Below are 57,671 nucleotides of genomic sequence, written 5' to 3'. Positions count from 1 at the left end.
TCTCAATTGTAGCGTTCTTTTCTCCACGTTCAAGTTGTCCAATATATGTGTTATGCAAAGAAGCACGATATGCTAGTTCTTCTTGGCTAAGCCCGCGTTCTTTACGTAAGAAGCGGATTCTCTCCCCAACTACTTTTGTTAAATTCGTCATGTAATCACCTCATCATTAAGGATTGACGAGAAATGAATTTATAACCATATACTATAGATATGATTTTTGATTGACGAAAAATATACTATTGATATTATATCTAGTAGGAGGTAGTATAAGTACAGCCAGAAAATTATCTGAGGAGGGGTAGAATAATGGATAACGCACAACTTGATGCTTGGACAATATGGGAACATGAAAAAACGCTAGAAAAATTACAACAAAGTTATAAATGTAAAGAATTTAGAAAAGATTTGAAACGTGGGTGGGGCTTTAAGTGTAGCAATTGTGATGTTAAGGTATCCAGCAAAACTCATCATGAATACTGGGGGGTTACAGGGTTCACTATTTCGTTATTACAACAACCTGTACCTGATATATACCGCTTCTGTTCAAAAGAATGTGGAGATGTTATTTATGATCGTCTCTATCAAAAGCATTTAAATGAAATAGAACTAATTAAGCAAAAGTATTGCTGATTCCGGTTTTTATAAAGTTTGGTAAGCACAGTCCTTAGAGTCTGTGCTTTTTAATTTTGTAAAAAGCGATATACCGCTAGGAGAATTAGTGAAAAAGAAATATTGTTTGGGAATTTACCCCATTAAAGAGGGTAATTTATACATTGCGTATGTTATGATGGATGAAATTGCTTTTATAATAAATTTATTTTAAAGAAGCTAATTTTATTGAAAGTGAGTTTTAGGAGGATAAACTTCTATAACGATTATTGTTATATTGCCTATAATTGGTGTTATAGGCAGTCCAATTAATAAAACAGATAAGAGAATTTCTCTGGAAAGTATTACATCTAACCAATTTGGGAGTGGAATGGTAATGAGGAAGCATAACAAAAGGAGTTGTGTGTAATATTACGCACCAGCCCTTAAAGGTTGTTAGGTAGTGGGAATGGATCTGCGAAGATTATAGAGGGCAAATTTTTAAAGTTGGATATGAGTAAAGCTACAATAGCAAATTAAAGTATAAGCAGCAGACGATTGTTGTTATCATCTAAGTTTATAGTAATTGAGAGAAATTAGGAAAGTAGAACGTATAGCGGTGAATTTTTAGCTACTATATGTTTTTTGTTTGTGCAAAGTATTGCTTGTTAAATGAATCTTTAGGTTGAAAAGACTAGATTCTAAAGTATTAATAAGTAATTTATATCTATCTATGTTTTAATTTCCTATATTTGATATTATTGAGGTTATTAAGTATGCAATTATTTTGGATATGTATCTGGGGGGAGTGAGATGTTCTGTATTGCTTATCGAAAAATAAAAGTTAAAGATAAAAGCGGAATTGTAGTACATGAAGAATGTGTTGAGAATCAAGGATTCTGTCTTTATCAAGAAGACAATCAAGTTATTCATTTTAAATATTATAAGAAAATAAATAGCCGTTTTGAAACGGGGTTTTTAGAGACTACAATTGCTAATTCTATTAGATATGCGGATGTATTTATTATATCTGATAAAAACTTGATGATGATATGTGGTAGTAGATATTGTATAAATGCTTTACAGAATTTTTCGGAATTTCGAAAGTTGTTCTATATAGAAAAATTGTCTTTAGATATTAATGACTGCTTAAAAGCATATTCATTTATGAAGCCTGAAATTAAACAGATTTCATTAGAGAATGTTAAAGCATTTGACATAAGCTTATCAAAAATAACAATGGAATTAAAAAATTCATTGGATTCATTTAAGTTATTAAATAATAAAAAACTAAATATTACAGAAGCATTGTTAAAAGTAAATATTAGCTCTATTTTTTTCGATCTACTTATAGATTTAAAAGATGGAGAAATATTTTTCGATAATGTAGATTACATTTTAAGGGAATTTTCAGAGATAAAGAATTTTGGGATGTTAATTTTGGAGGAGTGATATTTATGTCAGAAGAACAACAATATCAGGGAGATAGATGGACTACACAATCAAGATCCATTCTTGAAAGTTTAGGGTGGTTACAAAAAGGAGATTCTAACTTCGATATTCAGTGTAAAAATAAGACCAAGCATGGTACTGGAAAGAGTAGTAGAATTCATCCCCATGGGGTGGATTTGTTATTTCAATATAAGGACCCATATGCTAAAGAAGATAAGAATATTATTGTGGAATCGAAGCATCGTAAGTGGGGTGGTATAAGTACTAGTAGTATTCAAAGTTTTGTAACTCAAGTATTTGATACAATTGAATGTGCCAATATATCACAAGAATTAAGTGAAATACAATGTATTGGTGTTAATACTGGTCTTATTATGATTTGGTGTAATGAACCAGAGAAGTTTAATAATGAGACTTTTAACGGATATTTAAAAGAAATTAATATTCGTACTAAAAGAAATCCTATTACTATATACATAGCATCTAATTATCATATATTAAGATGGTGTTCGGTAATAGATGCAAAAGATAAATTACTAGCAGCAAATGAAAGAGATTTTAAAATTTATTACCCAGCTGATAATTTTAGTGGGGGAAGAAGTACAGCGGTTCGAGAAGACCATGCAACATTACCAGTATTATTTTCAAAATATATTTTTGCTAAAAGTACAAGAACTGTGGAAAGTTATGGTGATTTTCGATCGTTGAATGTAAATCATGTTTTTTATTTCGCAGAACCTACATATGATGAATTGCTATTTTTATATTCCTGTTTATCTCAAATTCAATTCGAAGATGCACATATACTTTCATTCTTCTTTTATGGAAATGTAAGTAAATATAGAGTATATATTGAAGAATTTAGGAGGAAAATAGAACACAATCTTAAAAAAAATGGATCAGCGTTAAAGGTAGAAATCAACTATATGGTCGTTTTTTCTGATGTTCCAGAAATTTATGCGCAAGAGAAGGAGTAGAGTAATGTATTTGAAGAAATACCCTTATAAGAATAATATAAAAAAAGTAGTTGAGAAATATATCTCCTTAAGAGATACACAGGATTTACTTAAACCCAAAGGGATTTTAATTAGTGCTTTGAAACGAGAAGATATTGCTAATTTAACAAAAGATTATTATTTGTCTCAAAAAGATTTTCAAGAGTTAAAGCAATTATTAGACTCCCCGAATAATTTTAAAAAAATGGGAAGGTATATGTTGCCCGTTAAAGAATCAGAAGAATTTAGGGAATCATTAGAAAGCATGAATGGGAAAGTTCTTGATCATAGCGATAATACAAAAGTAAATATAGAAGTACTAGATGAAAATAAAATGAATGTATATATTCAATATGAAGAACAGAGACCAGGACTAATTGAATTATTAGAAACTACAACAAAAAATATAGTAGTTAATGTAGATAACAGTGATAAAGTATGTAACGTAAATTATACTCTAAATTCAGCTTCAGACTATAAAAAAGTAAAAGATCTATTGAACTATATACAATTAGATAATTCGTATAATTTTAAGGAATTATTATTGTCAGAATTAGAAACAAAAAATAGAACAAATTTATTTGCTGACTTTTTCCAGTATAACTTTAAAGAGTGGGAAATAACTAAAATTACTCAAATAAAAATAAAAAAAGATTCTAATTATAGGGCTGAACAAGTTGACCAGGTAAATGAACAGGTAAATGAACAAGTAGCTGCATCAGTAGCTGAACCCTCAGATGTACAAACAGATAATGAGATTATGGAAGAAGTTATTTTGGAAGGGATAAATTCTGCATTACTTTCAGGAGAAAACCTAATTGAGAATAGTTTTATTAAAAAGGTTTTAACACAAGGTTTCTATTTTTCAATGTCATGTATAAGATTTGAAAATAAAAATAATGCTAATTTTATAGATTTTGTAATTGATTTTAAAAGTCGACCTGAAAGACTGGAGACTAAGATTATTGAGTCAGGAGAATACTCAAGTGATGCAAACGGGGACATCTTAGAAACTAGAAGGATTTTTAATGAGGATATACAAAGTCAAATTATTAATGAATTTAATGATATATTATGTAAAATCTTTATGGATTATAGTCAGCCATTAAACATAGAAATTGATACAGAAATTGAGTAGGAAAGTCTTGTGGATAAAGGAAGTAATATGTTTAGACAATTAATAATAGACGGGGGGGATAGAGGATGGGGAAGAATATACAGGAGATTGACTATTTATTAACAATTGGATTTAACGATAATAAATATCCTATAAAAATAACCCAGGATGTTTTTGATAGCCTTGAAGTCCATATGATGGAGTCAAAGAGATTTTTAGAAAGGTCTAAATATAATAATCAAGAAATAGTGGTTAATAAAAAATATTTTAGTGCTAAGCATAAAGTGCCTAATGTTTGTAGATACACATTAATTATTAAAGCAAATAATTTTTCATTGGAAAAGAATTTATGTTCAAATTTAACTAATTCCAACTATAACGATATATTTATAAATGATGTAGAAAAAAATAGTTCTATTTTAGTTATTTTAGAATCGCCTCATGAAAATGAATATGATAATAATTTTAATGTAAAGGGACCAGCGCAAGGAATTACCGGGCAAAGGGTGTATAAATATCTTCCCCAGGTTGTTGAAGAAATTTTAAATACAAACTTAAAGATAAATGATGGATCTTATAAGGTGGTATTGTTTAATCCGATACCATTTCAGACTTCTTTGAATTATTTGCATAAACAGGGGTTGAATAGTACAAATATAAAAAATCTCCGAGACGCTGTTTGGAAAACTTTATGGTACAGAGAAAATGTTTTTAGAAGCAATATGGAAAGTACATTAAAAGAATTAGATCCGATTATTATTCTCAATGCTTGTACAAAAAGTTTAAAAAAAGAAGTATCTAATGTTTTGAAATCTTGTGAAGAAGTTAAACATAAAAGCTTTTTAATTGGACATCCCTCATTTTGGCATACAGAATCACATCGAACACCTGAAAAATTAGTATAGAAAAAGCCATTGTCATTTTGGTTTTTTCTACTATTTTTTATATGCACCCGAACGATTATATTTCTGAATCTATGCTTTAACGAATTATTAGGAACAATAGGTTCAAATAGATAATAGAGAATTAAATTAGTGACATAAGAAAAATTTTAAATTTTAGCATTAGCCCCCGCAACTGTTAAATTTAATCAAACGTAGTCAAAATTTATTTAAAGTTTCGCAAGCCTTGATCAAATAACATTCCGAGACGGTTGGTTCGACTCCCGCTTTCTCCATTTTTAGAAATCATAGGATTTCACAGAGTGTCAAAACCCTTGATAATACAGGGTTTTGGCACTTTTTTAATTGCATCCAATTTCACCTGTTTTCGTTCGAATCTAGTCATAACTCAGTTGGAAGTTTAACCTTCTAAATAGCTTACAACCTTCTAAATAACTTACAAACTTCTGTATAGCACCTTCTTTGGCTTTTTTCGTGACGTGTATATAAATGTCTAATGTAGTTTTTACGTCAGAATGGCCATGTCGATTTTGAACTACTTCTTTAATGCTTGCACCTGCCTCGGATAAAAGCGAGCAGTGTGTAAGACGTAATAATTCTGGTAGAAAAAAGGTACATGTAGCTATGTTTAGGGAGAGCCTCATCAGCCTATGTTGCTTATCATATTGTTAGGGAAATGTTTAGGTTAGTTTAAATATATTAAATCATTGATAGTATATGAACTTATTAGAAGTTGGTAAGAAAGGGGTCGTATTATTAATTTTAAACTATACAAATTAATTCAAATGATTGTAACTATAAATATAAGAGTTGAACAGATATATCTTTAATTTCCATGATAAAATATTAGGAAGAATATGTATTGGACCATATCGAAATGAGGTATTTATATGATTATTTATGAGGCTAATATTTCAGAATTCCTTGAAGACGTTGCAAATGAAGTCATAGTTGATCGTTTATATAATGTTTATCAAGAAAAAATCGGTCGTACATCAAAGAGTGAAATCCGTTCATGGGATCATTCGCTACAGCGTATGTCGAATGTTTTACGTGATCGAGAAATCCCAAAGGATGCGAAGACAGCGATCGAATTTAAAATTCCGAACACAGGGAAGCGTGTCGATTTTATTATTGCAGGTAATGACGGAGTAGAGGACCATGCAGTCATTGTTGAACTGAAGCAATGGGAAACGGTAGAAAAAAATGATCGCCTTGATGCCGTAGTGGTAGAAACTTATTTGGGTGGCTCAAAGCGTCCAACGACACATCCGTCTTATCAGGCTTGGAGCTATTCTTGTTTAATTGAAGACTTCAATGAAGAAGTCCGAAATGTACCAATTCATCTTCAGCCATGTGCGTATCTACATAATTATTTCATTCAAGAAAATGATCCATTATTAGATGAACATTATGCAGAGTATATTGAAAAGTCACCGGTTTTCCGAAAAGGCGAAATGGAGCAACTTCGCCAATTTATAAAAAAATATATTAAATATGGTGATAAAAATGATATCATTGCAAAAATTGAGAATGGTCGAATTAAGCCTTCTAAATCGCTTCAAGATAGTATAGCTGCAATGCTTCAGGGCAATCCAGAGTTTGTAATGATTGATGACCAAAAGGTAGTGTATGAGCAAATTTTAGATTATTCAGCAAGCTGTATTGCAGAGAATAAAAAAGGTGTTTTCATTGTAATAGGTGGTCCAGGTACAGGGAAATCTGTATTAGCAATCAACCTGTTAGTACAGCTGATTCAGGACGATTATTTTGCAATGTACGTAACGAAAAATAGTGCGCCACGAGATGTCTATGCAACGAAGCTGAAAGGTACGATGAAGAAAAAAAGCATCGATAACCTATTTAAAGGTTCTGGAAGTTTCCATGCTACAGATAAAAATGAATTTGATGTTTTAATAGTGGATGAGGCACATCGATTAAATGAAAAGTCAGGCTTATTTAGTAATCTTGGTGAAAACCAAGTAAAGGAGCTTATGAATAGTGCGAAGTTCAGTGTGTTTTTCATTGATGAGGCACAACGAGTGACATTAAAGGATATTGGTAGTGTGGAGCTAATTAAAAGATTTGCTGATGAATTAGGTTTGCAAGTATACGAAGGAGAATTAGCTTCGCAATTTAGATGTGATGGTTCGGATGGCTATATTGCGTGGTTAGATGATGTCCTTGGAATTCGTGAAACAGCAAATAATAATGATTTAGGGATGGATTACGATATTCAAATAGTAGACTCGCCAAATTTGCTACGCAATATGATTAAAGAGAAAAATAAAGTTAACAACAAGGCTCGAATTGTGGCAGGCTACTGCTGGGAATGGATTTCGGGTGAGAAAAATAATCGTGACGTACATGACATCGTCATCGAAGAGTATGATTTTTCAATCAGTTGGAATTTAGGGAATGATATTTGGGCAATTGCGGAAGCATCCGTAGATGAAGCGGGTTGTATTCATACATGCCAAGGTTTAGAGTTCGATTATGTTGGCGTCATTATTGGCGACGATTTACGCTATGAAGATGGCATCGTTATTACCGACTATACAAAACGTGCGAAAACGGATCAATCTGTTAAAGGCATTAAAAAATGGATGAAGGAAGAACCAGAGAAAGCAGCGGTGGCTGTTGATGCGATTATTCGAAATACGTATCGTACATTGATGTCACGCGGGCAAAAGGGATGTTTTTTGTATTGTACGGATGAAAAACTTGCGGAATATTTGAAGAAACGTTTAGTAAAAGTATATGATGAGCGAAGTGAAATGAAGAATTTACTAGTTGCAGAAAAAGTAGAGGAGTACAAATAATTAATGCTTCTCGGGAAGTTATGGAATAATTATGTATTTTTGTAGATGAAGCAGGAAATCCGAATTTAAAGGATTACGAAGGAGAAGACAGTAGTAGGTAATTTTAGGTAGGAGCAGCAAAATCACATTCGTACGTAAACGACGAAAATGATAATGATCGGCTTTCAAAATAAAACATAGTAAAGGCGGGCTAAGAGATACACTTAGCCTGTTTTTTAATGATAATTCTTTTACTAATCTTTACCCCGCAATTTTTTATAACTCGTAGTCAAGAACGTAGTCAAAAATAATCTATGCCCCCGCAAGCCTTGATAAAACGGGGGCTTTACTTGAAGACCATTTTTATGAATAGACCGAACGAAGGAATGTAAGTGCCAATGACGCTAAGAGACATGGAAGGGTACGTCGTCATAAGTATCGCAGAGATCCATTGTGCATCACATAGTGGATTAAAAAGCTAATGATTTCCATTAGTTTTAGCGAAGCGTACACTCTTAAGAAAACTTAAAGGGGAGATTTAAATGGTTGGTTTAAAAAGTGTTAAAGATTCGAATGTTCATGTAGGAAATCTTGTTGAAGAGTTTTTAGAAAGTAGCAAGATTAAGAAAGGTAATATAGCAGTTAGTATGGGTGTATCGAGAAATACTTTCACTCAGTTACTTCAAAAGGAAGAGTGGCCAGATGAAGTAATAATGAAATTTATAGTTTCGGTAAATGAACTTACACCAAATGGCGAAATGATAAATAGTCTAAAACTTTTCCCGATTGCTATTCCTGCATTTTTGGAAGTTGGAAAGGGTGTAGTAAATGGATTGGTTGGTAGGACCATAAAAATTGGCCTTAAGGCCATTTTTACAGAAGCCAAAAAGCAGCATGAATTTAAAGATAATCTTGTTGTAGATGGGTCATTAGGGCAAGGGAATGCAGCTAGGAGTGTATGGATAGGTATTCGTGATAATCGAATATCTGAAAATGGGTTTAGTGAAGGTGTGTATATCGTACTTCTATTTGACTCAAAAGGTGAATTTGCGTATCTATCAATCGCTTTTGCTGTATCTGATAAAGAGGAGGATAAGTTAGAAGCGATGGCTAAAGTACCTGCTACGAAGATTATGGAAGTGATTGAGGGAGACTTAAGGTACAAAGGTATTGAACCAGGTTCTATCGATTTAGGTGATACAGCAGGTACAACAGCAGAAAAATATGAGAAGTCCGTAATTGTCTCGAAGAAGTATACTGTAAAAGATATTGTTAAAGAGGTACTAGAAGAAGATTTAAGTTTACTGCTAGAATTGTTTTATGACTTTGTTTTTGAGGATTACTTTGAAGTATTTGAAAATACTTCATTAGAGGATAAAGAGGGTAATGAAGAAAAATCTTCTAATAATAAACAGAATAAAAAAGGTAAATCAAATTCAACGATTGACCCTGAAACTTATAAAAAATTACTGGCAGCAAAGGCAGAACATAATAATAAAGTGGGAAAAGAAGCGGAAGAGTTTGTTTACAATCTTGAAATTGCAAACTTGAAAAAAGCAGGCTATGACAACTATGTTCATTTAGTAAAACATGTTTCCAAAGAAAAAGATGGCTTAGGTTATGACATCGAAAGTATTGAGGTTGATTCTTTAGGTAATGTTAAAAAAAGATACTTGGAAGTAAAGGGGAGTTCCTTAGGAGGGAATAATGAGTTTACTTTTTATTTATCTGAAAGAGAATTAGCTGTTGCAAAAGAATTAAAAGGTAATTATCGCCTTGTATTTGTTGAATATGTTGGTTATGAAAAGCAAAGGATTTTTGATGAAGTGATTCCTTTTGATGAAGAAGATGAGAAGCGAATCGAAATGAAGCCGATTATGTATAAATGCAAATTTAAAAAGTAAAGTAAGGGACCAGAAAAGGTCCCTTTTTTATGTAAATGCGCAATCCGATTTTTTTTATTCCTTTAAAATCAAGATTTAGACATTGGTCCATAAAGAGAAGTAATTATTTATGGATCCTATATTAACTTTTTGGATCATAAATGTTAAAATGGTAATATAGAAAAAAATGGAGGTTATTATGGTTTCTTTTTTACAACGAAAAGGTTTTGCTAACTTTAAACATTTAGGTATTGATTTGAAAAGTGGTACAGGAGAATTTATAGATAATGCAATAGAGAACGAAGCAACTGATATTTTGATAGGTATTATTCGTGAAAAAGAGGGGAAGGTTTCCTATTTTTGTGCCGATAATGGTATTGGTATGAGTGATAAAACAATTCCATATGCATTAGCATTTGGGGGAGAAGCTGAAGAGATTACTGAGAAAAATATTGATAATGTTGGAAAGTATCATGCAGGAATACCTATAACAGCAATTTCGTTTGGTGATGTTTCAATGCTATATAGTAAAAAGAAAGGAAAACAATGGAGTTATTCATATATAGATGTGGGCGAACTTGAAAAAACTGGTGAGATACCTGACGCAGTTAATTGCACTTTACCAAACGGGATCGAATTTTTAATTTCTCAAGGAGAAGAAAAGGGCTTTTTCTCGTTTAACAAAGATAGTGGTACTATATTTATCTGTAATGAATTAAGTAATAACATAATATCACCTGCTTCTTTTACTAAAGATATTGAGGGTCTTAAATATTTTTTAGGTGAACAATATTATTCAATTCTTGAAGATGGAAAAGTTAAAATTAGTATTTTAGTTGATAATGCTGATGTAATAATTCCATGTGAGTCAATTAATCCATTACTAAAAGATCCTAGTCTATTAGAAAGGTATAATCTGAATATTATAGCTGGTTATAAGTATGAAAAAATCCTTTCTGTAAGGGATATTATACCTTCCACTAAAGTGAATTCATTTTTAGATATTGAGTTTTCATTAATTCAAAAAAAAAATCCTAATGATAAAATGGCAAGTGTTCCGGGTAATATTATTTTAAATCAAAATAATCAAGGAATTTATTTGGAACGGATATGGAAAATATTCCAAAGAGCCTTGGATATCGGATTTAAAAAGCATAATACTTACAATGGACTTAGAGCAATAATTAAGGTGAATGGTGCATTCGATGAAATATTAGGTATTCGCTTAAATAAATCGGAACATCAAATTATGACTGAATTTTATGATGTTTTAGATGAAAGATTAAAGCCTGTTATTAAACATTTTAGAAAAATGTTAGATAGAACTAAAAACGAACGGGGAAATCCACCAGCGATAATTATTCCTGATAGAAATCCTATTGAACCTATAATTATTAAAGCGCCGCAAGCAACCGAGGAGAGTAAAGTAGGAACACCAGGAGGAACACCAGGAGGAACACCAGGAGGAACACCAGGAGGAACACCAGGGGGAACACCAGGAGGAACACCAGGAGGAACACCAGGGGGAACACCAGGAGGAACACCAGGCAGACCATCTGATGGTTCAACAATTGGAATAACAGGACAAACGATGACAAATAATGATTTTATAATTTTTGCAGCAACAGATAAACCTAATATTACTTTGCAAGATTTGTTATCTCCAAACATTAAAATAAATAGAAATGATAATAAATATTTAATTTATAATAACCCAATAAACTCAAATATGGGATTAACAAATGTAGAGTTAGATAAATGGTGGATTGATAATCAATTTACAGGTTCGTTTGAAGATAGATTAATAAAATCGATGCAAGTACACAATGCAACCCAACAAATCAAGTTTTATAATTTATATAAAAAGTACGTTGAAAAAAAAGGTACTGTATATAACGCTTTATTACCAGAAGTATATTTGAATATAACAACCGGTGTAAGTAAAGGTTCAGAAAAACAGTGTGTTGATTTTTTGTTACTATTACCGCGCGGTAGAAGAATTATTATTGAAGTTGATGGTATTCAGCACTACTCTTATAAAAATGAAGAGTACAATTTATGGATTGCTTCAGAAAAAAAATACGCTGCGGATAGAAAATTTGATAGAGCTATGGCGTTTAAAAAATACGAAGTGTATCGCTTTTCTAATCAAGAATTAAAAAGTGAGTATGTAGAAGAAATTGTTTTTAGTTTTTTTGATGGCCTACTAAATTAATTTAAAAGAAATACAATGGTAGATAATCTACTTTTGTATTTCTTTTAATTTTTCTATCCCACTATCTAAAAAGAAGTGTATAAACCATAGGGCTTTTTAATACTGAAAATGAAATGAAAGTAATTCAAATGCTAAGGAAGAATTTATGGTAATGGAGCAAAGTAAATTGGAATCTATTTAATCAAATTTAAGAAATATTAGTGAAGAACTGTCATGAAAAGCACCTAATATGTAGTACGTAGTCAAAAACGTAGTCAAAATAACCACTTGCCCCCGCAAGCCTTGATATTATAATGTTTTGAGACGGTTGGTTCGACTCCCGCCGTCTCCATTCATAGTATTTAGCAGTATAAATGTTGTTAAATCAATATTTATAGAAGTTAGGGTAACTAGACGAAGGTGTTAAACTTCGAAAAGACGCCCTAATTTTTTTCGTTTGTATGGGTACATTTGAATTGAAAACTTGTTTATAAACCTTCTAATTCCTAATAGGAGGTTTTTTGTTTGGATAAACGAGGGAGGTAGGGTTTGTTTTCCCTATGTGTTGTTTAAACACGAAAACTATTCGCACTTAAAGGAAATGGTAAACATTTATTATTCTTTCACCTAAAGTGATATTGCATGAAAATGAGGTGTTTTATTTATCTATTAGGTAATTTATTCTATAATTAGAAATTAAGAATAATGATGAATGGTAAAATAATCATGATAAATGAGGTTATTTATGACCTATAAAATACAGATAAGTGAGGTGCACGATTTGAACGCAGTAGATAACCAATGGCAATTTTCAAAAATACCAAATATTGAAGAATCAAACTTCAATAAAATTTTAGAGCGTTTCTATAGTTTAGGTGTAGCGGGTTTAACTCGTGAAAATATACAAAATTCATTGGATGGAAGAATTGATGAATCGGATCAACCTGTTATTGTAAAAATAAAATTAGGTACAGTAAACCGACAGTCAATTCCGGGGATGGCATCAATTGTAGAACGGATTAATAGTTTAGAAGGTCGTAATGGTTATACAAAAGAGACAATTAATCATATGGAAGCTTCTATGATGGCAGATGAAGTTCGTTATATTTCCTTTGAAGATAGTAATACACGTGGGTTAACGGGGGCTAAGTATGGTCAAAGTAACTCTAAAGAACATACTTGGGGTATTTATGCTTATAACAAAGGTGTGCATTTTGAAGAAAAGGATGAATCTTTTGAAGCTTCACGTGGAGGATCACATGGTGTGGGGAAAATAGCTTCCAATGCAGCTTCAGATTTACATACGATGTTTTTTGCCAACTGCGATAAAGATGGGGAACAGCATTTGGGTGGCACAATTCAGTTGATTGAACATAAATTTGGAGATAATTATTATCGTTCAACAGGATATTTTACTAAATTAGAAGGTTCGAAATTTATGCCGTATGAAAACCAATATGACAAAATTTTCGAGAAAAACACGCGCGGTTTAAAAATCGTCATTCCGTTTTTAAGAAGTAGTTTCTATAGAGAGGACGAAATAATACGGGCAGTATGCGATAGCTTCTTTATTTCAATAATCGAGAAGAAGTTAGTTGTACATGTAAATGATCTAGTAATTGACGCAACTTCAATCGATTCCATTGTTGAAGATAGTCAATATTATATGCAAGAAATTGAATCAATGAAAAAAGTGTTTACACCTTTATATGTGAAAACATATAAAAATCAACAGCCGCGTTCAATTGAAATTCCGCATGCAAATACGATATTTAAATTCAATTTATATTTTAATTATGATGAACGTATACCTAAAGGTCGAGTAGGTATTATCCGAACGATTGGTATGAAAATTGAAGATTTCGCTGTCAAAAATAATTCAACAAAGCCATTTAATGCTGTGTTAATCGGAGGAATCGAAGAGGACATTTATTTAAAATCTCTTGAGAACGAATCCCATACGAAAATATCGAGTGATGATATAAAAAATCCGGATTTGAAAAAACTTGCTAAGAGATTTATTAGCAGCTTAAATAAGGAAATCTTAAAAGTTATTGATGAAGAAATGCGAAAACATAATCCAGTAGATGGGAAAATTAATACATCAGATCTACTGTATACAATGGAGCTCGATTTCAAAGAAAATTTATCACAATCGTTTGGAACTGTGAAAATAAAAAATGGGAAAAATATTGTAACGAGTGAGGAAGATAATAAATCAGAAACAATTCCTGCAAAAGCAAAGCGTCAAAAGCGTGAAACGGGTACTACAAGTACATCTGGAGAAAGTGGTGTACGTAGAAGAGGAACAGCTCGAGATAAAGGTGAAAATGAGAGCGCGTCTGAGGATCAAAAAGATGAATATAAGATTAATCCGTACCGTGTTGAACGCCTTTTATTAAATGATCAAGAATTTATTCAATTAAATTTAACAGGTAGCCCAGAAGTTGCTAAAGCAAAAAAATGTAATTTAAAATTTAATATTGTGGATGGAATGGGCAAAGAATATATCGGTGAATTTAATATGGTCGAAAATTATTCGAATGTCATTGATAAATATAATAGTAATTCATGTGTAATTGAATCAGATGCTATAAAAAATGTATCGATTAAAAATGGTCTTATTAACTTACAACTGGGGCTTAAGCCAAAATACAACCGTTCATTAAAATTTATTTACTACATAGAGGTGTAACATGATTTATAAAAAAGATGCCAATTTCCCTTATCCTATTCTTTCATCGAACACTCTAGCATATGAAGAAAGCGATTTTACGATAAAAGTAAGTTTTGAAGAAGATGGGGACTTATACCGTTTTAAAATTGCATCTCAATTAACTTCGGAGTTTGTTGAAGCATTACTGAAAAATGGGGAAGCTCAATATTTATTAGTTATTCAGTCAAAGGATACAAAATTCTTCCCATTAGATGCACATGATTTACAAGTAGAAATAGCAAAAAATCGAATGTCATTATCAAATCGGACTTCCATTCAGCTTCATATAGTTGCAAAATCTGATATTCGGTTTGAAAACAATCATGAATTAAATAGTTTCTACGATCAGTTAAAACATTCAATTGTCGTTCCAAAGTTTTCAATGATCGGTTATTCGAATATAGTAACTTTTGAGGGCGGTATGAAAAATCCTCTCGATCTGTTTGAGAAGCGATTAAATCCAAATTTAAGCTCGGCGATTAAATTTGAATTAGGGTCGGAATGTATTATTATCCATTTCCGAGATGAAGATATACAGTTCCAATCAATGACACGAGTTAATGCTTTTATGAATCCTTATTTTTACACTGGCATGCGTATAGCTTTAGAACGTTTTATTAGTAACTACGCTGATGAAGATGATGATGTAGTGGAACTATCACAGATGACACAACCGGAAGATTTATTGGACTTTAAACTTTATAACTTAATGACTAGCAAAGCAGTTGAAGAGTTACATGTAGATAATATTGATGAAGTGATTGGACGTATATCACATCAAATCATCGAGAAATACGTAAAAGCTGTAAAGGAGTTAGTAGCGCATGAAGATTAGGCTTTTAAAAGAGGGGTATAAAAAGGATGAGTTACTCTATACAGCCTTCAAAAATGGTGAAGTAATAGACGATCTATTTTTCTCAGAAGAAACAGTCGATATTGAGGAAACACCAGATTTCCCTATTTATATGGGGAAAGGCTCTGAAATCCAAAAGAAAGCTGATTTTCTAGCAGCATTTAAAGCCATTGCAAATTCTTATGTAAATTTAGATCGTGATATTCATTTTAATGAGCGATTTTGGCATTCCTTTTTAATCACAAAAAAGCGTGAATATATCGTTGTGCATTATCCTCAAGTATTAGAAAGCTATCGTGAGTTTGGTAATATCGTTATCAAAGGTTTCGACTGGGAAAACTATATTTATAAATGTATTTTAGCAGTCGAATATATTGAGGATGCTACAGAACTTATATTTTCTAAAGAACGATATTACGAGTTAATAGTAGATAACTTGGATATATACAATTACATTATTAAGTATTCAATTTTTAGAAATGGAGAGTTTTTAGTAAAGATTTTAACGGTTATTGATAACTTAGGAATCAGTGAACTATTAAAAGGAAAAATAACGGATCGCCCTGATTTAGGCAAAGATGAACGTTACGGCCGACGTGTTATTTTTGAACTGAATAAAGCGTATCCAGTATTAATGAGCCCACTATTAGATATTGAGGCTTTACAGGAAGAGTTTTTAAAGGCATTGAGTAATTATTATGATGTATCGGATATCGAATCACTAAACAAAGTAGTTTTATGAAAATAGGAAAATAAATAGTTCATATGAAGCGAAGTAACAGTCCCAATGAATCGTTCAAGTACCTGCAAACAATACCTTTTACGTGTACAGGAAACAGATGAGAAGGAATTGGTGAAATATTTCCGAGGATTCATCTATTTATTCGTTAAAGGCAAGCAAGACCAATCTAAAAAGAAAAATTGATGGATACTTGGTATAAAGAAAAGGCGAAAAAAACCTATGAAGAATTAACTGGAAAGCTCTATCCCCTCGCGAAAAAATATGAAATTGAGAAGCCGTGTATTGATATGCGTGTGATGAAAGCTCGATGGGGATCTGCATTAGTAGATTCAAATACAATTTTACTAAACACAGAACTTATTAAAGCACCATGATATTAAGTGAATGACAGTTCCAATAAGTTAATAGAGCATAAAGGACTGTCTTTTTATGAACAATATTCAGCTAGATAATACAAATCTTACGAACCTATATAAAAAAGCGCATGATTTAAGAAACCACAATCCAATAAACCATGCAAGTGCTGAAGTAATAGACGATGAAACATTAAACGTAGGAGAAATTGAAAGTATTATCGATAATCTAGAACACTTGTTAGAAGAGGATTCTTCGAGGGAGGTTATAAATGAATAAAGTAACTAATTAAGCAATGGAATTTGGTTAATATTTTTAAAATGACTATTATAAGGATGAAAAGGATGTTGAAAAATTTTTCTGTATTTACATTTATTTACATAACTGTTCTATTTCTAGATATGTTTTCTTATCAAAATAAATCAAAACTGAGAATTATTATAAATAATTTAATTTACGGTTTGCTACTTTCAATAATATATGGATTCTTCATTGGTGTTTTTATTTCCTTAATTTTTATAAATTTTAGTGGCTCAATTTGGGCAGTTAATATTAGCACCATTATATTTATCTTAATTATTAATCTAACCATAATCATAAAATATAAAGATGAAAGATTGGTACTACCAAATCAATATATAATTATATTTTCATTAATTGTTTTAATTTTCACCGAGAAATACATCTTAAAGAGCATTATTAAATTACTTGGTTTAACATTATTACTATCGTTTATCTTTGTTAATCTAGTAACAGTTTTAACAGGGAATTTGGACAATACCTTTATTATAACTATTGGAATAATAATTATATTTTTACTCACTATAACAATTCTTTATAGAGTAAAAATAAATTCATTTAAACAAGCGGTTAATCAATTTTTACTAAACTTTAATTTAGCTATAATTGTTTTTATTTTTGGAGCACTCCGTTTAACCAAGTATTCAGAGTTTAATTCATTTACAACTTGGCTAGATATTGGTTTATTAGTGTTTGCTATTGTTGGATTTTTAATAGTAGCCTTACCGCTTGCAGCAGATGTTTATGAAAGATTTAAAACTGAATTTGATCAAGCAATCCAATTATTTTGGAATGAACTAGTAAAAATAAGTGGTTATTACGATGTGAAAAGAGATATAAAGTTAGAAGCCTCAGATTTAATGGAAGGATTAAGTTCTCAAAAAAAAGAATGGAAAGAGGGCAATAAAAAACTAATCATAAAGCGGTCTATTTTAAGTTTATCATTAGTAGTAATTTTATTTGTATTTTGGTATTTATTGGTAATGTGTGGAGATAACTTACGTGATTTAACTCAATTATATATAAAAAATCTATATGATAAATGGAGTAGCTTGTTCAAAGATGAATCAAAGGCTCAATTGACTCTTATTTTGGGCATAACTACTCTAGTATTTATTTATTTCTTGTATAAGCTTATTCATGCAAAAAAAAATAATCATTTAGTATCAAATATACTTTTACATATTAATAGGCTAATATTTGTAGTAATCATTTTGGTAATATTAACTATTAATCTTTTAAGTTTGGAGATAAATACCATAATTTTAACTATAATAATAGTTTTATTTATATCTTTAATAATGTTAATTAAAATTCAAAATTGGCTTAAGCAAAAAGGGGAATAAACAATAGAACTTTATTATACTATTATGCATGTGCTACACCGATGGTTTAGGAAGGGATCTTACCCTCAGCTATTTTAAGTATGAGAGTGAAAAGGGGATATTGGCAAAGGTTCAATATGGAATTGAAATGTTGAAAAAGTCTATAAAGGAAAATCCCTGGTACTATATTATTAATGCAGTATTAATTATTTTGTTAATTGCGTGGACTTTAATTTACACCAAGGATAAATCAATAATAGAAGTTATTATAGAAAATACTATATAGATATCAATCTTCTAGGATTAATATCTACTTTTAATGTGGCTACAAATATTGTAGTGCCAATACTGAAAAAATTAAAGTCTTTTACAAAACCAATGTCTGACAAAGTAATTAATCAACTAAAATGTCCTGACTATAAAAGTATGTTAGGAACTAGAGAACAGGTTAAGGAAAGCTTAATGTATTAATTAATACCTGGATAAAAAATAGCGGTGATAAGATTGTTATTATGGTAGACGAGCTTGACCATTGTTCTGAAAAAACAATTGTGGAATTTTTTGAGGCGCCACAACTTTTCCTACCAATTGAGTCTATTGTTCATGTAAATCAAGAGGCTGTTTGTTATGACCTAGCAAATAATAATATGCACTTTTTCGTTAAAGAGATTCAAAAAGCCCCATATTACACAAAACCCTTGGCAATTCCTATTAGGAAAGCCAAGGGTTAAAAACTCTACAAATTCGTTCCAAAACTTTGCGTTATCCATCATAATGGAACCGAAACTTCTATGTTTTAAAGCATCTCAGAAGTTGTTTTTGCTTGCATGTGTAATTGTAAGTAGTCTGGACCGCCTGCTTTTGAGTCTGTACCTGACATGTTAAAGCCACCGAATGGTTGGTAACCTACGATTGCACCTGTACAGCCACGGTTGAAGTAAAGGTTTCCAACGTGGAAATCTTCACGAGCTTTTTCTAAGTTCATACGATTATTTGTAATAACCGCACCTGTTAAACCGTATTCAGTATCGTTTGCAATGGCAATTGCTTCGTCGAAGTCTTTTGCTTTGCTGATTGCCACAACCGGTCCAAAGATCTCTTCTTTCATAATGCGTGCAGATGGGTCTACGTCCGCAAATACTGTTGGGTTGACGAAGTAACCTACTGAATCATCTGCCGTACCACCTGCAACAAGACGACCTTCGCTTTTTCCGATTTCAATGTACTCTGTAATTTTGTTGAATGCAGCTGCATCGATTACTGTTGCCATGAAGTTTGTTGGGTCTGTTGGGTCACCAACTGTTAGCGTGTTAGTAAGCTCAATGACACGATTAACAACTGTGTCATATACATCTTCAACGATAATGGCACGAGAACATGCTGAACATTTTTGACCAGAGAAGCCGAATGCTGATTTCACAATTGATTGAGCAGCTAATTCAAGGTCAGCTTCTTTATCAACTACGATCGTATCTTTACCGCCCATTTCAGCGATAACACGTTTGATCCAAATTTGACCATCGTTTAATACAGAAGCACGTTGGTTAATGCGTAAACCAACATCACGTGAACCTGTGAAGCTGATGAAGCGTGTACGTGGGTGGTCTACTAAGTAGTCCCCAATTTCTGTACCGCTACCTGGTACAAAATTGACTGCACCTGCTGGTAATCCTGCCTCTTCTAATACTTCGATAAATTTATAGGCTACAACTGGTGTTGTAGAAGCTGGTTTTAATAAAACTGTGTTCCCTGTAACTAGAGCTGCTACTGTTGTACCCGCCATAATTGCGAATGGGAAGTTCCAAGGAGAGATAACGATACCAACACCTAATGGAATATAGTCATAACGGTTATATTCACCTGGGCGGCTTTCTACTGGTTGTCCGTCTTTAATGCGTAACATTTGACGACCATAGTATTCCATGAAGTCGATTGCTTCTGCTGTATCCGCATCTGCCTCGTTCCATGGTTTACCAGCTTCTTTTGTTAATAAAGCTGAGAATTCGTGTTTACGACGACGGATAATTGCTGCTGCTTTGAATAATACGTCTGCGCGAATCGCTGGGTCTACCTTTTTCCATGTTTTGAATGTTTCATCTGCCACTTGCATTGCTTTTTCAGCTAAGTCACGTGTAGCTTTTGACACGCGGCCAATCACTTCTGTTTTCTTCGCTGGGTTGTACGAAACGATTTTATCTTCTGTCATAATACGTTCGCCACCGATAATAAGTGGGTAGTCTTGACCTAAATAGCCTTCAACAGTTTGTAAGCCTGCTACGTATGCATCTTTGTTTTCTTGTTTCGAGAAATCTGTGAATGGTTCGTGTTTATATGTAATCAAAATAATTTCCCCCTATGAACATAAGTGCCAAATGATTATGCACTATTTAGAATTTTATTAATTCTATAATGCAATATAATTTGGCATTAATCAACAATAATTTTCGGAATTTTTCAATTTGCATGTCTACCTTTCATGCATAGTGTTAAAATATTGGGAGGGATAGGCGTATACAGGAGGACAAGATGGACAATCATATTTTATTAAATATTTATAAATACGTTATTGAAAAAGGGGATATGGGCATTTGTGTTGTGGATACAGAGGGCAAATTGCTTATCTATAATAAAAAAATGCGTGAATTAGAAGGCGTGAATGAAGATGAATTCGAGCAGAGACGAGCACTCGAAATTATTGATTTTGAAACGGAGAAAAGTGATATTTATAAAGTGTTAAGCTCCGAAACGCCAATACCCAATGTGAAAAAAACGTATTGGAATAAAAAAAATCAAGAAGTCACCTACATTAGTAATATTTATCCGTTGCACTATGAGGGAGCTTTAGTAGGGGCTGTGGAATTTGCACGAGATATTACACAGCTTGAACATATGATGTACCAGCCATTAAGAAGATACGGTGCTCCGCTGACCTTTGAAATTATTACCGCAGTATCAGAAGTGATGCGAGATGTTATTGAAAAAGCAAAAATTGTGGCATTGAGTCGAATGCCCGTTGTGTTAGTAGGGGAATCGGGTACAGGAATTGATATGATTGCTGAGGGAATTCATCATGATTTAAAGGTGCAAAACGATCTGTTTATTGCATTGATTTGCCGTAGAGATGAAAACACTATTTTAAAGCAATTTGAAAAAAGCATTGCTGGAGAAGAAAGTATTACGTTTTTCGCTGAACGGATTGAGTATTTATCCATAGCGGCGCAAAAAAAAATTGTAGAATTGTTTAACAATCATTCGCATCATCAGCATATGCTAATTGCTAGTGTAGGCAAAGATCCGATTGATTTAATTCAAGAACAATTGTTATCGAAGGAGTTATATCGACTGTTTTCAGGGATTACGATTTATGTACCCCCATTACGAGAGAGAAAAGAAGATATCATGCCGTTTATTGATGATTACTTCCAGCGCCATCGTGTTAGCTTTGGCTCATCCATTCAAGGGTTATCGGAAGAAGTAAAAGAGATCTTTTTGAAATATGATTGGCCTGGAAATTTAAAGGAGTTAGAAGTATTACTTGATGAAATTTCCTCCCTTTTGACGAATGAAACTGTCATATATTTACATATGCTACCAGCTTATTTTAGATGGAAAATCCAGCAGATTTATGATGATGGGATGGAAGAGAATGCGGATTTATTTATTATTAAAGATCCAAATGATATTCGACCACTTGATGTCTACATGAAAGAGGTGGAAGAGTATTATATTTCCAAAGCATTAGATTTTCACCAAGGGAATATCTCGAAAACTGCGGCTACATTAGGCATACGGCGACAAAGTTTACAGTATCGTGTGAAAAATTATAATCTCAATAAAAAGAGCGAAAACATTGATTCATGATGTTTTCGCTCTTTTATTTATGTGTTGAATTATTTGACCTTTTTAGATAGACGACCAAGAGCAAAGGCTGTAACACCTAGACCAATGGCTGTATTTGTTTTTTTAGTAAACACTTGTTTTGTGACAAGTGTTAGATTTTGAGGGCGCTCTGCTAGACGACGCATGAAATAACCGTACCAATCACTACCGAATGGTAAATATGTACAGAAGTTATAGCCTTCTTTCGCTAAATCATACTGCATATCTTTGCGGAAGCCATACAACATTTGGAATTCAAATTTATCATTCGAAATATTATGTTTCTTAACAAATTGCTTCACATGATTAATGACATTGTGGTCGTGTGTTGCAATCGATGTGAACTTACCGTTTAGCAAATGTTGCTCGATTAGTTTTAAATAATTGCGGTCAATATCACCTTTTGATTGATAAGCCACATTATCATCTTCCTTGTAGGCACCTTTTACGATACGAAGGCGGAAGTTTTTGTATTTCTCAATATTTTCCTCTGACTCAAAGAAGTAAGCTTGAATAACCGTACCCACATTATCGTACTCTTGGTGTAGCTTTTCTAGTAAGTCAAATGAGCTATGAAGGCGTGCGTAGTTTTCCATATCGAAATTCACAAAAATATCGTACTGATGTGCAAGTGCCACGATTTCTTTTAAATTTTCATAGCAAAAGTCGATATCGATATCTTGACCTATCTGTGATGGCTTAAGTGAAATATGTGCATCCAATTGCTCATCATGAATAGCTTGTATAACGGCTAAAATATTTTGTTTCGCTGCTGTTGCCGCTGATTTCTCAAAGACGAATTCTCCAAGATTGTCTACTGTACAAGAAATGTTTGCTTTGTTTAATTCTTTAATCGTTTGTACAACCTCTGGAATTGTTGTGCCTGCTACAACGCTTTGAGCGCCCATTCGTAAACCGTATCTTTGAGCTGCACCATTAAGCATTTGGTTCTCCGATAAGTAAATAAAAAAGTCACGTAATGCCATAAAATAGCCTCCTAAAAATAATGAAATTTAAATTCTTGGCGATTATAACACTAAAAAAAGAAAACTGTAAAATTTCAAAAAATTATTTTTGCAAACGTTTTCAGGTCATGGGGTATTGTGTTTATTGAATTTCTACTAACTTGAAAGCAAGTAAAAATATTTTTTGTCGAAAAAAAAACTTTTCAAACGAGAGATTATGCTTTATGTTGTGTTGTATAGATTTATTCGAAAATTCCGAAGGATGTACTGGCAGCCTTCGTTTTTGGTGGAATTTTCATTAAATCAATTGAATCGTTGAATTTGAAGTCACAAAAAGACGTTTCCAAAGTATTTTTTAAAGCAGGGATTATTACGGTTGTTGGTTTAGTTGCTTTACAAGTATCTATGGCTTGGATCGGTGTATCGAGTGTAGATTCGGTTGGTTATGTATCAAATGGCGGAGAGCTTATTGCATTAGCAGCGAAAACCTTATTTGGTCAAATCGGTATTTATTTAATTGGAATCGTCATTTTCTTAACAGGAAATACAACAAACGTCGCTTGTTTAGCTACAACCTCTGAATATTTTAGCCCATTATGCCAAGTATTTCATATAAAAAGTGGTTAATTATTTTCTCATTACTAGGCGTTGTATTTACTAACTTTGGTTTAACAAAGATTTTATCGATGGCTTCACCAGTATTAATGCTTTTATACCCAATTGCTATTGCTTTAATCATCCTTATTTTTACAGAAAAATGGTTTGGTGGTGCACAAAGTGTATATGTAGGCACGATGATTGGTACTGCACTTGTAGCAATATTAGATGCATTAAAGGATGCTAATATTATGGTAGAGCAAATTAACTCTACATTTGCCTTTATTCCATTATTCACATCAGGTGTAGGTTGGCTAATTACAGGTCTGTTAGGTGCGATTATTGGCTATCTTTTCAGCAATAAAAATGTTGTACAGAGTGGTAGTAGTGTATCAAATTAAGTAAAACGATAGTATGATAACACTCGCATTTGAAATGTTTCTGAAGAACTATAATCAATAGTAATTTTTTGTTATTAGTAAACGTAAGAGTTGCTTGGATGGTGGCGAACGTGCAACAGGTGAAGACATAACTTTTGAAACATCGAATAAGGAGTTAAACTTCAAAATTGCCCCAAATAAAAAATCCAATCGTTTTGATTAATCTTTTGTCAAAACGATTGGATGATTTCAATGTAAAATTAATATTTTTTAAAGCTACACCTGTCACTTTAAAGTGATGAAGTCAGGCTTTCTTTGATTTCGGATATCCGATTAGGATAGCGATGATTCCGCAAATTCCTATTAAAATCGGATAGAAAGAATATTGCAACATGCTCACTGGCGATATTCCAGCAACGCTTGCGGCTGCCAGGAATTGGGCACCGTATGGCAGAAGACCTTGCGTTGTACAGGAGAAAATATCTAATATACTTGCGGACTTTCTAGGTTCAATCCCATACTGATCAGCAATATTTTTTGCAAGTGGACCAGCAATTAAAATAGCAATCGTATTATTGGCCGTAGATAAATTAGTTAGGCCAACAAGGCCGGCAATCCCAAATTCAGCACCCTTTTTTGATTTAATTCTACGTGTCGCAAGGTGAAGTAGGAAGTCAATGCCTCCGTTCAGCTTAATAATCTCCACCATTCCAGCTATTAAGATCGCAAGAAACGCCATTTCGTACATACCTGACATTCCTTCGCCAATCTTTTGAAAAAGGTCCATTAACTGATAGCTACCATCCGCTAAGCCAACAGCCCCGGCCAGAACAATTCCAAATGCCAGAACAAGGAAAACATTCATTCCAACTAGCGCAAAAATAATAACCAATACATAGGGAATAATTTTTACCCAACTATAGCTTAAATGCTCTACTTGTGCCGCCGTTTCACCCATTGTAATAATTCCTAAAATTATGCTTGTTACAATAGCTGCCGGCAACACAATCCAAAAATTCACCTTAAATTTATCCTTCATTTGTGCGCCTTGTGAACGAACGGCAGTAATGGTTGTATCTGAAATAAAGGATAAATTATCGCCAAACATCGAACCTCCAACAATCGCTGCCATTACTAGGGCTATGGAAAAGTCAGTATGCTCACTGATCCCAACTCCTATTGGCGCCAGTGCAACAATTGTTCCTACCGATGTACCCATTGATAGGGAGATAAAGCAGGCAATGATGAACAAGCCTACGACAAGTAAGTTTTGTGGAATGACCGATAAAGCAAAGTTAACAGTGGAGTCCACTGCGCCCATGCCTTTCGCTACCTCTGAAAAGGCTCCAGCCAATAGAAAAATAACAACCATCAGCATGACATTTACATTTCCTGCGCCTTTACAAAAAATATCAACCTTTTGCGAAAACGATACTTTTCGATTCATCGCCAGAGCAACAGCGCCCGAAATGGCAATGGCTACAATGACAGGGAAGGCATAAAAATCACCTGTAATAACCCCTGAACCAATAAATAAAACTAAAAAAACAACAAATGGGATTAACGCCCATGGATTCTCTTTCTTCAATCGTTCTACCTCCAAAAATTAAAAATGGATACGTCATTGACCATTTTCTTACTAAAAAAAGACCTCTTCTTGAAACAACAAGAAGAGGTCTTATATCTATAAAACACTCCTCTTATCTATCAAGCCATTGCTTGCTGGATTTGGCACAGTAACTTACTCACAAAGTTCCGCTGCCGAGATTTCATAGGGCCAGTCCCTCCATCTCTCTTGATAAGAAGAAAAAATATTAATTTTTTGCACAATAATGAAATAGTATAATAAAACATCTATATTTGCAACTTATTTTTAATCAAACTGAATTTCAAAGCGACAAAAAAGTACTCTTTTCGCAAAAAAAGTCCGTTTTAAGCATACACCATGGTAAAAAAAGAAGCTTTAATTTTTCGTGAAATTTAGTGTCTTTAAATATATTGATTATAAAAATCATTAATAGAGTCTGAGGGCATCTTAATTACAAAGAATGTATGTGCGTTGCAGGGATATTGAAGGTATAGGAAAAGTTAAACAAGAAAAAGAAAAGACTATCTTAACTTAAATTCCATAAATCTTGAAAAAGTAATTATATATTTTAATAAGACATATTTAAAAAAGCTCAGTAAGTATGGTAGAGAACCCATACTATTGAGCTTTTGCATTCAAAGAATTTCATCAGGTTGATAGTTAATACAAGAAAATAAATCGATCACCATAACCAATATCTAGCACCTTGTGCGACGATGAATCGGTCAAGCCATGTTTCAAAATTCATTGATAATCTTTGAATATCCCCAACCTGAACATATATTAGATAGTCGTTATCCCCATTAGCAACTTTTTCTGAATCAATGAACAAATAGTCACCATATCCTTTATAATATCCAATCATATACCAATTTTTATTATAAGCACTTTTATAGTTAATATTTGTATTATATTCATTTAAATAATTTAGTATCTCTTTTAAATTGAATAGTTCAAAGCAATCCACTCCATCTGAAAATAATTTTCCACCATTACATAATTTTAAAAATGAACAAAAATCCTTCGGTAAAATATGATTAATTTTTAAAGAAAATTCTTTTAGTTCTTGGTCAGTTACTGGTCTGTTCCAATCACATGTAACATTTAAGATCTCACCATTTTCTCTTTGTATAGTTATGGTCTTCTCTTTTTCTAATCGTTTATTTAATGATGTTAAAACTAATTCAATAGACATACTGGATCACCTTATTTCAAATAGTTTAATAGTTTACCCACCAAGGAGATACAGTGCCTTTGTGGAATGAGTAAGGCTTATAATTATTCTCTAACTTTTAGTAATCTAGATAACACTAAATAGATAATTAAAGTACTTAAGCCTAATAAAGTGAAATCAAAGAATAAATTATTAATCCCGAAATCTTTTATTTGAAGAATTGATACATCTTCTGACCCTTTATAATGAATCCATTTAAACGGAATTCCTAAAATGAGCGCAATCACCAAACAAATAATTGCAATATATTTTCTCATCACATAGCCACACCTCGGAAATGTAAGTTGCAAACATAGTTTCTTAATATTTATGGAATCACCTTTATTCTTATTTTCCCTCACTTATTGTATACGTTTAGTGTAATGTAAACGTCATACCTATTGCAGTAAGAGCAGCAATAACAAATGTCCCTACAATAATCCATTGAGGAATATCTTTTTTTCCGCCTCGCGTCACAAAATATTCAGTAACTCTAACAACCAAAAATAAAACTAAAGCGGGTATAGTTAAAACATTAATTGTAAGCTCTTTGCCTGTTACGAGCATTAAAGAAACGAATAACATTCATATGCTAATGCTATCGAGGCCGAAAGCGAAAAAAGAAAGAACATTTGAGTAAGTTTCCTCGTTCTCTAGTTCTTTCTTTTTCTATCACCGAAAACGTGCTGCAACTTAATGATTAGTAAGCTTAGACTTCTTATTTTTAAAGAATTTCACAATCAAACTGATGAGAATTGTCCAGAAGGTAAAAAAACTTATTGTAAAAAAAACATCCAGGTAATTCACACCCATCGCTATTACCTCCTTTAAATATGAACATTATCTAAAATGGTACTGTATAAGTAACATCTTTTTTATATGCAATTCCTTGACCACCTATGGTTGCGCCATAAGCTTTTGTCCCATAAACATAAGCTGTGCCGCCAGTTTTTGATTTGTTTAAGACATAATCAGTACTGTTTTCAGTATACGCTATTGGAAATGCCAAACCAGTCTGAGAACTCCACACAACAACCTTAGTAACTATACCATTAGAATTACGTGTTACTTTCGCATATGAAGTAATTGTAGATACGCCAGTAAATTCCCATGATGAATAAGTTTTTGTGCCGGCATTCGATGCTCTAAGCATAATTGGACTTGATTGTTCTATAACCAATTCTTGTTTTTCTTCGTTCATTAAAAATTCTTCAAATTCTTCTATTGAAGAAAAATTTAATGTAGAATCATATTCTTGTTGCTCATTTATAAATGTAATATCTGTAAGATTATATTGCTGGGCTAACATTTCTAAATCTTCATGAGTAACATCTTTAGCGGATGCTTTTTCAGTTGAAAAAGTAAATAAAAATAAAACGATAAGCAAACTTAAAAAAGGGTATACATATTTTCTCATTTTAGATAAACACTCCTTTTAAGGTTTTATCATTGAAATTATACTGTTTCTTCCTTCTTTACTTTCACCCGGGTATGTTAATAACTTACCATTAGCTATTAAAGTTTCAAAATCAACTTTTGTTGATAATTTAACAAATATTGATAAGAGTCAGATAATTATTCACTTCTTGGAGTTTGATATCACATATAATCCTTATAAGAAAGAAAAGAAGCCTAGTAAAAACTAGACTTCTGCATTTAATTAGAGGTATAAAAGTACTCATAAAGTCCTATAGAGAATCCTATGCCACCAGTCTATAAAAGTTTCAAAATCAAGTTTTGTTAATAATTGAACAAAACTTGATAAAAATCAGAAGACTTTCAACTGCTTCTGTAATTGAATTTTCGAAATTACAATAGGGAGCTGTTGCAAGAACAATACTTAGGGTGTTTTGTACAATTAATGCGGTAGTATAGGTGTGTGGGGGGAGGGTAGGGAATGGAGTTTGAAGTATTGCAGAATGGGGATATTATCAGTAAAGTGAAGACAGAGGAAAGTTGAAATATTAAATAAAAGGTGGAGCAAGTTATTGCACTTGTGATGATGATTGATTATGTGAATCTTAAAATCAAGATTTGAATATGTTTATTAATAGCTTATATTTTTTTTATTAATAGTAGTAATTCAAATATAAATATATTAAAAAGGACAATTACTCCTACAATGATAAATACGCTCTGTGTAGCAATATCTAGAATGAAGATTACTGTTAATAAAATTATTATTGCAATAAGTATTTCTAAGTAACCTTTTTTTCTTTCACTCATAAATTCAGCTCCTAAACTAATTAAATTGATATATAATTGGGCAATTAGCGGTCCCTAAGCATGCTATTAAAGTGTTCGCCCTATAGATTTGGAAAGGTTTTATAACTACATACAATAATCAATATTGAATTTAACTGAATATTCATAATCGGCCTCCTTAGTAGTACAATACCATCAGCTAAAAAAGTTTCAAAATCAAGTTTTGGTGATAATTGAACAAAAGTTGATAAAGGTCAGAAAACTATCCTTTCCTTTCTGAAATGTGAATTTTCGTAATTACAATAGAGGACTGTTGTTAGACAACACTCAGAGTGTTTTGCACAAATAACACAGCAAATGTTGAGGCGTATGACGATTGATGAGGAATGGATTTTGAAGTGTTGCAGAACGGATAGGTTGTGAGTAAAGTGAATAGAGAGGGGTTCACTTTGGAGATAGCAATTAAATGAAGTAATCAATGAAGAAATGGACAAAAGAATATATCGAAAGTTATTGGTACCGAAGAACAGTAGGGGAAATATATAAGTTAAAACTATATGGGCGTAATCCTAGGAGTCCGATTGTTTAGTTTTGTTTAGTTATAAACCTGAGAATTATGAGACAAATTTAAAAAGCTCAATATTATATGGTTATTATCACCATATGATGTTGAGCTTTTGTTATCAATTACTATTTTCTCTGTACCTCCAATTGTTAGATGGTATGTCTAACAATTGAATGTGGTACAAGTATTTCAGAGGCTAACCTTCAAAAAAGTCAGCCACTTTTACAATTTATTTCAAAAAAAGAGGTTGTTGCTAAATCATTTCTAATTACTACGGTTTACTACTTGAGTAGCAATATAAAATTTACCCTCTCGTTTATACACTACAGATTTTGGAAACTCATCTCCACTTATTCTTTCATATATAGGAGTACCCTTATTTAAAGAATTAGCCTCAAAATTATTTTCCGGAATTTGATATCTATTTATTTTTTGCTTAATCTCCCCCAATTTCCTTACTATTTGGGATTCATTAACCGGTTCCCCGGTTACGACATAGACTGTATCTTGAATTTTCAGCATCTCCACAAGATTGTGTTTGCTCTCGTAAATCTTATCATAAGTTATAAGCAAAGCAATTATAAGTATTGCTGTACCAATAATCCAAAATTTTTTTTTGTTTTTCATATTGCACACTACTCTCTATTTATTTCTACTCATAACATACTTACTTGATGCATTATATATTTTGTCGTGGAACTAGTGCATATGCCTGCTCCATTATATTTCTTCGCATTGTATCCTTCTTTATCTTTCCCGGGTATACTATTAGCATATCAGTATCTATAACTATTACAAAATCAACTTTTGTTATAAATCGAACAAAGATTGATAAAAATCAAAAATGGCTATTAGGATGGACTTTGTAGAAAGTAACTCCCTAGTATTTCAGAAGTGAAAGAGTTTATGAAAACTATACAAATGGATTTATTTAAAAGAATAGCGTATAATTACTCCACTCATTCTCGTGACTTTAGCAAGTTACTATACATTCAATACAAATCTTAAAGGTAATAAAAATTATATTAGTGATTTAAACCATTTCGCCAACCACATGAAAAATCCCACGGGAAGGGTGTAGACTTTTCCATGGGATTTCTTTTTTTAGATAAAAAGTGTTAAGGGTATTACCAAAAACACAAAATGGCTAACTATCCTTGATACACACTTTCACATGTATCAGGTGCTGGTTCATAGAAGCAATGATTTTTAAATTGACCAGTAAAAGGCTGACCGTACCATGTTGGAGGACATGGTGCGTATGGATTGAAATACCAAAGTGCGAATTTCGCTGGATGTTCTCTCCAATAATCCAACGTCAGTTTGGCTAATCTTTTTTCAGAAGATCTCGCTCTTTGGTAAAACAAATTCCCTTTTTGAACCGCTTCAAAAGAATAATTTCCTCCTTGTATTTGATAAATGACATCATTAATTGTTCTTAAATCTTTAAAGTCTGGACATTCTGCTACAAGACGATTCACAATGACATTGCCAACATATAGCATTCCTTGGTTTCCTTCGCCTTCCGCTTCTGCTCTCATCATCCTTGCCACCAAGCCAATGTCAGAATCTATATATTTTACTCTTGGCATTTTTTCACCTCCACCATATAGTATGAAAAAAAGCTTACATAATTGAAAAATTATTTATTTGGAAAAAGTGATGAGCTATAAGTAGAGGTTGAAACGTCATTTCGAATGATGACTTTCGTGAAAGTGGGGTACCAGTTCACTATGATGTACAAGAGTTATTTGAAAGAAAAAAATCATGTGCTTTATACACATGATTTCTTTAAATCTTTCGTTTATTTTTAACGAACGTATAAATATTTAAAATAACTCCTATAAAGAACATAATGATCGCATTGAATGCAAGGATCAACACCATAAATCCTCCTGCAAAAGCAACTCCTTCTCCTGTATCACCTGGTTCGCGTTCATAATTAATCCCTAAATACACAAAGCTACCGACTATTACCGGAATTAAAAGCGCCATTCCAATGGCAGAAGCCCATATAGGGATCTTCTTATGCTTGTATAAATAGGATGCTAAATAATCACAAATTACAATAGACAGTAATAAAACGATCCAAACGATAGCATCTCCATCCATTTTCAACCACCCCTTTGATTATAGGTTAAAATAAATTGTTTTTTTTCAATCGAATTATTTTCCTCTGGGTGTTTTTCTTCTTAATATATAGTATGGAAAAAATCCTGCAGTCTTGCCACTTGAACTGTTAAACGTAACTACAATCCAAAAACACGCAATCTATGCTGTCGGCAAAACGGCAAGATGGCGTGTTTTTTGGTTGTATTAAAAATTCTTTTTGAAGTACGGTGTTTTTTTCATCACGATACATACTGGAATTGCGATGATTAACCCGACAACGTTTTGGATCAAGTCTCCTGGAATGGATGCCATCGGGGCAACCCAGCTTTTGAACATAATCGCTTGCCCGATATAGTAAACCCCCATCATTACGGGCATAGCAACAACTGCTGCTAAAATGTTTAATCGGATGTCGTCGCCTCTATGTCCTTTAGACCAAGCGATTTTCCCAACGATGGCGCCTTGTAGTGCGCGGGAGATAATTGTAGTTGGCGCCCAAATTAACCAACCGCCTACAATATCGAATAAGCCCATTCCGATTGCTCCAGCAAGTGCTCCCTTTCTAGGACCGAATAAAATCGACGTGATTAAAAGCATGGATGTCCCTAAGTGAATAAGTCCACCTTGCCCAAATGGTAGCCTAATATTAATAAACATTGTGGCGACGAAAACAAGTGCTGCTAAAATGGACGTAATCACTAAATCAAATGTTTTCGTGCGTGATTTTGTATAGGATTGACCTTGTATATTTTGCATCTGCATGTCCTCACTATGATGAATTTTTCGATAATTTTAACTTTAGCAAAGGACTGACTATCGTAAAAGTGCCAATTTGATAAAAATATTAAGGGTCAGTTTGGGTTTTTATAAATATGCACGTTTTCGCATCTTTCTAAATATGATACGATGAAGAGAATACAAGCAGTGTTAGGTGGAGAGTATGATGAAAAAAGTTGCTGTAATTCAAGATATGTCATCCTTTGGGAAGTGCTCGTTAACGGCTGCGATGCCTGTGCTGTCAGTGATGGGTGTCCAGGCGGTGCCACTACCAACTGCAATTTTAACGGCACAAACAGGGTATCCGAGTTTTTATTGCGAGGATTTAACGTCAAAGATGGATTACTTTGTGGATGAGTGGAGCAAGCTTGGTGCGACCTTTGATGGCATACACACAGGCTTTGTGACAGGGAAGGAGCAAATTGATAACATCTTTCGATTTTTAAACGTGTTTCACTCGAGTGAAACGAAGCTACTTGTCGATCCGGTAATGGGCGATTTGGGCGAGGTGTATAAAATGTATACAGGCGAGTTGCTTGATCGTATGAAAACGCTAGTGAAGTGTGCAGATATTATTACACCTAATATTACAGAATGCTGCTTGCTTACGGGTTTGTCATACGAGAAGCTACAAAGCTATCAAGAGGATTCAGATTATCTTCAGGCGTTAGAGGAAGCGGGCCATCAGCTACAGCAGACAACAGGGGCGAACGTCATTATTACCGGTTTGAATCCGCCGCCAGCAGATGCGAACAAGCGTTATGTAGGTAATATGTATATCGATGCAGAGCGTTCATTTTCTAGCATCCAAGAATATAACGGCGAGAGCTATTCAGGCACAGGTGATTTGTTTGCATCAGTCATTATGGGTGGCATGATGCGCGGTCAGGATTTAGTTGAATCGATGAAGCTTGCCGAGACGTTTTTAGCAGCTTCGATTGAAGCTACGTCAAAAGAGCAAATTCCGCGCGAAGCAGGCGTGAATTTTGAAAAGTTTTTACGAATGCTACTTTAGAAATCTTAGTGTTTTGAACACGTTAATGGATGGTAACGGCTATACAGCACGTCTTCTACTTAACGGGGGATGGAATTTTTGTAATAAGGAAATAAATCAATTATGCCTCGGCATAATTGCGTCCGGAATCGGCTTTGTGCTTAGGCCTGCACGATGCAGGTCAGTTAGCCGTTATCGCATGGATGCGATGATTTTAGGCTAACATCCCCTAAGAACTCCATTCTGATTCCGTGACATCCGCCGGAGGCTTTGGGCCAACGTGATGTTGGTCACTCAGTCGTTGCCACAGGACGTGGCGTTTTTAGACTGAGTTCCTCTATTTCAGCTGGTGTCCAAACACCTGCTGAAAGAAGTTAAAATCATGAATTGGGGAGGTGTATAATGGATTCAATTAGATATTACGTAGTGCAAGTAAATGATCGCTACTACCAAGGGGAAGTAGACCTTCAACCATTCACAGATGATGAAGAACAGGCCTTTGCGTTTAAGGATATTGTGGCAGCAAACCAATTGGCAAATGAGATCAATGGAATCGTCTTGACTAGAGACGTCAGTTATCAGGAGCTAGAAGATCTTTCAGCACAATATCTGATTGAGTACGAGGCATTGCCAAAAGAAGAGCGTGACACTATAGAATCATTTTGTGGGGAGCTCAGTATAGGAATGTTTGAATAAAAGTCGAATCGAATCTTTTCGGTTCTTTTTTTATGTAGTTTGCGACTGAACATTTTTTGTAATATTAAATGTGATTTGTAAATGTAGATTTATTGTGAGGTGAGGGAATTGAAACTACTAGATGAACTTGCGGAAGCATTTTTAGATGGATTGAATGATGAAATGTCGTATGTGTTAAACCGTCGAACAGGTGAAGTTCTTTTGGATGCCCCAGAGGATATAACTGGTGAACCTGAGATTGATTGGGATGACGAGGAAGTGACTGCGGATTTGGTGATGATTCCAACCGTTTCATCGTCTGAAATGTATGATGTCATGGTGAACTTTGCTAAAAAGCAACCAGATTCGATTACGATCCATTTAATCAACGTACTGAACGGAAACAAGCCTTTTCGATTTTTTAAGGGAAAAATTAATGAACTCGGTATCGAAAATCATTGGTACCAATTTGAGCAAGATTATGCAAAGAGTAGAATGACGGAGTGGCTAGAAGAGTTTTCTAAAGTTAAAGGTAGCGAAGAATAAAATAACTTGAGAATTAAACACCAGATGCATATGCGAAAATCATGTAGCACAGTAGCATAAAACGTGTAAGAAAAATCAATGCCTCTCCACATCCCTGGGAAGCGGTCAATGTCCCTTTTCGCTTGAAGGGGCTAACCGGGGTGTGGAACTCTCTTTTCTTTACTCTCAAAAGAAAAAGCCTTAAAGAGAATATCTCTTCTAGGCTTTGTTAAACACTTTATTTAATTCAGTTATGATGAATGAACATATACTTAAAAAGTACATGTAGGATTATTATCCGTCTCAAAGTATATATGAAAATGCTTACTGCAATTTGGATTAAAAAGAGTATGACAATGCTTACAATTTGTGCTATTCATATATTCATGAATCGTTAAATCCTTGTTACAGACACCACAAAATATTGCCTTTTCATTAAACACCTCTTGCTTCCATGGCTGGATTTTATGATTTGAATTTTCCTCATGACATTTATAGCAAGGATAATACGCACCACAACATTTGAATTTTATTGAAATCGTATCTTGCTTATTAGAATAGTGTGTACATCTTCCTTGATCATCAATAACATTTCCTAGAATAATCATATTTCTAACCTCTTTTCATAATGGTCAAGTACCAAAAATTCTTTCACTTACATCAATTACTCACAGGTCCACTAAATGGCTCAGCATCAGGAGTTATAGCATATTGCCACACTTTACCGTCATCACCTTTGTAAAAATAGGAATACATAAAGGCTTTTTTATCGATAAAGTTTATGTATAGCTGATAATCAAGTTTGCCACTCTTAATTGCATCTGCTATAACTTCTAAGCTTGGGTTATACTCTAATTCATTGTGTTTAGCTGAATCGTACAGCCATGTTTCTGTGTGATCAACGACATCTGAAAGAGTTTCCTTACCAAATATTTCTCTAACTTTATCGTACGATAAACCAACCTTCGCAGTTTCCTCTACAAATTCTTTTGTGATGAAGGGTTCTTTATTTGAATTAGTAGTTTCTTCATTTGAACAAGCGACAAGAAAAAGTAGGAGACTAAGACAAATTAATAGTTTTTTCATTTCAAAACCTCCAATTTACTAGACGAAACTAGCCTTCTATACTGCCCCTCGATCATTCTAAAATGATGCTTTTCGTGGATGGCAAGTAGCTGGATCGATTGAATGAGGTTAGGGTAGTGGGCAATCGGGTCTGGAAAGACAATATGCCCGGCAATATCCTCCTCAATATTTTTTACTAATTCTTGCATTGCGCTCGTTTCGTTTACTAGTAATTGTTCAATTTCATCACTGTTCAGCGTAAAACGTATTTTAGAGGGGGGCACTAATATTCCTGGAGCCCTCATGCCTCGTCCTTTTTTGTTTTTATATTCTTCGTAAATATCATGTATTTCAGTGGCGAATGGCTTGTTTCTTCGCATTTTCGCGTAAGGGGTGAGCAGTAGTGAAAATTTTGTTGCTGTTTTCAGCATTTTTAGGATTAGATAAAGGTGATAGAAATGTTCACCGATAGACCATTTTTCTTCTTTCTCACGATGCCAGAGTTGCTCCTGCGAGAGTGACTGAATACAAGGTAGATAGTGAGTTCGCTGCTCCTGCAATGTATGAAAATGATGTGCCATATTGTTCGATTTCATAATTTAGAATCTCCTTTATATACACCTATTTTCAGTGTGTATAGATTAAATGCTTAATTTCTTTAGATTCCAGCCTATAAATAGACATCAACCATTGGTTATTTGCTTTCTTTTGATTTTAAAATATAGTAGAAAATTAAAAGTATTCCTGCTACAAAAAGGCAAAAAAGGCCTGCTAATTTTTCATGTTGGATGTCAAAAGGGAAGTTTAATCCTGTCCACATTGCTCCAATACCTGTAACGCAAAACACTATAAATAATACAAATACAAAAGATTTCATTAAGGTCATTCCCCTTCTTTGTAAACTGTAAGTATGAAGCACAATAAATCCCTAATTTATTTTTTAATTTCTTGAGTCTTTATTTCAATCATAAGTTTAGATTTCATATTTTAGATTCTTCCTTATGCTGTTATTCCTATTTTAGGGAACTTTGTGGTGAAAGTACATGAAACATTGTTTATAATTGTCAATAAAAATGAAAAGGATCGTAGGAGGGGAACGAATGAATAGTAGACGTTTAACAGCTACAGATGCTAAGGCTTATCGGAATTTACGATTAGAGGGATTACAAAATAATCCCGAGGCATTTGGTTCTAGCTTTGAGGAGGAAAAGGATTCTCCGATTGAGCTGATTGCCGGCAGATTAGAATCACAGAGTTCTTATACGATAGGTGTATTTGATCAAGAAGAATTAGTGGGCGTTGCGACGTTAGTTCAGGAAAGTATGCTTAAGTTAAAGCATAAGGCAGGCATCTTTGCCGTTTATGTTTCTCCCGGAAAGCGTGGACTTGGCATTGGCAAGCATTTAATGGTTGAAGCAATTAACAAGGCTAAAGAGTTAAAGGGAGTTGAGCAGCTTAATCTAACGGTTGTGTCAACGAATGCTTCAGCGAAGAGACTGTATTCCTCTTTAGGTTTTGAGGTTTTTGGGACGGAGAAGAAGGCATTAAAAATAGGTCAGCAATATTTTGATGAGGATTATATGGTTTTGTTTCTTTAAGAATTCCCGACTACCTTTTAAATTTGATAAAGATAAATCAATAGGGAAATAGCTATTTATAAAGCAAAATATGAAATTAATAATATTAAAGACTACTTTGGTTCAGATATTCCTAAAAGAACGATAGAAGTTTTAGAATTGATGTATTTAGGGAAAACTGATTTGGAAATTAGCAAAATATTAAATCTAAGTACATCAACAATTAGAACTCATATTAATATTCTTTTAATAAATTTGATATTAATAGTCGTGCACAATTAATTAGTTTAATTAATAAAATAAAAAAAAATTTACATTATTGGTTGGGAGAATAAGTATGAATAGGAACTCGATATCAAATATCTTTTTATTTATAGGAAGTATTTTGTTATTTTTTAAAATATTATTTGTAATGGGTTATTTGAATGGGCTTCGAGTAAAATATAATACTTATGTTGACATTTCGTATTTATCTTTTTTCTTTTTAGGGGTTGTATTAAAGTCTTCATCAAATAATAAAAATAAAAATTAAGTATTACACCATTATTCCACCATCAATTTTATTAGAACTTTAACGGTGCTTAACGGGAGGGTATCAGCATTGTGATTGCAACTTTGGTTATAGTTTAACTCATGATGGAGGCAAATCAATTAATGCAACAGATACTTGCTATATGGCACATGACAGATGTTAGAGCGTTTTTGGATATTAGGACAATTGCTGCGATCAAGAGCGGGTGTCTTGGGTTTCAGGAATACTACTGCATATACTACGGATTTCAAGCATTATTCTGTAAATATTAAGGTAAAAGCCTTTGAAGGAATTAAACTTTCAAAGGCTTTTTTTAAAAAGATAAGTTATAGACACTAGCAACATTTCAAAGCTTAATACTAATAAACCCACTCCAACCTAACCACTATTAAGGAGTATATAATTTTGGTTTTTATGAAGAACCCCAATGAAATAATGGTGACGTAGCTGCTAGTGTTTGCCTGTTTTATTTTTCAGTAGCGTTATACTCAGTACTATATTAATTATCGTTAAAGGGAATGCAAGCCATAACCCTAAATGACCTAAGCGTTCAATTTGAATGGGTGATTGATTGTAAAAATAATTATAGGTAATACCTAGAAGAAGTAAAATTGACAGCACGATATTGATCGATGCAATTTTATTGTTGCTAATCATAATTGCCTCCAATCGATCCTCTTATTGATGTATAGTATGCATGAAATAAAAATCGGATAAAGAATTTATTTATAAATGTCTTTATAAATGTCTTTATAAATGTCTTTATAAATGTCTTTATAAATGGCAGGATTACCTTCATCATCCTCTGTTAAATGATAGCCATCTATAATATTTTCATCTAGCAAAAAAACACCCCGAAAATGTTGGGAAAGGTTTAACATTTTCGGGGTAGTACAGGATACATATCGTTAGTTGCAATATTCAGAAAACTTGATAGATAAATCTCTTTAGTTTTTAGGGCCTATTCTTTCACCTCTTGTTAACCAACTCCAACATATCTCGAAAAACTTCACCTTTTTTTGTAATAAATAAGGAAGGCCAATAAGCAACCAATACAACAAAGCAAGAACCAACACACCAGTTAATATACTGTTCATCTGTGTAGCAATAAAAATGCTAAGGAACATAATAAGAAAATATAGTACAGCAATTCTCTTGTAGGCTATCATAGTTTCCCCTCCTGTTCATACAATCATACAATAAATGGATGAAAGATGGAAATGGGTAATGGAATATTCCTTATCCGTTAAAACCTTATGATCATCAATACATATAATGTTTCTACTAGCATTTTTAATGGGAACGTTTGGATTTAAGGAAGCTTAAATTACTTACTAGTATTCATACACCCATCAAATAAAATTAGGTCGTCTATAACCTAAAATATTGGATGGGTGTTCACTTGTGTTAATTATTTCGCTAGCTTGAATCATTTGCGCAAAAAGTGATTGAATTTCGCTCGCATTACAGAATTTAAACCATGAATTATTCTATTTCTAGATGGATCATCTTCCTTTTTTGTTAGTAAGAGATTTTACAACTTCAGATAACCCCATGATGACAGCTTCTAATTTATCTATTTTCTTTTCAAATCGAATGAACAGATAGACTGTTATGGCAATAGGGAATCCAAAGTTTCCTATTAAGCTAATCCACATTGAAACATTTTCTGGTGTCATAATGTAAATCCCCCTCCTTGAGTGATGCTCGGTTTCGAACCGTGGTTCAATTTCGTTGGCCTTACCAATTGGCTATCTCATCAAAATTTAAATTGTAAGATATAAAGAGAATTCTTCCTAACTAAAAAACAACCTTATGGTTAAAAAATATTATTTTGTGATGCACTTTTTTGTATAAAAAGGTGTTCTTTTTTTATATAAACAAGAACGTTTGTTCTTATATTGGTTTATAATATAGATACAATATTCACTTTATATAGAAAGAAGGCGGATATATTGGAGGGATAAATAAATGGAGAATCAAAAAATAGAGGATTTCTTCTATAGAAATAATGAGCAGGTTAACAATCCAATCATAAAAAGCTTTTTGTCGGATTCCAACAATCTTTATTTGGTGCAAAAGGCGATCTTATATCCAACTGAACGTAATAAGAAACTTGTCGATGAATCTTTCCAATCTCACTATATAAATGTTAGGAAGATCAAATACGTCAGTAATTTAATTTATTTCTTTAGTTTAGATTTTGATAAAAAAAGGAGAAGGCTGCAAGATCGTACTTTATTAATATTAGATAAGGGCTTATCAGAAGAAGGGAACACGACCGCGAAAGAGCTAATAGAAGATGCAAGCATTGGAAAGGAACTTGATCATATAGTTGGTGAAGGATTATTGGACAATATTGAAGATGAACAGCTATTAAAGTCTTTGCGAAAACTAACGGTTAAACAGCTTCAAATATTAGAGATGATTTATGTCAAAGAGCTTTCCATAAAAGAAATAGCTCAAACGTTACAAACTACTCCACAAAATATATCAAACCTTCATAGGAAGGCTTTAAATAAACTCAAACATACACTCAGCAAAAAGGAGGAATAATTTATGGCGATTTTAGTAAATCGATACAACGAAGAGGCTCTAATGATTATAGAGGATTTCATACCGAAAATTAATCAATGCTTACACAATACAGACTATCAGGAAAGGGAAGACTTGGAACAAGAAATTAAATTAAAAATTATAGAAAAGCTTGCAACAGTAGAGTTTCATGATGCACCTAGTTTTTGGGATTTTTTCTCGTGAATTTTATATCTGGGTGCCTCGAGTAGCCACCAGAGTACTTTTACTGCCAACTCGATCTGATTGAAGGGCAAGCTGATCGCTTTCACGGCTAACCCGATCAGATCAAGTAGCCCCCAATCACTTTCACAGCCAACCCGATTACTTCGAATGGCAACCTAAATTCCGACACGTTGAACTAAAAAACGATGCACATAGCAAAGATGCTATGTACATCGTTATATTAATGGATTAGCCTTTTAGGAAATCAGGTTTTGCGAAGTTAGGGTTTGGATATTTATAGAAGCCTTCGCCTGTTGCGCGGCCTAGTTTACCTTTTTCGATATACTCTGTTTTTAAGAGGTTGGCTAATTTATTATAGTTATCATCACTAATAGCAGCAGCTTTTGCTTCTACAATGTTGAAAGCAGTATTAATACCGACAATGTCAAGGATAGCGAATGGACCAAGTGGTGCTCCTGTTGCGATCATCCATGTTTTGTCGATTGTTTCTGGGTCTGCTACTTCTTTTACTAATAGTGATTCAGCAGCATCTAAAAATGGAACTAGTAATGAGTTCAAAATATAGCCTGGTTGTTCTTTATATAATGGTAGTGGAACCATGCCAATTGCACGTGCAAATTCTACGACTTCATCGAATACGTTCATATCAGTGCCTGGGTGTTTCATAATTTCGGCTGTGTTGTTTTTCCAAATTGTATTTGCAAAGTGAAGCGCTAAAAATTTCTCTGGGCGACCAGTTGCTTCTGCAAATTGGCTTGGTAATAAAGTCGATGAGTTTGTTGCGAAAATTGTTTTAGCAGGGGCAGCTTTACCAAGATTTGTGTAAAATTCTGTTTTAATTTTTACAACTTCAGGAATCGCCTCAATGACAAGATCAGCATTTGCAACTGCTTCCGATAAATCACTTTTAAATGATAAACGTGCATAGGCAGCATCCACTTCTTCTTGAGTCGCGCCTAAATCTTGTTGGTATAACGGTTTTAATTTTGTGATACGATCTTGTGCATTTTTTAATGCCTCGTCATTAATATCGTATACCGTTACATTAAATCCTTTAAAAGCTGATTGATAAGCAATTTGACTACCTAGAACACCGCTACCTGCAACCGTAATATTTTGATAATTCATCCTAAATTCCTCCTTTGAAATTGTTACATTAATATAATTGTTTGGATATGGTATGTATCCCTTATTACAACTCCATACTACTTCTTTCGGTATTGGAAAATCAAATGATAGCCTCATTTATTATAGAGATATAAAGAATTGTTTATTTTTCCGAAAGCATAACAATAAAAAAAGCCACCTGAGTGTGACATTTTTATTCATATATACTTTTGATATTTCAACTAAATGGAATGAATTTGTAGTAAGCATTTCGAACAGTGCCGTCTGGTGTCCGCTAATAGACTTTATACCTACTAAAAAAAGAATAGAGTTGCTATTTTTCCCACATAAAAAAATAAAGATATAAACCATATGGATAATAGAATATTTATTCGAAATGAGAGATAATGATACATTTCGTTGGATTTATTGGAAAAACTACCTAATTTATTTTTTGAATTCACATGCAGTTTTAGTAATTTTTTATGGTCTGAAACATAGGACTTTCTTATAATTTTGAATAACTTACATAATTTTATAGATTTACTAATGGTTGTTTTAGTACACTAAATTTATGAATTGAAAGGGGCAAGAATAATGAAAAAGACAGTTTTAGCTGGCGCACTTAGTATTGCATGTTTTACAGGAGGTTTTGGGTTACAAGCAAATGCACAAGAAATTGTACGAGATAATGTAGATGTTGCTAGCATTATCCATCCAAAACAGGCAGTTGCAGCGGTTATACCATTGCAATCAATGACTTACCAGGACCTTTATAAAAAACTGCTAATCTCCGAATTAGCTATTGATAAGCATGGTGTCGTAACAACAAAAAATAGTATTACGGTAAAGTTCTCAATAGATCCTACATGGAGTGCACAGGAACAAAAAGAATTTAAAGAGTTGTACGGTAATGCTATGCAAATAAAATTTACTCCTTCTGGGAATTCATTTAAAGGAGAAGTTTTGGAAAAAGGAAAATGGTTGCCTTTAGCTAAAGAAGATTTAAATGACATAATTACAGGAATGTTCGAAGATGAAAAGATTGATTTAAAACCAGGGGGTTACTTCACAGATTCTATCGGACACTGGGCTGAGAGCTATATCCAAGTACTTTATCAATTTGACATTATTAATGGTACATCTGCTACAACATTTAATCCAAACGGAAAAGTAACACGCGGACAATTAGCTGCTATGATTTTCCGTGCTTCTGGATTAGATGTGAAGGAAGATTATGAAGGTCCTGCTTCATACAAGGATTTGTCAAATATCCCAGGTGCAAAAGAAATAGCGATTTTAGAAGAGTATGGCTTACTTGATATTTTTGATGGTGCTAATTTTGAGCCAAACAAACCTGCTACACGTGAGGAAATGGCATTTGTAACAGCAAGATATCTAGTAGGAATGGATTATGATGTAAGTAAAGTTAGCAAAAATAACCCATTTACAGATAAAAGTAAAATGCGTCAAGAAACTGTTGAAGCAATCGGATTATTAAAGCAATTAGGTGTGGTTGATGGAGCGAACGGTCAATTTAATCCAAAAGGTAATCTTACACGTGCAGAGTTCTCTAAAATTTTAACACTAACATTAGTGTTACTTGATGACGAAGAGTAATTAAAAAGAAGCAATCCACACTATCTGGTGGATTGCTTTTTTATTCGACTAGCATATGAAATACGTGACTTAATAAATAACCTAATAAAATATATGCTATAAAGGATTTTCGTGATACTGATCGAATATGATGCAAAATAAATTCTGAAATACTGGCGGTTGCGATTAACCCAATCGATACACCCATTAGTACGCCTTGTGCATTATCGGATAACTGCCAATATTGGCCGATCTGTATAAAAATACTGAAGAAAATCGAAAATGCTACAAAATAAATAAAGAGTCTCCATAGCCTTTCTCCTTGTGATAGTAATGCTGTTGAAAGTGCAAAGCCTTCTGGTAAATGATGAAGAATAATAGAAGCTGTTATTGCAATACTTAATGCGGAGTTCCCTAGTAACTGTCCGATAGTAAGGCTCATCGGAATAGTGTGGATAATGATAGCGATTGCCAGTAGTGATACAGAGGGATTTTGTGTATGGGAAGTGTGAAATAAACTATTAAGTATTTCAAAGATTAAATAGCCCATCAAAATTCCGAGTAAAAGCCCGATTGATTTGTACATTTGAAAAGAAGAAGGAATGACGTCTACTACAAGTAAGCCAACTAAAAATCCACCACATAATAATGATAATCCATGAGTTGTATGTTGAAATAGCCTAGAGAATACCCAAGCTACAGCTCCTCCAATGCTAGCGCTAAAAAATAGAAACCCACCAAGTATCATGGCACTCAACTGCAAAATTCCTCCGCCCTATATATACTTAAAGCCGTTTTAAAAATATATGCTAAGTAGAAACGAATATGATAGTCGTAATTTTTAGCTAAAGGTCCGTTGTATGAATTACTAAAAAGTAAGAGGTTATTTTATCGATAAATCTATTTTTAAGGGGATTATTATCGAAATCTGCGGTATGGTTGGATTAAATTGACTGAATATTATTTAAATTCTATACTTTTTAGTAGTTATACCAGATTCATTAATTTAGTAACTACTAATGAAGGTGAGGAATGGAAGTATGAAATGGGATGCGAGTTATGATGTGGTAGTAGTAGGTTCAGGCGCAGCGGGTTTAACAGCAGGTCTAACAGCAAAGCTACAGGGCATGAAATCGTTAGTCATTGAAAAGACAGAGCGTTATGGTGGGGCATCTGCCTTGTCTGGCGGAGCACTATGGATTCCAAATAATCATGTGATTAAGGGTGAGGGTGTTCCTGATACACATAAACTGGCGCGTTTATACTTAGATTCGACTATTGGTGATCGTGTACCAGAGGCTTTAAAGGAAGCTTATATTAAACGAGGACCAGAAATGTTAAGGTTTTTAAATAATCATACTCGGCATATGCGTTTCCAGTATGCGAAAGGTTATTCAGATTATTATCCTGAAAAACCAGGTGGCTTCCCTCAAGGACGGTCGATTGAGCCACTTATTTTTGATTTGAAGAAAATGGGGTCATTGGCAGATACGATGCGTCGTTCTACATTGTCCACTAAAGGCTTTACGATGAATAGCTCTGAATTTCATAAGATAAATATGATTAGACGCACGACAAAAGGGAAAACAACTGCGTTAAAATTAGGCATGCGATTAGTGAAATCGAAAGTTACAGGAAGTCTGCCTGTTGCATTAGGGGAAGCGCTAATTGCTCGTTTACGAATATCACTTGCAGAAGCGAATGGAGAACTGTGGATCTCGACTGCATTTAAAGATTTTATCGTTGAAAATAATCGAGTGACTGGTCTCGTAGTTGAACGAGATGGGCAGGAAATGCGTATCGAGGCGAAGCGTGGGGTAGTCCTTTCTTCAGGTGGTTTTTCTCATAATCAAGCATATCGTGAAAAATATTTGCCGGCACCAACAAATGCAAAATGGACTTCTACACCAGAAGGTCAAACGGGGGATATTATCGAGCCAAGCGTGAAAGTAGGAGCGACACTAGATTTAATGGATAAAGTATGGGGAGCCCCTTCCGTTATTGATCCGCAAGGACAACCTTTCTTCCTTGTTGCGGACCGCGGTGTTCCTAATATGATGGTTGTGGATGGTGTTGGGAAACGATATTTGAATGAAGCGGCACCGTATCATGAATTCGTAGACAATATGCATAGTCACCATCAAAAAACAAACCATGCTATACCTTCTTGGATCGTCATCGATGCAACAGCAAAGAGCCGTTATATTTTCACAGGATTATTCCCAGGACAGGCTTTCCCAAAAAGTTGGTTTGATAACGGTATAGTGAAAAGTGCACAAACAATCGAAGAGCTTGCAGAGCAAATGAATGTTCCAGTGGAGAATTTAGTGGAAACTGTAGAGCGCTTCAATGCCTTTGCTCGTGATGGTCGAGATGAAGATTTCCACCGAGGAGATAGTGCTTATGATAATTATTATGGAGATCCTACTTTGAAGAATCCGAACTTAGCAGAGATTACTAATGCTCCATTTTATGCACTCGCTTTATATCCAGGAGATATTGGGACTAAGGGTGGCTTAGTTGTGGATGAGCATGCTCGCGTTGTAAAGGCAGACGGTACGGCAATTGAAGGGTTATATGCATCGGGGAATTGCTCAGCCTCTATAATGGGGGAGACATATCCAGGACCAGGTGCAACAATAGGACCTGGTATGACATTAAGCTATATTGCAACAACGCATATGGCAAATGCAGCTAATAAGGAAGAGTTAACCTTGCTAAAGGTATAAAGAGTCATAAAATCGATACCTTCAATCAAAAGGTGAAAATTATTGAACATCTAAGCAAGTATCACTCTAACCTAAAAAAATCCCCAGCGTCAATGCAACGACGCTAGGGGGTTTTGATGATTAAAAGTGTATTCCTGGTTTATCAGATAGCTTGCAGCCTGTACCATATTTTGCTTTTAGAGCACCTTTAAAATTAGTTTGCTCAAGTTCAGGGTATGCCTGTTTCCAAAGTTCAAACACATTGTGACTTGAAGCAGTTCCTTCTTTTGTTAGTCGAACAATATGGAAACCATATTCATCATTGCATCGAGCTAATGGACGATTTACGCGCACATTAATGATTCGACCGCTCGCTGTAACTTCATATAAGCCCTCGTAACCTGAAATGGCACGTCTTTCTTCATTGATCTCAGCAGTTTTTTCTACTTGTTCTTTCTTTTCTTCTTTGACTTCATTTTTCTCTACAGGCTTAGTAGCTTCTTTAATTTCCTCTTTCTCTACAGGAGTAGCTACTTCTTTGACTTCATCTTTCTCCACAGTCGCAGCCTCTTCTTTATTTTGAGGTGCAAGCTGTTCCATAATGACAAAATCCTTGTTTGAAGCTTTGTCGCTCATTGTAGACATTACGTTCATAATAGAGCCTACATAACGCACTGGTTTATCTTTACCTTCTTCAAATACGAAAATATTATAATCGGTTTTATTCATTTTTTTCATAATAATATTTCCTGTTGTAGTAGTAAAACCGATAAATTTGTTCTTTTTAAGTGCTTGTATTGCTTGTTGCTTTGTTAAAATCATTTTTTAAATCTCCTAAAAGAATCGTTTTTTCTATTCTACCATAAAATCAGCGTTCCTGTTTTTCTTAAATATTTGATGTTTCATTCATGCATAAATAATTTTAAGAAAAACGTTTATCGCCAAAGCGTGGGGTTGATTTCCGCTCCGGATGGGCGCGGGCCTTCGCTCCAATCAAATTACTATGAATACCAAAAATTTTCTCCGATCTTTGGTGATGAGACTGGAAAATATAAAAGCTTTCATAGAGAGTAATTGAGATGTACGTTGAACCGCTCAGGTAACCTTGCAAACTGATTCGGTAGGTAATAGAATTGGTCGGGTAATCAAGAAAACTAATTCGAGAGTGTGGAACTGCTCGGGTACCCCCGAAAAGTGATCGGGTGGAGCGAAGAACTGCTCAGGTCCCCAGAGTGACCGCTCTAATCCGTACTACATAACCAAAAGGAGGATTTTATTATGGTTCAACATTTATTTAATATGAATTTAAAATGGTCGGAGGGGAGAAATGGGACAGGTACTATTATTACGGACAATCTCAATACGAAAATTTCTATTCCTCGAGAAATGAATGGACCAGGGATTGGGACAAATCCTGATGAAATGCTACTTGGAGCGGCAGCGACGTGCTATTTAATTACACTGGCTACGTTACTTGAAAATTCGAAGATTACTGTGTTGGATTTGTCTATGCAAGCTGAAGGTTTTGTGGATGTCACGAATGGTGTTTTTACTTATGAGAAAATCGTTCATAAGCCGAAAATTGTTGTACAAAATGTAACTGAGCGAGAACAAAAGAGAATTAATCGATTAGCTGAAAAGGCAGAACAAACATGTATGATTAGTAAGGCATTAAAAGGAAATGTTCAAATTGCATGTGATGTGCAAATTATACAAGGGTAACATTTGAACATCTCCATTCATGGCTGAATATGTAATAAAGGGTAGGAGTTTTTCAAAATGATTTTGAAAAACTCCTTTTTTGAATCATCCCCAAAAGTAGTTCTATAAATGTCCCAAATGAATATATAAAGTTAAGTACTAAAAAAGTGTAAAGGATGATGTATTGTACGGGCAGTTAGCTCAGACTAAAACATTTTATAGTCAGTTCGGAAAAAGAATTTTTGATATTACGGGGGCACTCCTATTACTTTTCATAACCATTCCTCTTATGTTAGTAGTTTTCCTCATTCTACTCATTAGTACAGGTCGCCCTATTTTTTTTAAACAAATCCGTACTGGACAGGAACATCAGCGTTTTGTTATTTGGAAGCTGCGGACAATGACCTTACAGGCAGTTCCTGTAAAAATGCCAAGATTGTGTGCAGACGGAATTCCAGATGATTTTTATTTTAAAACTGAACAGGATGCACGCATCACGAAGGTTGGGGCTGTTCTCCGGAAGTTAAGTATTGATGAAATTCCACAGCTCATTAATGTCTTAAAAGGAGATATGAGTATTGTTGGACCACGGCCAGAAGTTCCAGCCATCACAAATGCTTATAACACTTTACAGGCCCGACGTTTAGAAGTAAAGCCTGGTTTAACAGGGCTTGCTCAAATTAACGGCCGTTCTAATATTTCTCACGGACAAAAAATTTCATATGACCTAGAATACGTTGGTAAATATTCATTTTGGATGGATATAAAAATTATCATCAAAACACTTTACGTAGTTTTAGCGAGAACAGGTGCTTATTAAAAGTGTTAGGAAAGCCCATTCATCAAAGGCAGGCGCAATTGGATGTGTAATTGGTAGGCTTTTACGCATTCCAACTTTTTTTACAGCCCATAGCTGGAGTTTTACAGAAGGCATACCACATAAAAAAAGATGATGTATCGTCGAATGGAAACATCAGTTCAGCCGTTAACAGCGAAAATTATTACGGCATCTGAATACGATCGCAAGTTAGCATTAACAAAAAAATTGCTCCTCCTCATAAAATGCTGACGATTCATAATGGCATTGACCAAATAGAGAAGCGAGTAGCACCTTTTAGAGAGAGGCAAGAGCATCCAATAATTTTGATGGTTGCTCGTTTTGAAGTGCCAAAAAGACTTTTTACCAATGTATCAAAAAACGCTATTTGTTTACGAACAAGCTGTATCAAAGTCCGCTAAGAAAGGTGATTAAGTTGCAATTAATTCGCATTCGAACAGATGATGAGCTTATGTGGTACAAGGATATTTGGGATGGAATTTTAGAAGCGGAGGGCAATGATAATCCATTTATAGAATTTGCTTGGTTTTATAACTGGTGGCAAATTGTTGGGCGTAGAGAGCGTGTTGAGCTCTATGCTGTTGAAGAAAATGGTGCAATCATTGCCTTTTTCCCCTTCACGGTTCGACTTCAATGGGGTGTACGAATTTATGCTCTTACGGGAGAAAATATTGCAAATTACTCCGGTGTTGTAGCGAAAAAAGAATGGCTGTTGCCTGCTACGACCTTTGTATTTGATCAGCTCATTGAAAAGTATAAACATCTTCTATTTTCGTTTCATGGATTATTGGAAAGCAAAGACTCTACAAAGGTAATTGAGCAATATTTTGTTGAAAGGCAGTTACGCCCGAGTATTTTTCGTGTAGTGACACCGTATCTTGCCTTTCATGATATAGATTTTCATAACTATTTCAATCAACGTAAAAAAATGCATGGTATGGATAGAAGAGAACGGAAGCTACGGGAATTAGGCTCATTAACGAGGAAAATACCTTCACAGGACGAGCTTTGGCAAATGTTTAGATTATTTGATCGACGATCGGCAAAAAAAGTAGACACAAGTGATTTTACGAAAGGCAAGAAAAAGGATTTTTTCGAACAGTTAACGCTTCTTAAGGGGGAGGCATTGCAAGTCAAGGTAGACGCACTTGTTTTTGAAGACCAATTGATTGCTTTTACCTATGGAATTTGCTGTCGGGGACGTTATGTAACATACGCACTTAAGCATGAGCCGACATTTAATATATTTGGGCCGGGCAAATTAGTGAATCAGGAAACCATCAAGCGAATCTATTCTGAAAACTATCGCTTGTTCGATATGAGCATTGGCTATGAGCCGTATAAGTTCGATTGGCGCTCTAATATTGATTTTACAAGGCGTATGCTCGTAAGCAGTGGAACGAAGCGAGCAAAGCTATTGGCGAGTCGTTTTACGCTGAAGGAACGACTAAAGGAATTATTAAAAGGCAATCATCGTGTTGTTGAATGGAAACGCAATACTCTAAGTCAATTACGTTACTTAGTAAAGTATGGAAAAGTGAAAGATTGGCTAGAATATGGACAACTATTCGTAGAAAAATTTATTCGTTTTAAGCAAGTGGATTTGTATGAATTATCCCCATCAGATAGTGTGACACCGCATCGACCTGTAGGAGATTTGTTTGAGGAGTTGTCGATTCAGGAGGCGATGCAACTCGATGAGGAAGAAATTATTTCTTTATTTTATAAGGGATACACTATTTATAAAGATTCTTTTGCAAAAACGAATAAGCCTGCGTTTGCGTTACATGCGGTGAACTGGCGTGTAGATGAATTGCAAATTGTTGAAGCATTGCCAAAGCAGACATATTTTTTAACCTATGATGTTTATAAAAATATCGATATTATCACAGCCTTTTTCCAAAAAATGAAACCTGCACAAACACTTTGGGTTACTGCAAGCTTTTGGCACTGGCGAAAGCGTAAACGATTATTGCAGCTGGGCTATAAACGTATTTCTCGAATGAAACATTTTAAATGTGCTCGTTATGAGCGAAATCATGTAGAAAAATACACAGAGAGTGGGGGCGATGTTCATTCTGTCCATTAAAAGTAAGCGATGGAATATCGCAATGCAGCATTTTTATTTTGTAGAAAAGCCAGCCAATGTTAGAAAATCAATGAAAGTTGTTGGCTATACAAATTCACTTGTACCGAGCCGTAAGCTTGTTAAAAGTGAAACGGTTCATATTCACCTGACAGATAGTGAGTTATCATTATATCTTGCTCTTTCCGAAAGTAATCGAAAAATACTTCGTCGTGCACAAAAAGAGTCCTATCAAGTTTTTATTTATAAAGAACCATCAGATGAAAATTTACGAGCCTTTCAACAGTTTTATAATAATTTTGCGAAAAGGAAAAAACTCGAGCTCCTTAGTAAGTCTCAAATGGAAGCTATTACGCTCTTGAAAGATAAAGGAGCGCTATGGTTGTCTGAGATTCGAAGTATTTGTGGACAAACACTTTGCTATAGACTCGATATTGTATACGCTAAAAAAGCGATGTCCTATTATGTAGCGACTTGTCATTTGCAATCGGTGCCAGATCATTTAAAAAGGCCAGTTCGTTATGCAAATCGTTTCTTACTATGGCACAATTTATTGCATTTAAAGGAGCAGGGCTTTGTTTTATATGATATGGGGAAGCTAACGGATGACCAAAATGTTCGTGCATTTAAGCAAGGCTTCGGTGGACAAGTTGTCGATGTATACTCCGGCTACATTACCCAATCAAAAATACGTGCACTGTTATTGGGCGTGCAAAAATGGAGGAAGTAGTATTTGAAGTGAATCGTGGAGGACTTGTCATATCATTAGATTTTGAGCTGAATTGGGGTGTCCACGATGTATTAAAGTACGGGCAATACAATAAAAATTTATATGGTGTACGCGAGGCATTGCCTAAAATACTAGAGTTGTTTGAACAGTATGGTATTCATGCGACTTGGGCCACAGTTGGTCTATTGTTTGCAGAAACAAAAGCAGAAATGGCTCACTACTTAAGAGGTATCCCAGTAAAATATAAAAACATGCGCTTTGCAGCACATACACAATTTGCAAAAGTAGGAGAAGATGAGCAGGATGACCTCTTACATTTCGGCAAATCCTTAATTGAGAAGATTAAACATACACCACATCAAGAAATAGGAAGTCATACATTTTCACATTTTTACTGTTTAGAAAATGGACAAACTGAAGCAGATTTTCGTGCAGATTTACACGCAACTGCAATGATTTGTGAAGAATATATCGCACCGATGAAATCGATTGTTTTTCCGCGTAATCAGGTGAATGAAGCATATTTCCCAGCATGTCAGGAAGTAGGATTTATATGCTATCGAGGAAATGAAAAACATCCGTTATACGATCCTCAAAAATTTAAAGGTCGACTATTAGGTGCGAAAAAATGGCTGGATAGCTATGTGAATGTAACAGGCAATCATCTCGTAACAATTGAAGAAATGCAAAAGGATTCCTTTATTAATATTCGTTCAAGTGCGTTTTTAAGACCTTATTGTAGCCCATTACGATTTTTTGAAGGCTTAAAGGTTAAACGGATTAAAGAGGGAATGCATACAGCTGCAATGTCTCAAGCTTTTTATCATTTATGGTGGCACCCTCATAATTTTGGCAAGAACATCGAAAAAAATTTAGCAATGCTTGAGGAACTTTTACAGTACTATCAGGAATTGCGTCATCAATATAACTTTCAAAGCTATACGATGCACGAGGTCGCAGAGCTTTGCCAATCTTTATCCCGCAAAAGTCCGATTGGTGAAGACTAATAATCAGAGGGGTAAAAAAACACTGATCAAGTTTCACTCTATCCAAACAGAAAAAGTAGCAAACTAAGAAATTTTCTAGTTTGCTACTTTTTCTGTTATAGGGGTAAATAGAGTATGGGGAATTTTTCAAAATTAGAGGGAAAATCCTGAACTTTGACGAAATTGTATGTACTAATGGATTAACATAGGGAAATTGACTTTAATTTGGCTCATCATCAAAAGTTTGGTGTGACATTTTGTTAAAACATATGTTATGTGGATAAGTTGATTGGAGTGGAGGTTGGGCGACTCCTCGGGGATCAGCGATAGAGGAACGAAGGCTAAAACCATCACATCCTGTGATAACGCCTTCGTGACCAACATCGGTGCTGTTGTTGCTGCCGCTTCGCTTTCGCACAGTCCAAAACCTTTTGCTGTCGCTGCGCTTTCGCACAAACAAAACCCTCTGCTGCCGCTACGTTAGCACTACGCTTTCGCGCAAAAAACATCTGTTGGCCCGAGGCCCTGGAGCGAGTGAAGCGGCTCATCGAACGCCCCCAGGAAGCTCTGCTCTGCGCGAAAGCGAAGCGTCAGCGGCAAATGTTTTATCTGTGCGAAAGCGAAGCGGCAGCAATTGTTTTATCTGTGCGAAAGCGTAGCGACAGCAACAACAAAGCGCCCAGCTGAAACGGAAATCAACCCCACGTTAGATAGTTATTGAAAAATGCATGAAGGTGGTCGAAAACATGTTTATTCAACCAGAATGGCAGTATAAGCAAGAAAATGGTTCAGCTATGCATCAATGGATTAAACAAAAAGAAAATCCACTTCCAAGTGACGTAGATATTATATTGTATGGTGCTTTATTATCGTATGCTAGTAAACCCTCCGAAAAAGCACTATATCCAACAGCTTTTCGAAAGGCTTGGCCAAGCTTTCAATCTTATAATTTAGATGAACAAGTAGATTTGCGCACGTTGGCAGTCGTTGATGTTGGCGATGTGGCCATCCATGAGACGGATAGAATGCTTTCAGAGTCAGCTGTAGAAGCTGCAGCAGAAAGCTTAAGTACCGCATATTCTAAAAGTTTCACCTGTCTTATAGGTGGAGATCATGCAATTACAGCTTGTTCTCTAAGAGGAATAAAGAATGCTTTTCCAAAGGATCGCATAGGGATTATTCAAATTGATACGCATTTGGATGCCCGGAATCAGGAGGAAATTGGTTTAGCTATGGATTCTCCAATGCAGAAGCTCATTGCAGCAGGGGTTGTAGAGGGAAAACATGTTTATAATGTCGGGCTACACGGCTTTTTTAATTCCCCAGAAATGATTCACTATGCGAAAGAACAAGGAATTCATATGATTACGTTAAAGCAAATGCGTCGTGATGGCATTCAATTAACCATTCGCGAAATGCTCCGTCAGCTTATGTATGAGGTGGATCGTATTTATGTATCTGTCGATTTGGATGCACTCGATATTACATTCGCCCCAGATGTACCTGCAGCAACACCAGGTGGATTAACGGCCTATGAATTATTCGATATCCTAAAGCTCATAGGAGAAAATGAAGGAGTCCGCCATATTGACTTTGTCTATGCGGATCCAAAAGAGGGGGATCTACGCCCGGAAACCGTAAAGATGGGCGTAACTGCATTTTTACAATGGTTAACCGGTATTCGACTGGATTACCGCAATCGTATTTCAAAAAGAGGCAACGAGATAATTAGATCGTTATAAATTGAAACGTAGAATGATGGCTTGTATATATTTACAATGAAGTTTGATGATAGTTTGCTATAATAGAACAATGCTTAATATTAATATATTATTGCTGGCCTGTTGATTAGGAAATTATAAGTTTATTATTGACCAACAAAAGAATTTTTTTGTAGATACTTTGTTTATGTATGCTCATTTTTAGCTGATGGTAGCGAAGGGCTACTCGACTCCCGCAGGAAAGCGAGTAGCCCGTAACGGAAATCAGGTTTTCTAATGAGTGTGGATGCAAATGGTTAATCAACACACCTGAATATTATAGATGAATACAATCATTGTATTGTTATAGAGAGGATTATTTATCATGACAACAAAACCAAAATTATTAATTATTGATGGCATGGCGCTATTATTCCGTTCATTTTTTGCGTCTGCAGCGATGGGGCATTATATTCGCCTTGCGGATGGGACACCTTCGAATGGCGCTCAAGGATTTGTGCGTCATGTATTAACGGCACAATCTATTATGAAGCCGACCCATCTAGCTGTTTGTTGGGATATGGGTTCACATACATTCCGCAACGAATTATTTGATGGCTATAAGGCTAATCGTCCATCACCACCAGAGGAAATGCTACCGCAATTTGATATGGCGAAAAATTTATCCGGGCAAATCGGCTGGCAAAACTTCGGTGTTAAAGGGATGGAGGCAGATGATTTAATTGGCTCAATGATTACAAAATTTCAGGATGAGGCTGACATTACGGTAATTAGTGGAGACAAGGATTTACTGCAGCTTTTAAGACCATCAACGGAAATTGCTTTTACGAAAAAAGGCTACACAGAGTATGATGTTTATACACATACACGCTTTACAGAGGAATATGGCATCGAGCCTATTCAATTTGCACAGGTCAAAGCTTTTATGGGAGATTCGAGTGACGGTTATCCTGGCGTAAAGGGAATTGGACCAAAGCAGGCGCTTACGTTAATTCAAACGTATGGTTCTATCGAAAATGTTCTTACATCACTTGATGAATTAAAGCCTGGACAACGTACGAAAATTAATGAGAATCTAGATATGCTTAATTTGTCACACGAGCTTGCAACCATTCAAACAAACGTATCAATCGAGGCAGATTTAGCGAGTTTAGTATTACCTAATTACGAGCCTCAAACGTTCAAAGAAATAGAAGAACGTGGCTACACATTAATCGCCAAGCAGGCACGCTCGTTATATTCACTTATTTAAATAAACATCAGGTAATTCACGCAGAGTATAGAAATATGCTCTGCTTTTTTTTAGCTCATCATCGTAAGTTGGGATGACATTGTTAAAACGCCTACTTTGTAAATAAGTTGATTGGAGTGGAGACTGGGCGACTCCTCGGGGATTAGCAATAGAGGAACGAAGGCTAAAATCATCACATTCTGTGATAACGCCTTCGTGACCAACATCGTGTTGGCCCGAGACCCTGGAGCGAGCCTATAGAGGAACGAAGGCTAAAAGCATCACATCCTGTGATAACGCCTTCGTGACCAACATCCTGTTGGCCCAAGCGGCTCATCGGACACCCCAGGGAAGCGCCCAGTCGAAACGGAAATCAACCACACGTTATGGTGAAGAACCTTTATACAATTTTTTGTAACCTTTTCCTAATCTCAAACGAATTATAAGCAAATAAGTAAAAGGAGGGGAAAGATTGATTGATTCAAATAACTTGGAATCAAGAATCGTTGAAATTTACAATTTGTATTACTTAGACGTTTATAGATTTCTTGTTTGTTTTACGGGAAATCAAAATGATGCTGAGGATTTGACCCAGGAAGTATTCATTCGGGTATTAAAAGGTTTATCGAATTTTAACGGTAACTATCAGTTAAAAACATGGATTTTTTCAATCGCAAAACATGTGGCAATCGATCATTACAGAAAGAAAAGATTTTCCTCACTATTTAAGGACGGTTTTTTTAATCAGTTATTATCTAATGAAAAGAAGCCCGATGAGGAATTTGAGGTAACAGAATTAAAACGATTTATTCATGAAGCTATTGCTACATTAAAACCAAAATACAGAGCAGTAGTCATACTTCGAGGTATTAATGAATTTTCCATTAACGAGACTTCGAAAATTCTTCAATGTAGTGCAGCGAAAGTGAAAGTTGATTATCACAGAGCCCTGAAAGAGCTTAAAAGAAAACTGAATATTGAAATAGAGGGGGTATTGACAAATGCAAAATGAAAAAGACTTATTTAATATGCTGAAAGAAATGTACCCTCAACATCCTAGAAAGGATTTTGTTTCTACAACTGAGAATACACTTAGACAACGTGCGCGAAGCATGGGTAAAAAAAGAATCATAACAAAATTCTCCGTGATTACAAGTGGTGTTTTAGTTTGTGCATTTATTTTTTCATGGTTACTCTTCTTTAATGAAAATGGTAAAGTTTCAGAGGTAATCCATAGTGTTGGTGGGACTTCATCGTCTTATGCAATGGACGAAAAAGAACCTGTAGTCTATATTTATCATTCACATAATATAGAATCATTTATTCCAGAGCTTCCTGAACAAAAAACTAATCAGATGGTTAATAGTCAAACTAAAAATGTAACATTGATTGGTAAAGAGTTAAGTAGCAAATTAAAGGAAATGCAAATTAATTCAATACATGATGAGACCGATATAGCCGGAATCTTAAAAAGAAAAGGTTTATATTTTCCAGATTCATATAAAGTGTCACGGGAAAATTTACAAAAAGTTTTAGCTGAAAATGACAGTATTCGCATGGTTTTTGACATACATCGAGATTCTACAAAAAGACGGGAGTCCACAATTGAAATTAAAGGGAAAGAGTACGCAAGAATTAAATTTGTCGTATCAAAAACGAGTGGAAACTATGAAACGAATAAAAGATTTGCAACTCAGCTTCATGAACAACTAGAAGAATTATATCCGGGATTATCAATAGGTGTAATAGAAAAAGGGATCAATCCTCAAAATACCTATAATCAAGAACTCCATGATAATTCAGTATTATTAGAAATGGGAGGTATAGAAAATACTCTGGAAGAAATGTATAGAACAACAGATATTTTTGCACAGGTTCTAGAGGATATTCTTGAGAAAAGTAAATAAGCGTTGAATTATAAGAAGAGCGTGTCTAAATATTGCAGGCACGCTTTCGTTAGTTCGGTGTAATTTTGACAAAGCTCAATACTTTCTCATTATCTTTAAAAGCGGCCATTCGAATTTTACTTTCACGATTAGTACCACCATTATCATGGAACATTAACAACAGCTCATCATTGCGTATTTCATAGCCAATGAGAGGTACCGATACGAAAAATATATACATTTTTTAAAAAATGTAGACATCTCTACTGTGACACAACTTATATCTTTCGACTTTCGTTTTGTGTCTTCCTTATTCTCCGAGTCTGGCTTCGCAAAAAGCTACTGCCATTTAGTATGACTCTCCAAAGGCTTAAATTCCGCAGTATCGTTGCGTACACATCTAAGGCTTAGTTTCAGTTAAATTCCTTAGATTGAGTAATTTGCTAA

General features: G+C 34.4%; 56 protein-coding genes, 2 pseudogenes and 1 riboswitch (1 of these 59 running past the window's edge). Of the genes and pseudogenes, 35 read left to right on the top strand and 23 right to left on the bottom strand.

Going from position 1 to position 57,671, the window contains the following annotated elements; all coding sequences use genetic code 11:
* Positions 1-151 carry the 5' portion of a helix-turn-helix domain-containing protein gene (locus ACQKN2_RS15125; RefSeq protein ID WP_427415673.1) on the bottom strand. The gene continues 191 nt to the left of window position 1, outside the view, so 151 of the gene's 342 nt are visible here — the first part of the coding sequence; its start codon is at positions 149-151; the stop codon falls past the left edge of the window.
* A 155-nt stretch (positions 152-306) separates the two neighbouring features.
* Here ACQKN2_RS15125 and ACQKN2_RS15120 point away from each other — a divergent pair, with 155 nt between their 5' ends.
* The 5 genes from ACQKN2_RS15120 to ACQKN2_RS15100 all read left to right on the top strand — a co-directional run bounded on the left by ACQKN2_RS15120 (position 307) and on the right by ACQKN2_RS15100 (position 5,057).
* Positions 307-630, top strand: coding sequence for a hypothetical protein (locus tag ACQKN2_RS15120; protein WP_427415672.1), 324 nt, complete (start codon positions 307-309; stop codon positions 628-630).
* A 771-nt stretch (positions 631-1,401) separates the two neighbouring features.
* A complete protein-coding gene (locus ACQKN2_RS15115; RefSeq protein ID WP_427415671.1) occupies positions 1,402-2,040 on the top strand; it encodes a hypothetical protein in 639 nt (212 codons plus the stop codon).
* A gap of 5 nt (positions 2,041-2,045) precedes the next feature.
* Positions 2,046-3,017: a hypothetical protein gene (locus tag ACQKN2_RS15110; protein WP_427415670.1), complete on the top strand. Its 972-nt coding sequence runs from the start codon at positions 2,046-2,048 to the stop codon at positions 3,015-3,017.
* Positions 3,018-3,021: 4 nt separating this feature from the next.
* Positions 3,022-4,173, top strand: a complete 1,152-nt coding sequence (locus ACQKN2_RS15105; protein ID WP_427415669.1) for a hypothetical protein — start codon at positions 3,022-3,024, stop codon at positions 4,171-4,173.
* A 65-nt stretch (positions 4,174-4,238) separates the two neighbouring features.
* Positions 4,239-5,057 carry a hypothetical protein gene (locus ACQKN2_RS15100; protein WP_427415668.1) on the top strand — a complete coding sequence of 273 codons (819 nt, stop codon included), beginning with the start codon at positions 4,239-4,241 and terminating at the stop codon, positions 5,055-5,057.
* Between the two features lie 374 nt (positions 5,058-5,431).
* On the opposite strand, the pseudogene ACQKN2_RS15095 reads toward ACQKN2_RS15100, so the two are convergent.
* Positions 5,432-5,647: pseudogene (locus tag ACQKN2_RS15095) on the bottom strand (hypothetical protein); the annotation flags it as partial.
* Positions 5,648-5,944: 297 nt separating this feature from the next.
* Here ACQKN2_RS15095 and ACQKN2_RS15090 point away from each other — a divergent pair.
* The 10 genes from ACQKN2_RS15090 (at position 5,945) to ACQKN2_RS15045 (ending at position 18,953) form a co-directional block, all read left to right on the top strand.
* A complete protein-coding gene (locus tag ACQKN2_RS15090; RefSeq protein ID WP_427415667.1) occupies positions 5,945-7,876 on the top strand; it encodes a DNA/RNA helicase domain-containing protein in 1,932 nt (643 codons plus the stop codon).
* A gap of 521 nt (positions 7,877-8,397) precedes the next feature.
* Positions 8,398-9,759 carry an MrcB family domain-containing protein gene (locus ACQKN2_RS15085; RefSeq protein ID WP_427415666.1) on the top strand — a complete coding sequence of 454 codons (1,362 nt, stop codon included), beginning with the start codon at positions 8,398-8,400 and terminating at the stop codon, positions 9,757-9,759.
* 178 nt (positions 9,760-9,937) lie between these two features.
* Positions 9,938-11,953: an ATP-binding protein gene (locus ACQKN2_RS15080; RefSeq protein ID WP_427415665.1), complete on the top strand. Its 2,016-nt coding sequence runs from the start codon at positions 9,938-9,940 to the stop codon at positions 11,951-11,953.
* Positions 11,954-12,677: 724 nt separating this feature from the next.
* Positions 12,678-14,627, top strand: coding sequence for a hypothetical protein (locus ACQKN2_RS15075; RefSeq protein WP_427415664.1), 1,950 nt, complete (start codon positions 12,678-12,680; stop codon positions 14,625-14,627).
* A 1-nt stretch (position 14,628) separates the two neighbouring features.
* Positions 14,629-15,483 carry a hypothetical protein gene (locus ACQKN2_RS15070; protein ID WP_427415663.1) on the top strand — a complete coding sequence of 285 codons (855 nt, stop codon included), beginning with the start codon at positions 14,629-14,631 and terminating at the stop codon, positions 15,481-15,483.
* Complete coding sequence (locus ACQKN2_RS15065) at positions 15,473-16,243, top strand: hypothetical protein (protein ID WP_427415662.1); 771 nt, start codon at positions 15,473-15,475, stop codon at positions 16,241-16,243. Before ACQKN2_RS15070 ends, ACQKN2_RS15065 begins: the two co-directional genes overlap by 11 nt.
* 182 nt (positions 16,244-16,425) lie before the next feature.
* Positions 16,426-16,617 (top strand): YgjP-like metallopeptidase domain-containing protein, encoded by a 192-nt coding sequence (locus ACQKN2_RS15060; RefSeq protein WP_427415661.1) that lies wholly within the window; start codon positions 16,426-16,428, stop codon positions 16,615-16,617.
* A gap of 55 nt (positions 16,618-16,672) precedes the next feature.
* Complete coding sequence (locus tag ACQKN2_RS15055) at positions 16,673-16,876, top strand: Abia family HEPN domain-containing protein (protein ID WP_427415660.1); 204 nt, start codon at positions 16,673-16,675, stop codon at positions 16,874-16,876.
* Between the two features lie 65 nt (positions 16,877-16,941).
* Positions 16,942-18,243 carry a hypothetical protein gene (locus ACQKN2_RS15050; RefSeq protein WP_427415659.1) on the top strand — a complete coding sequence of 434 codons (1,302 nt, stop codon included), beginning with the start codon at positions 16,942-16,944 and terminating at the stop codon, positions 18,241-18,243.
* Between the two features lie 449 nt (positions 18,244-18,692).
* Positions 18,693-18,953 carry a P-loop NTPase fold protein gene (locus ACQKN2_RS15045; RefSeq protein ID WP_427415699.1) on the top strand — a complete coding sequence of 87 codons (261 nt, stop codon included), beginning with the start codon at positions 18,693-18,695 and terminating at the stop codon, positions 18,951-18,953.
* A gap of 65 nt (positions 18,954-19,018) precedes the next feature.
* On the opposite strand, the gene pruA is transcribed toward ACQKN2_RS15045, so the two are convergent.
* Positions 19,019-20,563, bottom strand: a complete 1,545-nt coding sequence (gene pruA / locus ACQKN2_RS15040; protein ID WP_427415658.1) for an L-glutamate gamma-semialdehyde dehydrogenase — start codon at positions 20,561-20,563, stop codon at positions 19,019-19,021.
* A 185-nt stretch (positions 20,564-20,748) separates the two neighbouring features.
* Between pruA and ACQKN2_RS15035 the strand changes: the two genes are divergently transcribed.
* Positions 20,749-22,083 (top strand): helix-turn-helix domain-containing protein, encoded by a 1,335-nt coding sequence (locus tag ACQKN2_RS15035; RefSeq protein ID WP_427415657.1) that lies wholly within the window; start codon positions 20,749-20,751, stop codon positions 22,081-22,083.
* Between the two features lie 29 nt (positions 22,084-22,112).
* Here the strand turns inward: ACQKN2_RS15035 and ACQKN2_RS15030 are convergent, their stop codons facing one another.
* Entirely contained in the window at positions 22,113-23,087 is a 975-nt protein-coding gene (locus tag ACQKN2_RS15030; protein ID WP_323648282.1) for a proline dehydrogenase family protein, read from the bottom strand.
* 294 nt (positions 23,088-23,381) lie between these two features.
* Between ACQKN2_RS15030 and ACQKN2_RS15025 the strand changes: the two are divergent.
* Positions 23,382-24,064: pseudogene (locus ACQKN2_RS15025) on the top strand (branched-chain amino acid transport system II carrier protein).
* 283 nt (positions 24,065-24,347) lie between these two features.
* On the opposite strand, the gene ACQKN2_RS15020 reads toward ACQKN2_RS15025, so the two are convergent.
* From ACQKN2_RS15020 to ACQKN2_RS14980, 9 genes are all read right to left on the bottom strand, one after another.
* Positions 24,348-25,631 carry a Na+/H+ antiporter NhaC family protein gene (locus ACQKN2_RS15020; RefSeq protein WP_427415656.1) on the bottom strand — a complete coding sequence of 428 codons (1,284 nt, stop codon included), beginning with the start codon at positions 25,629-25,631 and terminating at the stop codon, positions 24,348-24,350.
* Positions 25,632-25,740: 109 nt separating this feature from the next.
* Positions 25,741-25,848: riboswitch (SAM riboswitch) on the bottom strand.
* Positions 25,849-26,313: 465 nt separating this feature from the next.
* On the bottom strand, positions 26,314-26,826 hold the full coding sequence (locus ACQKN2_RS15015; RefSeq protein WP_427415655.1) for an SMI1/KNR4 family protein: 513 nt from the start codon (positions 26,824-26,826) through the stop codon (positions 26,314-26,316).
* An 83-nt stretch (positions 26,827-26,909) separates the two neighbouring features.
* Positions 26,910-27,122: a hypothetical protein gene (locus ACQKN2_RS15010; protein ID WP_427415654.1), complete on the bottom strand. Its 213-nt coding sequence runs from the start codon at positions 27,120-27,122 to the stop codon at positions 26,910-26,912.
* 97 nt (positions 27,123-27,219) lie between these two features.
* On the bottom strand, positions 27,220-27,429 hold the full coding sequence (locus tag ACQKN2_RS15005; protein ID WP_427415653.1) for a hypothetical protein: 210 nt from the start codon (positions 27,427-27,429) through the stop codon (positions 27,220-27,222).
* Between the two features lie 259 nt (positions 27,430-27,688).
* A complete protein-coding gene (locus tag ACQKN2_RS15000; protein WP_427415652.1) occupies positions 27,689-28,261 on the bottom strand; it encodes a hypothetical protein in 573 nt (190 codons plus the stop codon).
* A 1,617-nt stretch (positions 28,262-29,878) separates the two neighbouring features.
* On the bottom strand, positions 29,879-30,241 hold the full coding sequence (locus ACQKN2_RS14995; RefSeq protein ID WP_427415651.1) for a hypothetical protein: 363 nt from the start codon (positions 30,239-30,241) through the stop codon (positions 29,879-29,881).
* A 524-nt stretch (positions 30,242-30,765) separates the two neighbouring features.
* Positions 30,766-31,206 carry a cell wall hydrolase gene (locus ACQKN2_RS14990; RefSeq protein WP_427415650.1) on the bottom strand — a complete coding sequence of 147 codons (441 nt, stop codon included), beginning with the start codon at positions 31,204-31,206 and terminating at the stop codon, positions 30,766-30,768.
* A gap of 199 nt (positions 31,207-31,405) precedes the next feature.
* On the bottom strand, positions 31,406-31,726 hold the full coding sequence (locus ACQKN2_RS14985) for a hypothetical protein (protein ID WP_427415649.1): 321 nt from the start codon (positions 31,724-31,726) through the stop codon (positions 31,406-31,408).
* Positions 31,727-31,930: 204 nt separating this feature from the next.
* A complete protein-coding gene (locus ACQKN2_RS14980; RefSeq protein ID WP_427415648.1) occupies positions 31,931-32,482 on the bottom strand; it encodes an ECF transporter S component in 552 nt (183 codons plus the stop codon).
* 187 nt (positions 32,483-32,669) lie between these two features.
* Here ACQKN2_RS14980 and ACQKN2_RS14975 point away from each other — a divergent pair, with 187 nt between their 5' ends.
* From ACQKN2_RS14975 to ACQKN2_RS14965, 3 genes are all read left to right on the top strand, one after another.
* A complete protein-coding gene (locus ACQKN2_RS14975; protein WP_427415698.1) occupies positions 32,670-33,518 on the top strand; it encodes a pyridoxamine kinase in 849 nt (282 codons plus the stop codon).
* A 381-nt stretch (positions 33,519-33,899) separates the two neighbouring features.
* Positions 33,900-34,193, top strand: coding sequence for a hypothetical protein (locus ACQKN2_RS14970; protein WP_427415647.1), 294 nt, complete (start codon positions 33,900-33,902; stop codon positions 34,191-34,193).
* A 108-nt stretch (positions 34,194-34,301) separates the two neighbouring features.
* A complete protein-coding gene (locus ACQKN2_RS14965) occupies positions 34,302-34,718 on the top strand; it encodes a UPF0158 family protein (RefSeq protein WP_427415646.1) in 417 nt (138 codons plus the stop codon).
* A gap of 251 nt (positions 34,719-34,969) precedes the next feature.
* Here the strand turns inward: ACQKN2_RS14965 and ACQKN2_RS14960 are convergent, their stop codons facing one another.
* From ACQKN2_RS14960 to ACQKN2_RS14945, 4 genes are all read right to left on the bottom strand, one after another.
* Positions 34,970-35,305 carry a CHY zinc finger protein gene (locus tag ACQKN2_RS14960; RefSeq protein WP_427415645.1) on the bottom strand — a complete coding sequence of 112 codons (336 nt, stop codon included), beginning with the start codon at positions 35,303-35,305 and terminating at the stop codon, positions 34,970-34,972.
* 52 nt (positions 35,306-35,357) lie between these two features.
* Entirely contained in the window at positions 35,358-35,783 is a 426-nt protein-coding gene (locus ACQKN2_RS14955) for a PhoU family transcriptional regulator (protein ID WP_427415644.1), read from the bottom strand.
* Entirely contained in the window at positions 35,780-36,358 is a 579-nt protein-coding gene (locus tag ACQKN2_RS14950; RefSeq protein WP_427415643.1) for a DinB family protein, read from the bottom strand. The genes ACQKN2_RS14955 and ACQKN2_RS14950 overlap by 4 nt, the downstream gene beginning before the upstream one ends.
* 98 nt (positions 36,359-36,456) lie before the next feature.
* A complete protein-coding gene (locus tag ACQKN2_RS14945) occupies positions 36,457-36,639 on the bottom strand; it encodes a hypothetical protein (protein ID WP_427415642.1) in 183 nt (60 codons plus the stop codon).
* A 223-nt stretch (positions 36,640-36,862) separates the two neighbouring features.
* Between ACQKN2_RS14945 and ACQKN2_RS14940 the strand changes: the two genes are divergently transcribed.
* Positions 36,863-37,360, top strand: a complete 498-nt coding sequence (locus ACQKN2_RS14940) for an N-acetyltransferase family protein (RefSeq protein ID WP_427415641.1) — start codon at positions 36,863-36,865, stop codon at positions 37,358-37,360.
* A 36-nt stretch (positions 37,361-37,396) separates the two neighbouring features.
* Positions 37,397-37,621, top strand: coding sequence for a helix-turn-helix transcriptional regulator (locus tag ACQKN2_RS14935; RefSeq protein ID WP_427415697.1), 225 nt, complete (start codon positions 37,397-37,399; stop codon positions 37,619-37,621).
* A 700-nt stretch (positions 37,622-38,321) separates the two neighbouring features.
* Here ACQKN2_RS14935 and ACQKN2_RS14930 read toward each other — a convergent pair.
* From ACQKN2_RS14930 to ACQKN2_RS14920, 3 genes are all read right to left on the bottom strand, one after another.
* On the bottom strand, positions 38,322-38,528 hold the full coding sequence (locus tag ACQKN2_RS14930) for a hypothetical protein (RefSeq protein WP_427415640.1): 207 nt from the start codon (positions 38,526-38,528) through the stop codon (positions 38,322-38,324).
* A gap of 65 nt (positions 38,529-38,593) precedes the next feature.
* Entirely contained in the window at positions 38,594-38,716 is a 123-nt protein-coding gene (locus tag ACQKN2_RS14925) for a hypothetical protein (RefSeq protein ID WP_427415639.1), read from the bottom strand.
* Between the two features lie 660 nt (positions 38,717-39,376).
* Entirely contained in the window at positions 39,377-39,550 is a 174-nt protein-coding gene (locus tag ACQKN2_RS14920; protein WP_323648248.1) for a YvrJ family protein, read from the bottom strand.
* A gap of 292 nt (positions 39,551-39,842) precedes the next feature.
* On the opposite strand from ACQKN2_RS14920, the gene ACQKN2_RS14915 reads away from it, so the two are divergent.
* Positions 39,843-40,427, top strand: a complete 585-nt coding sequence (locus tag ACQKN2_RS14915) for a sigma-70 family RNA polymerase sigma factor (protein ID WP_427415638.1) — start codon at positions 39,843-39,845, stop codon at positions 40,425-40,427.
* 3 nt (positions 40,428-40,430) lie between these two features.
* A complete protein-coding gene (locus ACQKN2_RS14910; protein WP_427415637.1) occupies positions 40,431-40,631 on the top strand; it encodes a hypothetical protein in 201 nt (66 codons plus the stop codon).
* Positions 40,632-40,859: 228 nt separating this feature from the next.
* Here ACQKN2_RS14910 and ACQKN2_RS14905 read toward each other — a convergent pair whose 3' ends face one another.
* The gene (locus ACQKN2_RS14905) at positions 40,860-41,759 is read right to left on the bottom strand and encodes a 3-hydroxyacyl-CoA dehydrogenase (protein ID WP_427415636.1); all 900 of its coding nucleotides are present in this window, start codon (positions 41,757-41,759) and stop codon (positions 40,860-40,862) included.
* Positions 41,760-42,335: 576 nt separating this feature from the next.
* Between ACQKN2_RS14905 and ACQKN2_RS14900 the strand changes: the two genes are divergently transcribed.
* Entirely contained in the window at positions 42,336-43,358 is a 1,023-nt protein-coding gene (locus ACQKN2_RS14900; protein WP_427415635.1) for an S-layer homology domain-containing protein, read from the top strand.
* A 40-nt stretch (positions 43,359-43,398) separates the two neighbouring features.
* On the opposite strand, the gene ACQKN2_RS14895 is transcribed toward ACQKN2_RS14900, so the two are convergent.
* Entirely contained in the window at positions 43,399-44,085 is a 687-nt protein-coding gene (locus ACQKN2_RS14895) for a ZIP family metal transporter (RefSeq protein ID WP_427415696.1), read from the bottom strand.
* A 292-nt stretch (positions 44,086-44,377) separates the two neighbouring features.
* Between ACQKN2_RS14895 and ACQKN2_RS14890 the strand changes: the two genes are divergently transcribed.
* A complete protein-coding gene (locus ACQKN2_RS14890; protein ID WP_427415634.1) occupies positions 44,378-46,066 on the top strand; it encodes an FAD-binding protein in 1,689 nt (562 codons plus the stop codon).
* 120 nt (positions 46,067-46,186) lie between these two features.
* On the opposite strand, the gene ACQKN2_RS14885 is transcribed toward ACQKN2_RS14890, so the two are convergent.
* Complete coding sequence (locus tag ACQKN2_RS14885) at positions 46,187-46,867, bottom strand: NUMOD4 domain-containing protein (RefSeq protein ID WP_427415633.1); 681 nt, start codon at positions 46,865-46,867, stop codon at positions 46,187-46,189.
* A 456-nt stretch (positions 46,868-47,323) separates the two neighbouring features.
* On the opposite strand from ACQKN2_RS14885, the gene ACQKN2_RS14880 reads away from it, so the two are divergent.
* The 9 genes from ACQKN2_RS14880 (at position 47,324) to spoIIP (ending at position 57,245) form a co-directional block, all read left to right on the top strand.
* Positions 47,324-47,767, top strand: coding sequence for an SACOL1771 family peroxiredoxin (locus ACQKN2_RS14880; RefSeq protein ID WP_427415632.1), 444 nt, complete (start codon positions 47,324-47,326; stop codon positions 47,765-47,767).
* A 163-nt stretch (positions 47,768-47,930) separates the two neighbouring features.
* Entirely contained in the window at positions 47,931-48,566 is a 636-nt protein-coding gene (locus ACQKN2_RS14875; RefSeq protein WP_427415631.1) for a sugar transferase, read from the top strand.
* Between the two features lie 433 nt (positions 48,567-48,999).
* Positions 49,000-50,673 (top strand): GNAT family N-acetyltransferase, encoded by a 1,674-nt coding sequence (locus tag ACQKN2_RS14870; protein ID WP_427415630.1) that lies wholly within the window; start codon positions 49,000-49,002, stop codon positions 50,671-50,673.
* Positions 50,654-51,400 carry a hypothetical protein gene (locus ACQKN2_RS14865; RefSeq protein WP_427415629.1) on the top strand — a complete coding sequence of 249 codons (747 nt, stop codon included), beginning with the start codon at positions 50,654-50,656 and terminating at the stop codon, positions 51,398-51,400. The genes ACQKN2_RS14870 and ACQKN2_RS14865 overlap by 20 nt, the downstream gene beginning before the upstream one ends.
* On the top strand, positions 51,388-52,407 hold the full coding sequence (locus ACQKN2_RS14860) for a polysaccharide deacetylase family protein (RefSeq protein ID WP_427415628.1): 1,020 nt from the start codon (positions 51,388-51,390) through the stop codon (positions 52,405-52,407). Before ACQKN2_RS14865 ends, ACQKN2_RS14860 begins: the two co-directional genes overlap by 13 nt.
* Before the next feature lie 725 nt (positions 52,408-53,132).
* Complete coding sequence (locus ACQKN2_RS14855) at positions 53,133-54,128, top strand: agmatinase family protein (RefSeq protein ID WP_427415627.1); 996 nt, start codon at positions 53,133-53,135, stop codon at positions 54,126-54,128.
* A 343-nt stretch (positions 54,129-54,471) separates the two neighbouring features.
* Positions 54,472-55,359, top strand: a complete 888-nt coding sequence (locus tag ACQKN2_RS14850) for a 5'-3' exonuclease (protein WP_427415626.1) — start codon at positions 54,472-54,474, stop codon at positions 55,357-55,359.
* A 451-nt stretch (positions 55,360-55,810) separates the two neighbouring features.
* Positions 55,811-56,350 carry an RNA polymerase sigma factor gene (locus tag ACQKN2_RS14845; protein ID WP_427415625.1) on the top strand — a complete coding sequence of 180 codons (540 nt, stop codon included), beginning with the start codon at positions 55,811-55,813 and terminating at the stop codon, positions 56,348-56,350.
* Positions 56,340-57,245, top strand: a complete 906-nt coding sequence (spoIIP, locus tag ACQKN2_RS14840) for a stage II sporulation protein P (RefSeq protein ID WP_427415624.1) — start codon at positions 56,340-56,342, stop codon at positions 57,243-57,245. Before ACQKN2_RS14845 ends, spoIIP begins: the two co-directional genes overlap by 11 nt.
* The last annotated feature ends 426 nt before the right edge of the window (positions 57,246-57,671 follow it).

It is taken from the genome of Lysinibacillus sp. NPDC093688 (assembly GCF_050280145.1).
Classification (GTDB): Bacteria; Bacillota; Bacilli; order Bacillales_A; family Planococcaceae; genus Lysinibacillus; species Lysinibacillus xylanilyticus_B.
This window is presented reverse-complemented; position numbering and strand designations above follow the sequence as displayed.

Bases quoted from the DNA above. Each gene is read 5' to 3' on its own strand.
- ACQKN2_RS14880 (WP_427415632.1), top strand. From the start codon at position 47,324: ATGGTTCAACATTTATTTAATATGAATTTAAAATGGTCGGAGGGGAGA.
- ACQKN2_RS15105 (WP_427415669.1), top strand. From the start codon at position 3,022: ATGTATTTGAAGAAATACCCTTATAAGAATAATATAAAAAAAGTAGTT.
- ACQKN2_RS14950 (WP_427415643.1), bottom strand. From the start codon at position 36,358: ATGAAATCGAACAATATGGCACATCATTTTCATACATTGCAGGAGCAG.
- ACQKN2_RS14970 (WP_427415647.1), top strand. From the start codon at position 33,900: ATGGATTCAATTAGATATTACGTAGTGCAAGTAAATGATCGCTACTAC.
- ACQKN2_RS14860 (WP_427415628.1), top strand. From the start codon at position 51,388: ATGGAGGAAGTAGTATTTGAAGTGAATCGTGGAGGACTTGTCATATCA.
- ACQKN2_RS14995 (WP_427415651.1), bottom strand. From the start codon at position 30,241: ATGAAAAACAAAAAAAAATTTTGGATTATTGGTACAGCAATACTTATA.
- ACQKN2_RS14980 (WP_427415648.1), bottom strand. From the start codon at position 32,482: ATGCAAAATATACAAGGTCAATCCTATACAAAATCACGCACGAAAACA.
- ACQKN2_RS15000 (WP_427415652.1), bottom strand. From the start codon at position 28,261: ATGAGAAAATATGTATACCCTTTTTTAAGTTTGCTTATCGTTTTATTT.
- ACQKN2_RS14930 (WP_427415640.1), bottom strand. From the start codon at position 38,528: ATGATTAGCAACAATAAAATTGCATCGATCAATATCGTGCTGTCAATT.
- ACQKN2_RS14955 (WP_427415644.1), bottom strand. From the start codon at position 35,783: ATGAAAAAACTATTAATTTGTCTTAGTCTCCTACTTTTTCTTGTCGCT.
- ACQKN2_RS15050 (WP_427415659.1), top strand. From the start codon at position 16,942: ATGTTGAAAAATTTTTCTGTATTTACATTTATTTACATAACTGTTCTA.
- ACQKN2_RS15090 (WP_427415667.1), top strand. From the start codon at position 5,945: ATGATTATTTATGAGGCTAATATTTCAGAATTCCTTGAAGACGTTGCA.
- ACQKN2_RS15120 (WP_427415672.1), top strand. From the start codon at position 307: ATGGATAACGCACAACTTGATGCTTGGACAATATGGGAACATGAAAAA.
- ACQKN2_RS14850 (WP_427415626.1), top strand. From the start codon at position 54,472: ATGACAACAAAACCAAAATTATTAATTATTGATGGCATGGCGCTATTA.
- ACQKN2_RS14885 (WP_427415633.1), bottom strand. From the start codon at position 46,867: ATGATTTTAACAAAGCAACAAGCAATACAAGCACTTAAAAAGAACAAA.
- ACQKN2_RS14915 (WP_427415638.1), top strand. From the start codon at position 39,843: ATGGAGAATCAAAAAATAGAGGATTTCTTCTATAGAAATAATGAGCAG.
- ACQKN2_RS14865 (WP_427415629.1), top strand. From the start codon at position 50,654: ATGTTCATTCTGTCCATTAAAAGTAAGCGATGGAATATCGCAATGCAG.
- ACQKN2_RS14920 (WP_323648248.1), bottom strand. From the start codon at position 39,550: ATGACACCAGAAAATGTTTCAATGTGGATTAGCTTAATAGGAAACTTT.
- ACQKN2_RS15005 (WP_427415653.1), bottom strand. From the start codon at position 27,429: ATGTTATTCGTTTCTTTAATGCTCGTAACAGGCAAAGAGCTTACAATT.
- ACQKN2_RS15110 (WP_427415670.1), top strand. From the start codon at position 2,046: ATGTCAGAAGAACAACAATATCAGGGAGATAGATGGACTACACAATCA.
- ACQKN2_RS15075 (WP_427415664.1), top strand. From the start codon at position 12,678: ATGACCTATAAAATACAGATAAGTGAGGTGCACGATTTGAACGCAGTA.
- ACQKN2_RS15065 (WP_427415662.1), top strand. From the start codon at position 15,473: ATGAAGATTAGGCTTTTAAAAGAGGGGTATAAAAAGGATGAGTTACTC.
- ACQKN2_RS14945 (WP_427415642.1), bottom strand. From the start codon at position 36,639: ATGAAATCTTTTGTATTTGTATTATTTATAGTGTTTTGCGTTACAGGT.
- ACQKN2_RS14985 (WP_427415649.1), bottom strand. From the start codon at position 31,726: ATGGATGGAGATGCTATCGTTTGGATCGTTTTATTACTGTCTATTGTA.
- ACQKN2_RS14895 (WP_427415696.1), bottom strand. From the start codon at position 44,085: ATGATACTTGGTGGGTTTCTATTTTTTAGCGCTAGCATTGGAGGAGCT.
- ACQKN2_RS14905 (WP_427415636.1), bottom strand. From the start codon at position 41,759: ATGAATTATCAAAATATTACGGTTGCAGGTAGCGGTGTTCTAGGTAGT.
- ACQKN2_RS15070 (WP_427415663.1), top strand. From the start codon at position 14,629: ATGATTTATAAAAAAGATGCCAATTTCCCTTATCCTATTCTTTCATCG.
- ACQKN2_RS15030 (WP_323648282.1), bottom strand. From the start codon at position 23,087: ATGGCATTACGTGACTTTTTTATTTACTTATCGGAGAACCAAATGCTT.
- ACQKN2_RS14975 (WP_427415698.1), top strand. From the start codon at position 32,670: ATGAAAAAAGTTGCTGTAATTCAAGATATGTCATCCTTTGGGAAGTGC.
- ACQKN2_RS15055 (WP_427415660.1), top strand. From the start codon at position 16,673: ATGAACAATATTCAGCTAGATAATACAAATCTTACGAACCTATATAAA.
- ACQKN2_RS14990 (WP_427415650.1), bottom strand. From the start codon at position 31,206: ATGCCAAGAGTAAAATATATAGATTCTGACATTGGCTTGGTGGCAAGG.
- ACQKN2_RS14960 (WP_427415645.1), bottom strand. From the start codon at position 35,305: ATGATTATTCTAGGAAATGTTATTGATGATCAAGGAAGATGTACACAC.
- ACQKN2_RS14900 (WP_427415635.1), top strand. From the start codon at position 42,336: ATGAAAAAGACAGTTTTAGCTGGCGCACTTAGTATTGCATGTTTTACA.
- spoIIP (WP_427415624.1), top strand. From the start codon at position 56,340: ATGCAAAATGAAAAAGACTTATTTAATATGCTGAAAGAAATGTACCCT.
- ACQKN2_RS15035 (WP_427415657.1), top strand. From the start codon at position 20,749: ATGGACAATCATATTTTATTAAATATTTATAAATACGTTATTGAAAAA.
- ACQKN2_RS15115 (WP_427415671.1), top strand. From the start codon at position 1,402: ATGTTCTGTATTGCTTATCGAAAAATAAAAGTTAAAGATAAAAGCGGA.
- ACQKN2_RS14890 (WP_427415634.1), top strand. From the start codon at position 44,378: ATGAAATGGGATGCGAGTTATGATGTGGTAGTAGTAGGTTCAGGCGCA.
- ACQKN2_RS14910 (WP_427415637.1), top strand. From the start codon at position 40,431: ATGGCGATTTTAGTAAATCGATACAACGAAGAGGCTCTAATGATTATA.
- ACQKN2_RS15060 (WP_427415661.1), top strand. From the start codon at position 16,426: ATGGATACTTGGTATAAAGAAAAGGCGAAAAAAACCTATGAAGAATTA.
- ACQKN2_RS14855 (WP_427415627.1), top strand. From the start codon at position 53,133: ATGTTTATTCAACCAGAATGGCAGTATAAGCAAGAAAATGGTTCAGCT.
- ACQKN2_RS15010 (WP_427415654.1), bottom strand. From the start codon at position 27,122: ATGAGAAAATATATTGCAATTATTTGTTTGGTGATTGCGCTCATTTTA.
- ACQKN2_RS14940 (WP_427415641.1), top strand. From the start codon at position 36,863: ATGAATAGTAGACGTTTAACAGCTACAGATGCTAAGGCTTATCGGAAT.
- ACQKN2_RS15080 (WP_427415665.1), top strand. From the start codon at position 9,938: ATGGTTTCTTTTTTACAACGAAAAGGTTTTGCTAACTTTAAACATTTA.
- ACQKN2_RS15100 (WP_427415668.1), top strand. From the start codon at position 4,239: ATGGGGAAGAATATACAGGAGATTGACTATTTATTAACAATTGGATTT.
- ACQKN2_RS15085 (WP_427415666.1), top strand. From the start codon at position 8,398: ATGGTTGGTTTAAAAAGTGTTAAAGATTCGAATGTTCATGTAGGAAAT.
- ACQKN2_RS15015 (WP_427415655.1), bottom strand. From the start codon at position 26,826: ATGTCTATTGAATTAGTTTTAACATCATTAAATAAACGATTAGAAAAA.